Origin of the sequence: Terribacillus saccharophilus (assembly GCF_002272075.1) — a bacterium.
In the GTDB taxonomy this organism is placed as follows: Bacteria; Bacillota; Bacilli; order Bacillales; family Amphibacillaceae; genus Terribacillus; species Terribacillus saccharophilus_A.
On record NZ_NPBJ01000018.1, the window covers coordinates 1 to 57,671 of the forward strand.

The window sequence follows — 57,671 nt, forward strand, 5'->3', positions numbered from 1 at the left end:
TTTTCTTACTAATATGTTGTTATAGTCCGTTCATTTTCTCAATGAAACTTATGACGTCACCCGTACATAATATCCATCAGGATCCACTATGCGAAAATCAAGTTTTCCCCATGGCTGAGAAGCAACTGCAGATTCAATACAGTCTGGATATATACGATTTATCTTGTTAAAAACCAATTCCACGTCGTTAACAGGGAGAATCAGTTCTACGCCCTTTCCTTTCTTGGATTCTGCCATAGCGGCAAAATAGTGATTACCACCTAGCACAGATTCGTCTGTCAGCAACAGTGAAGTGCCCTCTTCATTCTTAAAGACTGCTCTTTTCTCGTTATAATCCGCACAAGCTTTTCCAAACAAACAACGATAGAAAACAATAGATGCAGATAGCTTATGTACGAACAGTTCAGTATGAAACATACTAATCACCACCACATTTTTTTACAATTAGAACAATGGTCCCTTGAATCCATTCAACCTGGCAATAACTCCAATCTGACCAGCATGATACGCTTCATGAGAATAGACATGATGAAACAGCCAGCGTATCGTCGGTTCAGATGGAGGTTTCCACCCATCTGAGAAGTCAGGAACATCTACCAGCCTGTCCCAGTCGCTTGCTTGTAAAGATTGCAAAACTTGATCAGTTTCTTTTCTGATTTGGAGATACTGTTCTAACGGATTCAGATTACTTCCCGATAATCTGCTTTCTTCACTCAGCCCGATCTGAAATACCCAATAATCTTCCGTTTGAGCCATATGTTCGATTACCCAGGAAATAGTATTATGGTAAGCATTTGCATCCCATTGCTGCGGTGAGAGTTTATGCAAATAAGGAATGAGAATCTTTCTGACATCATTTCGATATGTAAATATGAAAATCATCTCCTTCCATAAAACTTATCAATTTATATAGAATATTCTATCAATCTAAATAATATTTGGAAAGAGAGAGGTACTGTTGGATTCTTTCGATGAACCACAGTCTTTTCCTACTGAACGGTTCACTGTCTTATCTGATCCTATCAGAAATAAGCTAGAGTTGCTGAAGTTTGCTAAGAAAAAAAGAAACATTTACTTAATATTAGGAAGAAGCCGATCTTTGTCGGCCTCCATCTTTAAAGGCAAAAATATACCAATCTTAAAAGGCTGCCGTAATTCCCGACAGCCTTACGTATAGTTCTTTAATGAATTAAGGAACCTCTCAAACTACTAACTCCATTTTCCAAATAACCCTTCAAACAAGTTAACGTATACACCCAGCCTTCTTTTTGTCCTAGCATCTTGCTTACTATATTAGGGTCGTCTGCCTTAAGACCTGATTCAACCACTTCAATGACTGAACTTGTATCATCCAACTCTTTCAGTGTAATGGTAACAACTGTTTTTTCATTGGATTCCTCTCCCCATGAAAAAACAATTTTCCTATCTTCTTCGACTTCCAGAACTTTTATAGTTACTTCTGCATTGTATTCATCATAATTCAATGTAACGGATGAGCCTGCTTTCCATACTTCGGAACTCGATGAAAACCAGAAGTTGCCTATCGTAACGGGATCAACTATAGCATCATATACCTCATTAGCTGGCTTATATATTTTCATTTTCGAAGTTACTTGGGTATCCATTAAAATCAACTCACCTTCGCATTTTATTTTTTCCATTATATCCTTCTAGGGGGACGCTGATAACATGCTAGAAGAACTCTAATCTCTTATTTCCAAGCATAATAAAAAGCTGGAGGTTACCCCAGCTCATTTATTGGCCAAAAATAGCCCTAACTCTGACAATAACGCACTACCGACATAAGTTCCGGTAAAGACAAACACTGCGACAATACCGACTTTCCAGGATGTCTTGCGCAAATCAACTAATCGGTCTACTACCGAGATTCCCGCAAAAGTTAAGATAGGTGTTGTAATAGCAAGAAAGTCCACATAACCAATTGCTTCTACAAAGAAATCGAAGAACATGCACAGAAAAAGGGATGTAACTGCAACCCAGCCAAGCATCGGGAATTCCTGCAGTATTTTTATTGGCGTTTTTTTCATCAAATCAGATAGCAGCACACCAATCATCGAGAATAGCCATAGAGTTAATAAACCCATGATTGTCATCCATTCGACTGGCGTAGATGCAGGATCCTTCAACAGCTTGATTTGCTGCGTAAATAGAATCAGAGCCATACTAAGCAGGATGACTAATCCATATTTAAAATATTTATTCAGCTGCACGGACATCCGCTGGCACCTCCGGTTGTTTTTTCGTTTTTGTCAGTTTGTTGTACAAGAAACGCTGCAATGGTACTGCAAGGAACACCATTGTGAAAGTTCCGAGGAAACTTGTAAGCAGCTGGCTTGCTGCGGCATAACCAAGGATGGTGCTCTCCATTTCCGGAACTCTCTCTATTAATGTGGCAGATGAAGCGGTCATCATGCTCGCAGAACCAACTCCGGATGCCATCGCCAATGCTTCTACACGGAAACCAATATCAAGCATAATCGGTGCAATCAAACTAAAGAAAATGGTACCGAAAAGCGTACCGATAATATAAAGAGACAGAACTCCCTGCCCTTCCTTTGATTCAAGTGTGTATTTCTCCGATATGTATGCAAGCTCCCCTTCTCGGCCAAGACCGAGCGTCGCTCCAATAGCTTCTCGCCGCAATCCGATAAGCAATGCCACTGGTAAACCAAATAACACAGTCCCGAGATTTCCAAGTTCCTGAGCAATGAATACCCATCCGACATTTAGGATTTCCCTCAGCTGCGGTGCAACATCAGCACCGTACCTTGCCATTAGCGGCAGCATGATGAAAATCAAATATTTGCTGGAGAATTGCACATTCGCTTTGCTGTATATTTTTTTCAAGAAACCTTTCCGAATGACTGGCAAGCCGAGAATCATCGTAATAAGAATTGCGAAAGCAAGCGGCAGCAGGGAAATAGAGAATGCCCCGAATGATAGAGATTGTGTCCCAATCATTTCTGCTGCGGTAATAACAATAAGTGCGAAGACAAGTAGAATTACATAATTACGCTTCAATTCCATGCTCCTCCTTTTGTTCTAAAATAGATTGAACTAACTGCACATACTCCTCATAGGACCTTTTGTACAGCTTGCTTCTATCAATCTTGCCATTCAGCTTGTCCAGCACCTGAAACAGGAATTTCGGAAAGATATCATAGATATATTCCGGATCGACGTCGATGAAATCATCACCATGAATCGTCCCTGTAAACCCACTATAGCCAATTTGGATACACGGCATCATATAGGACAAATCTCCAATATCGCCCGCTGCACTGATGCTGTTATCCTCCCAAATATCCTCAATCTGTTCCTCTTCTTCATAAGCTGCTTTCACAAACGACGATAAATAACGATCCTGTTGAAACGGTAAATAGCCCATTTGCGTATCAATTTCTACTTCACCCTGTAGCGCCAACGCACTGCCTTGTGCTGCAGCATCCAATCTTTTTGCGACAGTTTGCATATATGGTGTCGATAGCGTACGTAAATCAGTCCCTACTTTTATCTGATTCGGTATGACGTTCGTCGACATATCCGATTCCATTACAATTGGGTTTAGACGGACTTTTTCCTTCTCATCCAGCTGCTGCCGCCCAAGACTGATTGCGGTGTGGAACAACGTAGACATGTTATAGGCATTGACCGATGAAAATGGGTCGACCCCAGCATGTGTTGACTTTCCTTTAAAGGTGTAACGCTTATATAGGAATCCCGCCAAATCACAATCAATTTCAATAGTACGTTTCGAAAATTCCCCGCCCATCGCATGCACACAGATGCTCACATCAATATCATCAAACACACCAAGCTTCATCGCTTCCGGCTTTCCACCATAATGTGAGATGACTCCCTTCTGTATCAGCTCATCACGAAAAGCAAGATCTAAATATTCTTCTGCAGGAACGAAAATAAAACTGATTGTATAATCGAATTGTTCATATGCTTTTGATTCGACTAGCTGGCGATAAAGAGCTAGTGCGATGGCCACCTGCGTGTAATGTCCACAGTTATGAGCAGCTCCTGTTTCCGAGTCTGCCCGGAAATGCGACGGTGCATAGACGGCATCCAATTCAGCCAAAAAGGCAATATGTATAGGCTTTCCTTCACCAAGTGTTGTTCGCAAACCAGTTGTGCTGAATTTTTGAATAGTACATTCTGGATTATATTTCTTTAGATAATCAATGACTGCCTGTTTCGTATGTTCCTCTTTGTAGCCTAATTCAGGATTCTCATAAATAGATTCACCAAGCTTTTTAATTTCCTCGTAATGTGTACTGGACAGAAATCCCGCCTCCACTCACTAAATATTTTAATAATTATGATTAATTTAACTATTTATATCGTATTAAGTCAATAGTAAAAATGTAATTTACTAAGCAAAAACCGAACTATATAGTTAATTAACTAAATAAAATTCGTTTATGTTCGGTTTTTCTATTTTTAGAGAAGGTGAAACTCGGAGCTACTTATAATTTTATTCGTTTAATTTTCCAGCCTCTTGCGACTATTTGATTTCTTAATCCGTTCACAAAAAAAATACACCGCAGAAGCCCAGGGCTTCTGCGGTGTATTTCAAACAATATTTAAAAATCCCCTTGTTTAACTCGCTTGATTAACTCTTCCAACCAATGAATGGTATGTTCCGTTCTTGTTGTTACATAGCCACTCATAAAATCAATGAATTTTTCTTTATCTTCATCTTTTTGGACAAGCTTATCGAAGGTTTTGATTTGCTCCCAGCGATCTGTAATTCTTTCTAGCTTATCTTCTAGAATACTGACTACTTTATCACGCTCAACATATTTAATATTAGCTAAGCAAACGACCATGTCGCTTATCTTATCTGCATTCTTCATGACTTTATAGATCTTTTTCGGCAGCTCTTCGCGACCCTTTGCTGTAATCTGAAATACTTGCTTATCGGGGCGATGTTCTTCTTTTATGATTTCCACTGCTTCAATTAATCCTTGCTTAGCTAAGGAATCGAAGTGATAGTAAAGCTTGCTTTCTGTCAGCCCGCCAAGTTGATCTAATGGGATAGGCTCGGACAGCTGTTTTTTTAGTTTATAAGGATAATTATTATCCTCCATCAGTTTGCTGAGTATGAAAATTTGAATGGACATTCTCTGTGCTCCCTCAAGCAGAATGATCTTATTATATCAAATTTAAACTGTTACTTTAATAGCTTCAGCTTCTTCGCTGCTATTTCCGCCTTCTGCCGCCTTAGGCTTATGAACGAAAGCAACAATGATAATGTTAATGAGCATTGCAGCAGCACCTACCGCAACCATTGACCAGATAAAGGGACTTGGGCTTGTGCTTCCGAACAAATTAGCAAAGTATGCTTGAACAGAGTAATACATTGGAGAGATATGACTCATCCATTCATATGGAGCATACATCATATCACGAGACATCGTAGCACCATTTGCTAGTGTTTGCATCAACAGAATTGGCAAGTTTAGAATCATACCAGCTTGACCAAGCAAGAAGATGAAGATTGCTGTGAAGTTGAAGCACACCATATAGTTCAAGATTTGCTGACCTAACATACCAAAGTACAAATCACCGCTTGGATCATTTACTAGGTAGACGATTCCTGTCGCAACCAAACCAGCAAATACTGCTATTAACAATGCAGTCAATTGGACATATAGGAATAGACGAGTTCTGCTTGCCTTTCCTTGGCTTTCTTTGAATGCACCTACTAATTGCATTGCACCAATCATGGCTCCGACATAACCAGCCATTGTTAAGAACATAGGCAGCATGTTGTTGTTCATGCCATCTGGCATTTCGTTGATGGTTACAACGTTACCTTGATAAGCTGTTTCAATTTGATTGCTTAATGCTGCAGCTTGATCTTTCGGTACGTTGAAGTTCATCAATACACCTTCAGCAGTCTGCTGCGAGAACTGGGCACTCAATTGGTTGTTAATTTGCCCAACCACTGAGCTCATTGTAGAAGAGACAGTCGTTGCACCTGCTTCATTAATCGTAAAGTCGATACTAGAGGAAGCTTCTCCGCTTTGTATATTTTCGGAGAAATTCTCCGGGATATGCACAACTAAAGCCAGATCATTTTTATCCAAAGCATCTAATGCTTGTTCATTCGTCAAATCAGTTTCGATATCTTTAAAAGGCAGCTTTTCTGTCAGCTGATCTGCAATTGTAGCACCAACTTCTCCAGCATCATCATTTATGATGGCAACTTTTAGTTGATCCACGTTTCCTGGTATTGCTGAATAACCGGGCAAGAATATCCCGAGCATAAAGATGGCATATAGAATCCCCATGAAAATAGCTCCGATAGCCCCTTTAGATTTTAAGAACTGTGTATATTTCATATTTGCATCCTTCCTTAAGTAAGAGAGTAATTTATTTTATTTAAAGTACTCAAATTAGAGTACTTTTGTTAGAGTAATTAACATTCTATTTCACTTTCTCTCTAAAGTCAATTGGAATTTGCTCTTGTTCAGGTTGTTATTGGTGAAATACTACCTCCTTCACATAAATGTCACATGAATCACTTTTTAAAAACCACAAATAAAAAAGTGCACTCGTTTTTTAACGAATACACTTTCTAAAATCAATTCCATATATCTTTTAGTTTCCACAGATTAAAATCATTTATCTTAGCAGTGCCATTTTCAGCAAACACTTCCACACCAAGCATTTCATTTTCCGGATAAATGCGACTCGTCATGGTCGCCTGACCTTCATTTATAAAAACCTCAATAGATGATCGATCAACAAACACTCTTAACGATAGGACTTCATCTGTATAAAGTTGTGTACGTCTAATTCCATCATCACGTTTACCTGACCGGGAACAGTCAAGCGTAAATATCCCTGTACTCTTTTCAAATGATAATACAGTTTGTTCATCTTTTTGCCCACGTATCTTAATTCCTGCTGTCTCTGCATTTGTGTTTTTTAAATCAAGTTCTATTTGGAACTCAATTAATTTTTCTTCTGTTTCTATTAAATGACTTTCACCAATTATCTTATCTTTAAAGGCTTCCGTTTTTGATTCCCTCAAAAGATCCATCTCATCCGGTGGATTCATGTGAATTTTGTTATCTTCTGTTAAAGTAAGTACCCTTGGCATTGTTAGTGCTCCACACCACCCGTCTTCCTTAGTTGGCATAAGGGATTCCCACATATCCATCCAGCCGATTGCAATACGTCTTCCCTGCGCATCTAGAAAAGTCTGCACTGCATAAAAATCATGACCATTGTCCAACTCTGTAAATGTTCCATGATTATAAGTATTTCCTTCGTAATCATAATCTCCGATAAAGTAACCAGTCTGAAATAGATTACGATACTTGTTTCCATCTGCTTTCATTCCCTGTGGCGAAACTAACAATACTTGTTTTCCATTCAGCTCAAAAAAGTCAGGACATTCCCACATATATCCGTGGGTTCCGTCACTCTCCGCAACCACACCTACATACTCCCAATCGCATAAGTCAGAGGATTTATAGAGAATTACTCTGCCTATTTCTTCTTTAGTGGCATTTCCGATTATCATATACCACGAATCTCCATGTCTCCATACTTTTGGATCTCGAAAGTGATGACCACTATCCTGCGGTGGAATAGCTACAACTGGATTTAAATTCGATTTCTTAAACGTTATTCCGTCTTCGCTAGTTGCGATATTTTGATTCTGATAAAAGATATCCTTTTCCTTATCTATATAATGGTGTCCTGTATAAATTAGAGTCAATTCCCCATCATTATCGACTGCCGACCCTGAGAAACAGCCATCACGATCACAATCATCACCAGGCACAAGCGCTATCGGTAAGTGCTCCCAATGAACTAAATCTTTGCTCTTCACGTGGCCCCAATGCATCGGCCCCCAATTCTCATCATACGGATGATGCTGATAAAATACATGATATTCATTGTTGAAGTAAATCAGCCCATTAGGATCATTAATCCAATTCGCCGGAGCCATGATGTGATAGCCAAGCCGGAATCGTGTGTTCATATTCTCTTTAGCAGATTGCAGTGCAGCCTCAGCCTGCTGTTTCTTTTTCTGTGTTAACATCTTGTATTTCCTCCTAGATCACTTTTTCTATCATTTTTTTGTTTTTGGTTTTTGAATTTAAGAGTGTAAACATAGAAATTACAGTAAAACAAAGCACCAGTAGACCTATGATAATGTATGTCTGGCGAAAACCGATCGTATCGTATAGCTTTCCTGCTATCGGCGATAAAATAGAGGCACCAACTTGTGATGCAAACTGAAAACCTACAAGATATAATACAGAAGACAAACGAGTATCAAAGTTTGCAGCAAGATATTTAAAAATAGCAATCAACATAATCGGCAGCTCTAATGCATGAATTAATTTCATTACAGATATACCAATTGGCTCAAATGCCATCCCGGAACCAATAATTCGGAAAGCCATTAAGAATCCTGCTAAAACCAAACTATTTTTAGCTCCAAGTTTATTAACGACAAAAGGCGCAAGGAACATCATTCCAGCTTCCAAAAAGACTTGAAACGAGTTTAGATATCCAAAGACCTGATTTCCTGTGGCTTCTGTGGGAAATAAAGACGAATAATATACAGGAAATTGCTGATCATAAACGCTGTATACGCAAGTTACACCAATCACGTATAAAATAAAGAACCAAAAGTCTTTTAAAAGAAACAATTCTCCTACATCTTTTAAACTTACTGACTTCGCTCTCACGACTTCTTCATTGGTCATTTCTATCCTTATCGATAGGATGATACCTACCAAAACTACTGCTGAAACTGATGCGACCCAGAAGTTAATATTGGGATTAATATTGAAAAGCTGTCCAGCAAAGAATGTAGCTGCTGCCCATCCTAAAGAACCCCACATCCTCGACTTTCCGTATTCGAATCCGTACTTTCTGCTGATTTTTTCGATATACGTTTCAATTGCGCCTATGCCTGCGAGGAAAGCTACTCCTAGGTATAATCCTCCAATTATAGCTCCCAAGAATGCATTATATTGCAGCAATGGACCGTAGACATAAATATAAAAAGGTCCAGTAAAAACTAGTAATATACTGATAAAAAATAAGATGTTTTTCTTTAAACCAATCTTGTCAGAAATGTAACCATAAAGAGGTTGTATGCATAAGGCAAAGATAGCGTTTACAGAAAAGATCATGCCTGTCTCTGCCCCGCTTAAATTAATCTCTTGCCCTAACCAGATAGCAAACAAAGAATAACTGGCTGACCATGTGAAAAAGAAAAAGAAAAAGTATGCACTTAACTTCCAATAAAGTTTCTTTGATTTTTCCATTTCCTGCTCCTCCTTTAAGGACTTCAGTAAAAAGAAAACGTTTTCAAATTTAATATATGTCAACCGGTTTCATATGTCAACGGGTTGACATATGAAAATTAAAAAAACATTGCCTAAGGCAACGCATTTTTATGTAGTGGACCCTTCTATTAAACTGATTGGAAGTTTAGTTTCATGCAAAGGATCTGTAAATTCGCCCTCTATCTCCTTCAGCAAAATGTTAATTGCCTCTTTAGCAATCATCTCAATAGGCTGTCTGATTGTTGTAAGATCTGGTAAAACAGTTCGTACCGTTTCCGTACCATCATACCCAATAACTTTAATATCTTCAGGAATTTTCTTGCCGTATCGCTTTGCAGCAGTTATAAAAGATGCAGCAAATATGTCGTTTGTTGCAAATACTCCGTCCACTTCGGGGTGTTCGCTAAATATGTTTTCAATAATTTCTTGCTGACTCTGCACATTAAATACTTCCGGTATTTCATAAATGATTGGTGTTTTTCCTATTTTGTCTAGTGTATCTATGTACGCTTCTCTTCTAAGATAAGACTTCTCTATCTCTTTTACTCCGTCAATTAGTACAATATGTTCGCAACTCTTTCTAACTAAAAGTTCTGTTGCTAATTTTCCTCCTTCGTAATTATCTGAACTCACAACAGGGATCGTTTCAGACAAATACCGGTCTATCGATACGACAGCTAAATTTTGCTTCTGATAATTTAATATGCCTAAATTATGAGTACCAACAATAATTCCATCAACCTGATTGCGCATCAGCATATCTAGATATTTTTTTTCTTTATCTTTTTGGTTCAGACTATTACAAAGAAGCACTTTATAGCCTAAAGAAGCACAGATACTTTCCAAATGAAATGTAAGCTCTCCGAAGAATGGATTGCTTGTTGTTGGCATGATAATGCCAAGTAAATTCGAACGCTTCGTATACAATGATCGGGCAATATCATTAGGAAAATAATTCAGTTTGGCCATTGCATCTTGCACTTTCTCTTTCGTCTCATTACTTATGTATCCACGATCATTCAAGACTCGAGAAACTGTTGTAGGAGATACGCCTGCTAATCTTGCTACATCATCAATTTTGGGTTTCAATTGTCACCATCCTCTTTCACAATTCCTTTACAAATTATAATATCAGAATATATGAACTCCTGCCTTTATCAACCTTACTTATTACTACGTATCATTTAGTTCAATGTTTGTATTTATATTTACCTCCTCACAATTATTAGATACTTCAAAAAGTCCTTATACAACTGTATAAGGACTCCCATTTACTCAATTATTATTGTTGCTTTTACCTTGCTCATATCTTTAAGTCTATACCCTGGTTCACCGAAATACGGCATCCCATCCTTCCAGAAGAAACGCTGGATGCGAGCATGGCGGTTCGGGTCGTATAGTGGGTTTCCTTCAATTTCCTTATAAGATCTAGCATGATATACAAGCAAATCAAAGCCTTCCTCTGTCGCTGTAAAACTATTATGACCAGGTCCATAAAGACCGGTATTCTCCGAGCTTGTCAGCACAGGATCTGGCAGCTTTGTCCATGATGCAGGATCAAGCAGGTCAGCATTTTCATCTGCATATAGTAGACCCATTGCATAGCGATCATCCGTTGCACTAGCAGAGAATGTCAGGAATACTTTTCCGTGGCGATGCAGGAATGCCGGGCCTTCGTTAACGTCGAAACCGTCTGTTTCCCATGAATGTTCAGGTTTTGCCAGCAGTACTTGCTCACCTTTTATCTCCCAAGGATTTTTCATCTCGGCAATATAAAGATTGGAGATTGTATCATTCTCTGTTTTCTGAGCCCAGACCAGATATCGTCTACCTTGATGTTCGAACGTTGTGGCATCCAATGAGAAGCTTTGGAAATCTGTATTGATTGCTCCCTTTTCCGTCCACTCATCAGAAAACGGATCACCTGTACACTCCAGCACATATGGACGTATTGCCCACACATCCTCTTTTTCTCCGGCTGCAAAATGTATGTACCATTTCCCATCTATGTGGTGCAGCTCAGGTGCCCAGATATGTTCTGACAATATGCCTGATTCACGTGCCTCCCAAACCGTATGTTCCTTTGCCCCACGCAAACCTTCCAATGTCTTGGCGCGGCGCAGAACAATTCTGTCATACTTTGGATAAGAGCCTGTGAAATAGTAGAATCCATCCTCTGCTTTCAAAATATACGGATCAGCACGCTGCTCGATGAACGGTTCTGGGAAATCATCCGTTTCAATCTCTCCTTCAAATTCATATGTTCCAGCTTCACTGAGATCCGGCAGATTGGGCCAGCTTACGCGGTATGCTGCTTGCACGCCTTCGTCAATAAATACGTCGACTGTCTTCGGAAGCTCTACATGCTCTCCTTGCTTCACGCGAACTTCTATATGTTCGACATCAATTGTTTTCATCGTATCTCCTCCATATTCTTAAGTGAATGGAAGTTCCTTGATGGATGGCAGAATCAGATCTGGCTTGATACTAGAAATATCTGCCTGTTCTTTTGTTGTATTTCCTGTGAGCACTAATGCTGTCTTTAGGCCGAACATAGCACCCATAGCGATGTCGGAGGTCAGACTGTCTCCAACAATCATTGTCTTTTCTGGTTCACTGCCCGCTTGCTGCATTACCTTTTGATACATGAAATGTGATGGCTTGCCGACGATAATATCGGTTTTCTTGCCTGTTGACGCTTCTATTGCTCCAATCAATCCACCAACATCCAGCTGTAAACCATCTTTTCCCGGGAAAACAGGATCCTGATTGGTTGCAAGAATCCTAGCGCCATGGATGACAGCCCGAAAAGCCTGGTTCAGATCCTGATAGGTAACACCTGTGTGCAAGGAAATCACGAGCCAATCAGCATCTTCCGGTTCTTTAGCAAGTGTCAAACCAGCTTCAGTAAGCTCATCCCGTAAGCCTTCTTCCCCGAGCACCCATACAGGCAGTTTAGGATAATGGGTCTGCAGATAATCAGCTGCAAGGTAGGAGGATAAAATAATATCTTCCTTTTCCCACTGGATACCCTGCTCCCTAAAATATGATGCGATCTGATTTCGAGAATGTGTGCCTCGATTGCTCAGCCCAATCACTCGTTTACCCGCTTCCTGCAAGGTCCGGATCGTTTCAGCAGCCCCATCAACTAACGTAAAATCCTTCCATACCGTTCCGTCCAAATCGAATAGAATGCTATCTAATGCCTGATAGTAAGCCATAACTATCGCCTCCTTGCTTAGATTATACCTGCTGCCAGCGATTTCCGTCAGGATCTGGGCAGCGTTTATCCGGAAGGGAGGCTCGGAACGCAACAAAACAGCCGCAACGCGCACAAGTATGATCTGCTGAAAGCGATGGACAATTTGAACAGATTGCTAAACGAGCAGAAACTGTGCTTTTTTCAGCCAAAATAGGTTCCAATGCTAATTGATCTGCAACAAGTGCTGTCACTTCCTCCACTGTATAGCTTTTCTTTTGCAGACAAGTCCGGCAAGTCATCGAGTGCCGATCCGATCCTGCGGTGGGTAGCTGATCTGTTCTTTCTTAAATTGATTGATAAGAAGCAGACCAGTGCAGCGATCACGCAAATGATACGCTTCATTCAAGCTGTCCTGTACAAGCTCTGAACCTATCCCAATTTCCTCAGCAGAAGCAGGTGCTCCGACCTGGTACAAATAATATTGCAGTGCTTCCGGCGTCGGGAGCGCAGCAATCATCAAACTGATTTCTTCCCAATTCTCCACTAACCCTGAAGCATAAGCTCCTTTTGCTTCTGAAGGATCAAACTGCTCAATCCAGCTTTTGTATAATTCCGTAATGATGCTGCAAGCAACACCAACTTTAGCTCCATGAAGAAGCTGTCGTTTATCTGTTTCAAGCAAATGCATCTCCCAATAGTGGGACAAATGATGCTCTGCTCCTGAAGCAGGTCGGGAGAAATCCAACACCTGCATGACAAGACCAGATTCGATTAATGCTTCCATTAAAATTCGTATTCCCGCTTCATCCGCCTTGGCAATTTCCTCGACATGATCGACACAAGTGTCCAGCGAATGTCGTGTCATTTTGGCAGCCAATGCATTATAGGCTTCTCCTCCAACTCTTGCGGAGATTTCCCAATCAAGCAGTGAAGTGAACTTTCCTAAAATATCTCCGAAGCCAGCGGCTGTAAGTGGCTTAGGAGCTGCACATAACACATCCAAGTCGGCAAACACTGCCACCGGAGCAGCTGTCTGGATTGTCTGCTTCACTCCCCGCAGGATCAGTGGCGCTCCTTTGGAGGTGAAGCCATCGACTGATGCTGCTGTTGGAACTGACACGAATGGAATAGAAAGCTTCTGGCTGCAGAAACGTGTGATATCATGAATCGTTCCAGACCCTACTGCCAACAGGACATCTGTATCTACCGGTGTTTCAACAAGCACCTGTACAAGCGAAGCTTCATCGGCGTTCACTTGACCGTGATGATTCGCTAAAAGTTCAATCGTCTGAATCTGGATGTTCTCTCTTTCAAGCAGCGCTGCCAGTTTGTCCCCTGCGGCTGCTCTAGTCTGAGCATCCATAACAAGGACAGCTTTGTTCAAGCCCTTCTCCTTCAAGTAAGCTCCAATTGATGAGAGTGCTCCAGCTTCCACTTGCAAGCGCGGAAAAGTGTCCGAGCTTATCCCGTATTCATCTGCTAATGCCAGCATATCTGCTGATAACTGCATCAGGCACCCTCCTCGATTGTCAAAACCGTCACGCTCATAGCTGGTAAAGTAACTTGTAATCCGCCATCCTGCTCGGCGAAATTCGCAAACGGGACTACCTCCACGTCACTAGGCGCATCAAACGTATTGCGGGCATCTCTCTTGTCTGATGTGAGAATTTTGCCGCTTACAGTTCCGAGTGTTGCACCGCGAAGCTCTGTATCTACTGTAACCTCATTTGTGTGATCCAGATTACAGAAGCTAACATGAATCTTGCCGTCTTTTCCTCTGGATACAGAAGTACTGACAGTTGGATAAGCCAATTCACCATGCTTTATTTCATCTGATTCCAGATGAGACGAAAGACGTTCCGCATCTTGATGCACTTGATACAAATCAAATACATGATACGTCGGTGTCTTGATCATTTCCTGTCCTTCTGTCAGGATCATCGCCTGCAATACATTGACTGTTTGCGCAATATTCGCCATCTGAACTCGTTCGCTATGGTTATTGAAGATATTGAGTGAAGCACCTGCTACGAGAGCATCACGGATTGTATTTTGCTGATACAGGAAGCCTGGGTTAGTGCCAGGTTCCACATCGAACCAAGTTCCCCACTCATCAATGATCAGTCCAACGCGTTTCTCAGGATCGTATTTATCCATGATAGTGCCGTGCTTCTCAATCAATTCTTCGATATGAAGAGCACGCTTCAGCGTCAGATGCCATTCGTCTTCGGAAAAATCAGTAGCAGAGCCCTTACCAAGCCAGAAATCTCCCGGAATCGTGTAATAATGAAGGCTTAATCCGTCCATCATCGGTGCTGCTTCTTGCATGAGTACCTCTGTCCACTTGTAATCGTCGATATTTGCTCCGCCTGCAATCTTATACAGTTTGTTGTCGCCGTAATTGCGTACATACGTCTGATAGCGACGATAGAGATCTGCATAATATTCCGGCCGCATATTTCCACCGCAGCCCCAGTTCTCATTACCAACACCGAAATACGTCAGCTTCCACGGCTCCTGGCGACCGTTTTCCTGGCGCCAAGCCGTCATCGGTGATTCGCCATCGAATGTCATGTACTCGACCCACTCAGACATTTCCTGGACGGTGCCGCTGCCAACGTTTCCGCAAATGTATGGCTCTGCTCCGAGCAGCTCGCAAAGTGTGAAGAATTCATGTGTTCCGAAATGGTTGTTCTCCACAACTCCTCCCCAATGGGTATTAACCATGCGCTTGCGCTCTTCACGAGGGCCAACTCCATCTTTCCAGTGATATTCATCTGCAAAACAACCACCAGGCCAGCGTAGTACCGGGATGTTCAGCTTTTTGAGTGCCTCCAGTACATCGTTGCGGATGCCTTTTGTATTCGGTATGGAAGAATCCTCTCCGACCCAGATTCCTTCATATATCCCTCTGCCAAGATGCTCCGCGAAATGACCGTATATGTTTTTATTAATTTTCCCTTCTGTGACATCAGCTTGAATGATCAATTTTGTTGACATGCTTATCGCTCCAATCTATCAAAATAAACTAACTGGCTAACTGTTCTTCTTGTTTCATTGTGGAGAATACCTTCATACTCAGCCACATCCAGCCAAACGCACTGATACTGAAACAGAAGAACAGCAGCAGCACCGGCAAGCCGATACTATGATACAAAAGCGCGAACAGAAGTATACCGATCGATAGCGTCATATGGAATCTCGTCAGCCCAATGATGAACGCGCTCCTGATGACTTGGAACGTTCCTGCCTTATAATTCGCCAGCAGCGGAAAGCTCCAGAGCACAACCGTCATATAGCAGAAAATGAGTACATAGAAAAGGAAAGGCACCAGGAAGAATAACTGTCCATCCGCCTGTCTAATAAGCAGATAGTTTGTATACAGGATGAAACCTGCTGCTCCAAGGAGCCACCCTAACTTGTTTGCTGACCAGAACTCCTGTTTAAATGCTTTGCGGAATGCTTGGTGCACCTTTACTTCCTCTCCATTCAGAATCCGGCGAGAAACCTGCAATGCAGCTACCGTTGCCGGAGCAACTCCGGCAACGACCAGTCCTAAGAGGCTGTATAGCAGAAACAATGCATTCAAGTGTGCAAATCGGGTGATCCACAAGAGAGACTTATCGAGATTCTTCATCGCTTTCTTCAGCATGGTTTTAACTCCTTTCTAATCAAAACTCTTACTCAGCCTTTGACGCCGCCCACAGTCAATCCGGAAATGAAATAGCGCTGGAAGAAGATAAACAGAATCACAATCGGAATAATTGTCATAACAGACCCAGCAATCAAGACGTCATAGTTATTTCCATACGGCGTAAGCAGTGTAGCCAGACCAAGCGGCAACGTGAACATATCGTTCGAACGAAGAACGAGCAATGGCCACAGGAAGTTATTCCAGCTGCCAAGACCTTGCAGGATTGCCATCGCTGCTAGTGAAGGTCCCATCAGCGGCAGCATGATTTTAAAGAAGATGCCGTATTCGGTCGACCCGTCAATCCTGGCAGCATCCATCAGCTCTTTTGGCAAACCAAGTGCATATTGCCGGAAGAAGAAGACTGCCACCGGTGCTACGATACCTGGCAGTATCACCCCTAGATACGTATCAATCAGCATCATATCCATCATAAGACGGAATAGCGGCAGCATTAGGATTTCAAATGGCACCATCAAAATGAATACCACCGCAACGAAGAAGATATTGCTTCCTTTGAAATCGTACATCGCCAGCGCATAACCAACCATGGAAGAAAAGAACAGAGACAGAACAATCATCAACGCTGAAATCCATAGGCTGTTTCCATACCAAGTCCAATATTCTGCTGATTGTGTAAAGATGTATGTGTAATTGCTAAGCGTCAGTTCATCCCAAGGGAAACTGAATGAAATACCGTTTCGCATCAAGGAGCCGGAAGGAATGAACGAAGATAGCACGATACTGATGATCGGGAATAGTGCTATCAAACTGACAATAGCCATGACAACTGTAGCGACAACTCCCAGCAGTTTGTTATTATTCTTTTTCATCATCTATCTCCTTTCTTGAATGTACCGGTAGCAATCAAATAGATAATGCTGATCACAAAGATGATAAGCATTAGTACGACACCAAGTGCAGCTCCGAAGCCCATGTCATTTTGCTGAATACCTTGCTGGTATATATAGGCCGCAATCGAAAGGCCGATGTTACCAGGAGATCCTACAGCCCAGAAAACATAACTTTCTTCGAACATACGGAAGCCGTTGATGATTGTAATCGTACTAACGAAAATAATGATCGGCTTCAGCATCGGCATCGTTATGAAACGGAAGCGCTGCAATCTGGTGGCGCCATCAATTTCAGCAGCTTCGTACATCTCATCCGGTACATTTTGTAAGGCTGCTAAGAAGTAGAGGATATTCACACCGATCCAGCGCCAGCAGGCAAGCAAGACCATAAGACCGATTGCTGCCCATGGAGTAAACATCCACTTGAGTGGATCAAAGCCGAACACCCCAATGAGTTGGTTTGCGACCGCCCCTTGCTGCTCACTAAACATGAAGCGGAAAATCATACCACCGACAATCGTCGATGTAAGCGCCGGTATGAAAAGCGATGCCCGGAAAAGCGTCCGGAAGCGGACATGCTTCGAGTTCAGGATAACCGCAAGTACCATCGGAATGATGGTCAGAATTATTACGGTAAAAACCACGTAAGCCGTCGTATTCGACACAGCCCGATAAAATGTCGGATTCAGTACTCGCTCATAGTTACTCATTCCGATGAATTCCACTTGTCCAGGAAGCACGCTCTGGAAACTCATGATTACTCCCTGAATAGCCGGATACACTGTGAAAAGGAGCAGAGACAGTACAAATGGCGATATGAAAACGAATGGTACTACCTTTTTTGAATTCAGAAACCGGAGGAACTTATTCTGTTTCTTCCGTGTTCTCACCGGTGATACTGGCGTAACTGTATTCATTACAATCCCCCCCTCACCCTTAATTTGTTCTGGCTTTTTGCAGCCGGATAACATTCCAAGAAGTCCGATTCAATTGTGCCTTCAATCTGCCGTCTACCAAACTTGATTCTCCTTTGCCATGCGGTGCAACGCGTGTCGTGTCCTTTGTATTGGCAGCCTTCAGATCGTGATGCTCAAGCACGATATGCTCTGCAATTTCATACCCTTCAAAACTCCTGACATCCACATCGAGCGGGATAGATTCTTCCAAGTGCTTATTCACTAGGAAAATCGTCAATGCTTCTTCCTGCTCATCATAGACAGCAGCACTATCAATGAACGGTACATCTGTGAAGTCTTTGCTATCATACTTAGGAGAAGAAAGGATTGGCTGCAAGCTGATTCCTCGACCGTAAACGGATGCGTGCAAATAAGGATAATAGATTGTCTGTTTCCAAGATTGGCCATTGTTTTCAGTCATAATCGGCGCAATGACGTTCACTAGCTGTGCCATGCAAGCCATCTTCACGCGATCAGCATGACGGAGCAAAGTGATGAGCATGCTTCCTACTAAAAGCGCGTCTTCGAAATTGTAGACGTCCTCCAGCTGTGGTGGTGCGACTGTCCATGGATCCAGCTTTTCATCATGCTCTCTGGAGTGATACCATACGTTCCATTCATCAAAGCTCAAGTTGATTGTTTTCTTACTGCGATGCTTTGCTTTAATGTAATCACAGGTAGCAGTTACAGTCTTGATGAAATGATCCATATCCATGTTCTTCGCCAAATAGTTGGCCGGGTCATTGGAGCTGTTTCCGTAATATTGATGCAGTGAAATATAATCCACTTCGTCATATGCGATATCAAGCGTTGTCGCCTCGTACTCCGGGAAAGTCGGCATATCCGTATTTGAGCTGCCGCACGCTACAAGTTCAATACTCGGATCAACGAGTTTCATAGCCTTGCCTGTCTCTTTGGCTATTCTGCCGTATTCAGCTGCTGTTTTATGCCCTACCTGCCACGGTCCATCCATTTCATTTCCTAAACACCAGGTTTTAATGTTATGCGGCTGCTCATATCCATGCTCCCTGCGCAAATCACTCCAGTACGTACCGCTCGGATGATTTGTATATTCAATCAAATTACGCGCTGCATCAATACCACGCGTACCAAGGTTCACTGCCATCATGACTTCCGCTTGTGCTTTTTTCGCCCAATCCACAAATTCATTTGTTCCTATTTCATTCGTCTCGATTGTTCGCCAAGCCAGCTCCAGTCGTTTTGGTCGACTTTCCTTTGGTCCGACACCATCTTCCCAGTTGTAAGCAGATACCATATTTCCACCAGGATAACGAACGATAGGCACTTGCAGCTCTTTCACCAAGTCAATAACATCTTTTCGAAAACCTTGTTCATCTGCATCGGGATGGTCTGGCTCGTAAATACCGCCATACACTGCTCTACCTAGATGTTCAATAAATGATCCGTAAATTCGCTTGTCGACTTCGCTTATTTGATAACTCTTATCTAAAACCATCTTCGCTTGCAATTTTTCTGCCATTTATCCCCACTCCTCTTTCTTTTTTGATAACGCTTACAATTAAGGTAAAAAAAGAAGGTGACACATATCGCATCACGTACGAACATATTCCACCTAATATCTCCACATCCAGAAATATGTACGTATAAGTTTATATATTCAGTATAGACAGATGTGTCTGTAAAAACAAGCGTTTTTTGCATTAGATGGAAGAAATATAAAAACCCCAAGCTGCTGAATTGCTGCTTGGGGTTTTAGAGTCCTAGTTATTACTTCATACTACTTTCAATTTTATCAGCAGCTTCTTTCATTGCTTCCTCAGGAGTCTTATTCTTCTGCCTCAGCACAGAATCTGCAATTATAGTATTATACTCCGTCGAAACATCCGGTGTATTTTCGGTAATATTTAGTGTGTTAATCTCATCCTTTATCTCCAAGAGCATATCGAAGATACCTTCACCAAAGAATTGATAATACTCGTTATCTTCTCTGACTGCTTCACTTTCCCATACATCCCAGCGAGGCGGGTCAAATCCGAGAACCTTCCATAGGTTGATGCTTCCCTCTTCCGAGATCTTTGTATAAGCCAGGAATTCCTTCGCCAAGTCCGTCTCTTCTGACTGATTGGTTACGACTGTTCCTGTACCACCCATACCAGCCGATCTTTTACCGCCTTCTTCCCAGGCAGGAAGCGGCTTGATGGCAATTTTACCTTCCATTTCCGGCATGTTATCAAGGAAACGTCCCATGTACCAAAGCGGCGCTAGGATAGCAGCTGATTTTCCTTCTGAATAATACTTATAGAAATCCTCTGATTGGTTCATTCCACCAGGAGTAAGTTCAGCAATTTTTTCTGTATAAATGGCATCATACAAGAATTGAAGGGTATTTACATTGGTTTCGTTATCCAATGTCAAATTTCCTTCCGTATCAAAGAAATCTGAATCCTGCTGTGAAACCATCGGCCACAAATCCATCAGAAAGTCGCCTGTACCGACGTTCCACATAACTGCATCTGTCTTTTCCGTCACTTGTTTACCGGCTTCTACGAAGTCATCCCACGTCTGAATGGAATCGATATCCACTCCAGCTTGATCCATAATTTCTGTATTATAATACATGACAGTTGCACCTACATGAGTCGGAACGCCATAATAATCGCCTTCTTTTGCATATAGATCAAAACGAGCCTCTACGGAATCAGCAAGTACCGGCTCTACATATTCGTTCATTGGCTCAAGCTGCGGTGTTCCTTGTAAAAAGTTCGGAAACTTACTTAATTCGATATCCGCAATATCCGGTGCACCTTTACCTGATTGCAGACTAAGCAGCAGGTTATTATGCATATTATCGTATGGATACGTTTCAGCTACGAGCTTGATTGGTCGATCCGGGAATTCTTCATTCCAGCGTTCGGCTGAATCCTTGAATAAATCCATATGTTGACCAACAAATGTCCAATAAGTCAATTCTGTTGCATTCTCCAGATCTGCACCGACAACTTCCGTTTCATCCGCTTCACTGCCTCCACCACCACTGCCTTTGCTACAAGCAACCAGTACGATGATCATCAAACCGATCATCAGTGCCTTCAAGACCTTCTTCATAAAGCTACCCCCTCATTTTTAGACTCAACAAGCAGTATTTGAAAGCGTTTACTAAAGAGGTCATACCTCCCTTTCCGTACTCGGCCAACTTGGGAATAGTCTAGATGATAGCGCATACATTTTGGTGTGTCGGCCTATACGATGCGTGTTACATATATCCTATCACCGCTCTCCTAATCAGTCAATAAGTTTTACAATATTATCTTTACAACTTATACGAACAAGATTTTACAATGAGAAATGATATAGAATACTTATTCAACAAGTTATAAAAAAATGGAGCTGATTAACTCAGCTCCATCTGTTTACTTTATTTTTTCTAATGCATCTGCTTTAATGGCTTGGGTTGACTGCCTTGGTACTAGCTTTGTCGGGAAGACAACACTCTCAATCGCCCCTTCAGAGCCTTTGCCCTGATTACTCTCGATTAGATCCAGAATCAATTTACCAGCTGCCTTGCCAAGCTCTGCTTTCGGGTGTTCAACAGAAGTCAGTTTCACTTCCGATAATTCAGTCAGGAAGGAATTATCAAAGCCTACAATCGACATATCCTGAGGAATTTTCATATTACGTTCTCGCAGCACATTGATCAGTTTGATAGCCAGTTCATCATTATAGCATACCAATCCAGTTGGCTTGGCATCTGTTTGATTCAATAATGCTTCAAGCTCCTGTATTGGTTTGTCATGTTTCTCCTCCGTACTGTATGTCACGATATGCTTCGGATTAATTGGCACTTTATATTCGCGATGCGCCTTTAAATAACCTTTCATCCGCAGCGTTCCCTGCATGTCGTCCGTTTTGAAGAAACCGATAATATCCTGGTGTCCTTGCTTGATGAGATGCTCTGTTTGCAAAAAAGCACCACGCTCGTCATCGACAAGTACTCGATACGGCTCCAGAGCATCATAATAAGCATTAATCATAATATATGGAATTTGCAGCCGCTCCAAATTCAAATAATAGTTGATATTCGGGTTGGCAGATGCACTCTTGGTTGGCTCAATAATAGCACCGTCAAATCCTGTAGTGATAATCCTCTCTAAATACTCCCGCTCTTTTTCATGATCATTATTCGTATTGAACAGGCTCACATTATAGCCGCGATCACTTAAATACGCTTCTGCTCCGCGAATGATTGATGGGAAAATATAATCGGAGATATACGTCGTTACGATGGCAATATTTTTATTTTGCATAGCGTTCTGCTGCAGCTGATGTTTCGACCGATCAGCACAGAATGTACCCGCACCTTGTTCTCTGTAAAGCCAGCCTTCATTTACCAACTCACCAATTGCCAGCCGTACGGTATGACGGCTCACATCAAATTGCTTCATCATCTCACTCTCAGACGGAATCTTTGCATGTGGCTCATACGTACCATCGAGGATTTTGGACTTTATTGCCTGTTTTACAATTGCATACTTTGTCTGCATAACTTACACCAGCTTCCTTCACATGTTCGTATAAGTTAGCATAACACATGAGAGAGGATTGGGCACTATGTTGCTATAAATACATTCAATCAAAAGCCATGTGATGGTAAGGGGAAGATTTCTTCCGTCTTTTGCCGATTAGATAACGATATGATACGATCGGGACATATGTCCTTTCCTTTTCAATCTACGTACATATAATATAAGTAAAAGGCAGGCCTGTGTATGCAACTTATACATGACGAAACGCTGCTAGAATTTTATATAGAGAAATATGGAATCAGGCAGCACTTCCCATCTGAAGTTATGAATCATTTTTGTTTATACAGCGCCAGTATCGGTGATGCTATCTGCGCACAAGGAGAACACGTAACGCAGCTGTATCTGCTCGTTAAAGGGAAAGCTACTGTATCCTATGTTGCAGAGAATGGCAAAAAACTGATTGTTTCATTCAAGCAAGCTTTTGAATTATTTGGTGATATAGAATATATCAAACAGATAGATGCATTACATACAGTAGAGGCTGCGAGTGTTGTCCATCTGATCGGGATACCAATTGATTCACTACATACATACGCGGCTTCATATCCGCTATTTCTGCAGCTCCTGCTCTGCGAAGTAACAGAGAAATTCCAGCTGAAATCAAGAGCGTTCAGTTTCAGTCTGACACACGGAGCACTCACCAGGTTAGCTAGCTATCTAATGCTTGTGATGACAGCAGATGACGGCAGACAGCTGACCGGCCCCTTGCCAACTAGCCGAACAAGCGATATTGCGGATCATATCGGGACGACCTCTCGGCATGTGAACCGTTTACTTTCTACATTAGCTAAGGAAGGCATTATTAAACGCCGCAAAGGGGCAATATCTATAAAAGACTGGGAAAAGCTTGAGCAGCTAGCACATCAATCAATCTATTCCTAATAACTGGAGGAAGACAACATGACAAAACAATATGATGCTTTATTTTTTGACGTTGACAACACCATTCTAGACTTCACAAAAACCGAGCAAGAAGCTCTGCCGCTTCTATTCAACCAGCACGGTCTGCCATCAGATGAAGCAGCTATGACTGCGTACCGCACCATCAACCAGCGATTGTGGAGTTCTTTTGAAAAAGGGGAAATCAATCGTGATACTGTTGTTAGTTCCAGATTCACAGAATTCTTCGCCCTCTATGACCAGCAAGTAGACGGAGCTGATTTGGATGCTGCTTATCGCGAGCTGCTCGCACAAGGAAGACATATGATAGCTGGCGCAGCAGAAGTGTTGGAAAAACTGTCCGAGCACTATCCCTTATACATCGTGACAAACGGCGTTTCTGAGACACAATTCCGCCGTCTGAAAGCGACCGGACTGCTTCCTTACTTCCAGTCTGTTTTTGTTTCTGAAGATACCGGATTCCAAAAACCGATGGCAGGTTTCTTTGATTATGTGTTTGAACGCGTTCCTGGAATTGAACCAGAACGTTCATTGATCATCGGAGATTCCTTAGTAGCAGATATCCAAGGAGGAAATATGGCTGGTATGGACACCTGCTGGTTCAACCCAGGCAGACTGCCGAACCACCTTCCGCTTCATCCGGATTTTGAAATAACTAAATTAGAGGATTTACTGGATATTCTGAAGTAAAAAAAGGTGTGTGCAATACTTTAATTTATAATCGAAATTTAACTAGAAAGAGTGTGACAAAAAAAAGGGGCTTCTACGCCCCTTTTTGGTTTTTCTTTCGATTTTATAAAGAATGACAAATTGATCTTATTTCCATACCAACTGGTTCCACTGCAACTCTTTCCGGAACTGTTTTAGGTTTGTATTATTATCAATCGTCACACATTCAATGCCGACCAATTCCGCAAAGTCCTCAAGCTGCTCTGCTGTGAGCGCAAACGACAGCGCCGTATGATGGGCACCACCAGCATAGATCCACGCTTCTGTTGCTTCGCTCAAGGACGGCTGCGGCTTCCAAAGTACTTTGGCAACCGGTAGATTCGGTGTTTCTTTTTCAGATTCGACAGCGTCCACTTTGTTGATAATCATGCGGAAACGTCCGCCGAGCTCGATAATTGAGACATTGACCGCTTCACCGGCAATACCGTCAAATACAATGCGAGCCGGATCTTCCTTGCCGCCGATACCGAGCGGATGCACTTGGATGGACGGTCGATTTACTGCCACTGTCGGACAGACCTCCAGCATGTGCGATCCTAGAATTAGTTCATTACCTTCTTCTAAATGATACGTGTAATCCTCCATAAAGGATGTCCTATCATTATTTGCCATCGCCTTCAGCAAACGCACAAGTGCTGCTGTACGCCAGTCTCCTTCTCCGGCAAAGCCATAGCCCTGTGCCATTAGGTGCTGGACAGCAAGACCTGGGAGCTGCTTCATACCGTGCAGATCTTCAAAGTTTGTGCTGAATGCCTGATAACCTCCGCGATCTAAGAAACGCTTCAATGCAACTCCAATGCGCGCCTGCTCCCGAACAGAAGCTAGCTGATCTTCTTCTGTCGGAAGATCATAAGATTCCTTATACGTCGATATCAATTCATCAACGTCGGATTCACTAACTTCCTTCATTTCGGCAACAAGATCACCGATACCGTAATAATCGACAGTCCAGCCAAATTTAATCTGAGCTTCGACCTTATCACCGTCTGTGACCGCTACCGTGCGCATATTATCACCAAAGCGTGCTACTTTGATCTGCTGACTCTCATTAAATCCTACGGCAGTCGTCATCCAATCCGCGACCCGATTTTGTATGTCTTTGTTGCCCCAATATCCAACAATGACTTTTCTAGCTTTATTGAGACGCGTTCCCATGAAGCCATATTCGCGGTCACCATGAGCGGATTGGTTCAGGTTCATAAAGTCCATATCGATTGTATCCCATGGCACATCACGGTTGTATTGCGTGTGCAAATGCAGCAATGGTTTCTGTAATGTCTTCAATCCGCCAATCCACATCTTTGCAGGTGAAAATGTGTGCATCCAAGTGATCAACCCTGCACATTCTGGATCTGCATTCGCTTCCAGACTTACACGCTGAATATCAGCTGCATTTGTCAGCACTTCCTTGAAGGCGATTGGAAACGGTAATGTTCCTTGTTCATTCAGTTTGTTTACCAAATCCTCAGAGTTCCCCTGCACTTGATTAAGCGTTTCTTCTCCGTATAAGTGCTGGCTTCCTGTCACGAACCAGAAAACATATGGCTTTACTTGCAACATCATAGCTCCCCCTTTATTTTTGTACTGTGAGTTTTCTTTCAGACTGCGACCGAATTGTTTTCAAGCGCTTCATCACGTCGTTGGCTCCCCTGCCAAAGTAATCGTGCAGTGTGTTATATTCCTGATAAATAAGCTCATAGATCTCCACATTTTCCGGTATCGGCTGGATAACTTCTTCCTTCACTCTGGCCATTCTTTCAGCCGCATCAAGGATGCTGTCATATCCGCCTGCTTCTGCACCAGCAGCTACAGCACCGAACATTGCTGCACCGACAGCTGGCGTTTGCACGGAGTCAGCAATATAAATAGGTCGGTTCGTTACGTCTGCGAAAATTTGCATGAGCAATTTATTCTTCTGCGGCAAACCGCCGCATGCATAAAGCTCTTCTACCGCAACACCACTTTGATGGAAAGCGTCTACAATTTTACGTGTACCAAATGCTGTTGCTTCGAGCAATGCGCGATACACTTCTTCAGGCTTTGTCGCCAGCGTCAGTCCGAGCACCATGCCGCTTAATTCTGTGTCAACGAGTACCGAACGGTTACCGTTCATCCAGTCAAGCGCCAACAATCCTGTTTCTCCTGGACGATACGTACTAGCTCGCTCCTCCAGCCATTGATGCACATTCTGCCCGGCAGCTTCTGCCTGACGATAGACATAAGCCGGCACTTGCTCGTCGACAAACCAGCCAAAAATGTCCCCAACAGCAGACTGTCCAGCTTCATAGCCATAGTAGCCTTCGATAATGCCATCCTCGACAACACCGCACATTCCTTCAACCGTCCGCTCTTCTGTACCAAGCAGCATGTGACAAATGGATGTGCCCATTGCCATAACAAGTTTTCCAGGAGTCACAACACCCATTGCAGGAACTGCTGCATGGGCATCGACATTTCCTACTGCAATTGCAATACCTGGTGATAGATTCATAGATGCTGCAAATGAGTTCTGGAGTTCTCCAGCTTTTGTTCCGAGAGGATAAACTTCTCCACGCAGCTTCGTATCAGCCAAATCCCGCATTGCTGGCTGCAGGCTTTCGAAAAAGTCTGCGGTTGGGTAGCCGTCCTGCTTATGCCAGATTGCTTTATAACCAGCTGTGCAGCTGTTTCGTTTCAGTTCACCTGTCAGCTGGGAGATGACCCAATCTGTTGCTTCGATAAATTGATCAGCAGCCTCATAAATTTCAGGAGCTTCATCAGCTATTTGCCATATCTTCGGTATCATCCATTCCGAGCTGATTTTCCCGCCATAGCGAGCTAAGAATTCCTCTCCACGCTCACCGGCAATGTCATTCAGCTTATTCGCTTCTTCCTGCGCAGCATGATGCTTCCAAAGCTTTACCCAGCTGTGCGGATTATCACGAAATGCCGGATCGAAGCATAGTGGTTCAAGATTTACATCCACCGGTAAAATTGTACAAGCAGTAAAATCTATTCCGAGTCCAATAACATCAGCCGGCTCTACTCCCGCAGCCTGCATAACCGCCGGCACTGATTGGCGCAGTACATCGAGGTAGTCCATTGGATGCTGCAGCGCCCATTCATAGCCAAGTGCTTTATCCAAATGCGGTAGTTTTACATCCATTACACCATGACGATATTCCGTCACATGCTCTGCTATTTCCATTCCATCTTGAAGCCGGACGAGCACAGCTCTGCCGGATTGTGTTCCATAATCAATTCCAATCGAATATTTTTCCGTACCCATGGAATTCTCCTCCTAAGTGGTCTGGCCGTAGTATGCGTCAGCCCCGTGTTTTCGTAGATAATGTTTATCCAAAAGCTGCTGGTCCATATCCTCCACCTGCTGATCCAGCTGATAAGACAGATGTGCAATCTTAGCCACTTCTTCCAGCACTACAGCGTTATGTACCGCTTCGGCCGGTGTTTTTCCCCAATTGAAAGGAGCATGTTTGTGTACAAGCACACTCGGCACCTGATTTGGATCAAGCCCCTTCGTCCGGAATGTCTCTACAATCACATTACCCGTCTCCAGCTCATAGTCCTTTTGAATCTCTTGTCCGGTCATCGGCCGGGTGCAAGGGACAGTTCCATAGAAGTAGTCCGCATGAGTTGTACCAAGTGCAGGCACCCCTTTGCCTGATTGTGCAAAGGATGTTGCCCACGTAGAATGCGTATGGACGATTCCGCCAATATCTTCAAAATGCTTATACAAAACCAGATGAGTCGCGGTATCTGATGAAGGCTTCATGTCGCCTTCTACTACTTCGCCATCCAGGTTAACAACTACCATATCCTTTACCGTCAGCTTCTCATATGCCACACCACTCGGCTTGATAACCACCAGCCCGGCATCTCTATTGATACCGCTTACATTTCCCCACGTAAAAGTTACCAGCTCATGCTTTGGAAGGTCTAAATTCGCTTGCAGTACCTGTTCCTTTAATTCCTCCAGCATTAGGTCCACCTCTTCTTGTACGTATATTTGACTTCATATTGTGATTTTACCTCAATTGGTACGTACAATCAATTACTTTTTCTCAACATAAACGTACAAGTTGAATAATTGGCATAAAAAAAGAAGACATTTCCGAGGAAACGTCTTCTTGAACTTATTTTTTTCTTTTAATTGGAGCAGGTTTCGTATCGGACGGAATCAATGATCTATACGTTTCTCCACCAAGATTGGTCTGGTGTTCTGTCTTTATTCCTTCGAGCAGCTCAGGCTTCTCTAATAATTCTATAGCAGATGCAGCCAGCACCTTACCTGTGAACAGCATGCCTTTATGGGCAATAGATGTTTTTCCTTGCGTAACAAGCTGCCAGCTATGGAATGGTGTTGCATAAGCACAGGTAGTAACATAGATCTGACCGGTAGGGACAAGCCAGCTGACGTCACCAACATCTGTTGATCCTTTGAAGAAGCCTGGTACTGGAGGGAAGTCTAAGATGCCCTGTGCGAGCACTTTATTATCATTTTTCTGTATTACAGCTTTTTCTTCTGCACTGAATGTCTGCTGTACCTCTTGGGCAAATGCAAACTCTTCTTCTGAATAGTTAGGAGCATCAGTTGCTACCAAATGCTTATGTATCAGCTTTCCTAGCGTTTCATTTGGAATCAGATCTGCTGAAGCCGCATCGAATTGGATTTCCAATTTGGTTCCTGTCATCAAGGCTGCTCCTCTTGCTACGTCTTTGACCCGCTCTAGAATCTCTTCAACCTGACCCATTTTAGGAGCACGGATTTTGTAAAGTACCTCTGCATTAGCCTGTACAACATTCGGGCTCATTCCACCAGTATCGGTAATCGCATAATGCAGCTGTCCTTCTGGAATGATATGCTCCCGCAGGAAATTGGAACCGATGTTCATCAGCTCAACTGCATCCAAGGCGCTTCTGCCAAGGTGCGGACTGAAAGCTGCGTGGCTGCTTGTCCCAGTAAAACGGAAATATACTTGGCATGTCGCCAGCATTCTAGCATGATAGACTTGATTTTCATCCCATGGATGCCATGTTAGCGCCACATCTACATCATCGAAGAGACCCGCTCGAGCCATAAAGGCCTTACCGCCTCCGCCTTCTTCTGCCGGACACCCATAATAACGCAGTGTTCCTTCCAGTCCGGTTTCTTCCATCAGCTGTTTCACTGCAATTGCAGCCGCCATCGCGCCTGTACCAAGCAGGTTATGTCCGCAGCCATGTCCATTGCCGCCTTCTTCTATCGGATCCTTCGTTGCGCTGTCTGCTTGCTGACTCAAACCAGATAATGCATCGTACTCGCCTAGGAATGCAATGACCGGCTTCCCGCTTCCGAAGCTAGCAACAAATGCTGTCTCAATATCACCTGCATTTCGCTGCACCTCAAAACCTTCTTCTTCCAAAGTGGCCGCTAATATTTCTGCAGATTGGACCTCTTCGTATCTCGTCTCTGCAAAACCCCATATTCGATCGCTGACAGCAGTCAACTCTTTACTTTTACCTTCTAGAATTTCCGATATTCTCGTATACACATCGTGACTTGTTTGCAAGATAGGGTTCCTCCTGATAGTAGAATTGTTCACCCCTATTATAACATTTATAATTCTGAAAATTTAGTCGTTAATATCTAAATCGTAAATAGACTCAAGCATTGGCTTGAGTCTATTTTAGCCTTATTGATAAGTGTTCTGATGCTGCTCATTATTTTGAGTGTTGATCTATTTTGACGGGAAGCAATTCTGTACACAGTGCCAAAAACTCACTCGCCATTATCTTGATAGTTTCACTAGATAACATCTGATCCTCCGCATGTGCAAGAAGCAGTGAAAACGGCAGCATTTCCCCTGTTGCTTCTCTTTGAATAAAGGAAACATGCACTTTATGAATCTGGTTATATGCTTTATCTCCTGATGCCATTGCAGATTTTGCTCCCTCAAAATCCCTTCCTCTTGCCAATCGCATGGCCTCTACGTAATGACTGCGAGCATCCCCCGCATGCGCTATGATCTGGAAGGCTGCCTGCTGCATTTCTTCTAATGTCTCTTTCACCAGATCCCCTCCTATTGTCGCTGACTTGCTAACTGCAGCGCTTTTTCCAATAACTTCTCTCCATCAGCAGTGCCATACAATTTTACATCCATTACATCCACAGGAATACCATATGGTGCTGCTCGCTTTTCTGTTGCTCGTTTAGCAAATCTGACTTGAGGACCTAACATGATGACGACCACTTCATCGTGATGTGCTTGCAATTCTTCCTCTATTGCTCCTTCCGGGATAGCATAGATATAATACTCCTCTCCCCCTAAAGCATCTGCTGCCTTTTTCATCTTTGATACAACCATCGATGTTGACATACCTGCTGAGCAGGCTAGTAGAATTCGCTTCATACTGTTACCCCCTATTATTTGTATTCCTTATCTGCACAGTTCAGTAACCTTGAATGGATGACTTGCTGATACGTCACATCTGCCGCCGTTTTTTCACGTCAATCTGATGAATGACAGTAGAGCAAGATCTAGTAACTATACTATCTTTGTACTACTTTCATCTTTGTTACCTTCATCTAGTCTGCGTGTGCGGTTCGCGATGAAAATGAAAGGCAGGTAGATCACAATGGAAGCAGCTATACAAATCAATTGGGTAACGACCGCTCCCCAGCTGCCGCCTGTAGATAACCATGCATTAATAATCGGCGGCGTTGTCCACGGAACCATGACGACAGCTTTATCTGCAAATCCGATAACAGTTGCAATATATCCAATTGTACCCGTAATTAGCGGAGTAATGATGAATGGAATCGCCAGAATAGGATTCAACATGACTGGTACACCGAAAATGACAGGCTCATTAATGTTGAATACACCCGGTCCTGCGGATAGCTTTGCAATACTGCGCATCTCCTGCTTTTTCCCTGCAATGAATATCGCAGCCAGAAGTCCGATTGTGACACCCGAGCCTCCGATGTTCATGTAAACATCCCAGAAAGGCATCGTGATGATATTTGGGATTTCCTCACCGGCAGCGTAAGCATTCATATTGACTGCTATAGACCCGAGTAAAAGCGGTTCCCGTATCGGCTTGATCATCTGGTTCCCATGAATACCGATTACCCAGAAAAATTGTGCAACGAACATAAGTAGCAAGATACCCGGCAAACCTTGAATAGCAGACTCCAAGGGACGCTGTATCACGTTATAGACTGCTTCATGTAAATAAATACCTGTTAATCGATGGAATGCAAACCCGAAGCTGGCAATAATCGTTACCGTAATAATCGATGGAAATAAAGAAGCAAACGATGTCGTTACATTGGATGGAACACTGTCAGGCATCTTAATCGTAAGTTTATCCATCTTGGAAAACCAGGTGAACAGTTCTACAGATATGAGAGCAATGAACATGCCAAGGAAAAGACTTTTCGGATCTGAGAACTCCCTAGCTAATACATTGACCACTTCTTGCAAAGAACCGTCGACCTCTAGTAATACCGTTGTTGGTATGACGGAGATATACGACATTAAGGCCATCAAGCCTGGGAATAATGATTTGTGACCATTGATTCTCCCAAGTTCTATCCCGATCAGTACCACTGCTGCAATGGTAATGAAATTCAATGTTGCATAATTTATTGCGCCCATGATTCCTTGTAATTCAGCCAAGAATGAAAACATACCGAAGGCTGCTAAACCAGTCTCCGGATCCAGAATCATATTCTCGACCAGGACTGCAAACGCCCCGACAATAATGACTGGCATCAAGGTTACGAATGATTGCTTAATCGCCTTTATGTGCTTCTGGTTGGATATGGTATAAGCTACGCTTTCCAAGGCACCTGTGAATTTATCCATTTTCTTGCCCATCTGACTCTCCCCCTTCGCTTATACCAGAGTCTATTATAAAAGCGCTTACATTTACATACATTGTTTTTCCTCATTCATAGGAAAACTATCAGCTTAACAGGGGGAGACAGGCTGCTAAATCCTGTGCGTGTATAAGCTGTTTCACTTTCTGTCTATCTTCGATGAAAACGACCATACTTTCGTAAAGCTGCTGCAAACCCTCATTATATTGTTTTGGTATACAGAAAAGGAATATGACTTGTACTTCATTTCCTCCCCAATCAATCGGCTGCTGCAGCGTACAACAGAGCACCACTGGTTCATCCATAACTGGATAAATAGGATGTGGGACTGCAACAAGGTTTTCCTGGAATGTCGGAGCCATCTCTTCTCGTTCCTTTATAAGTGCCAGTAGATTAGATGGGACAACGAAGCGCTTTTTCATTTGCTCAACCAGAAACTGCAAAACATCATCCCGATTAGTATAGGTTTGTTGTAAAAAGATATGATCTGCCCGGATATAGGCTGATAGGGTTTGCTTTCTATCCGTAAGTATACGTTCAATCTGACCTACATCAGACTCCCGAAGCAACGTATGAACATTTACAATTGGTGTAGACAAGGTACTCGTCAACGGCACTGTGCTGATAATAAGATCAATATCTTCAAGTGACCGTCTTTGTAAATCTGCAGCACTGCACGTACCTGCAACTTCCATCCTCCCGCTAAATCGTGCTCGCAGTTTATAGTACAGCAGCTGCGAACTAGCTATCCCAGTTGCACATACGACCAAAGCACGCTTCTTTACACGCTGACTTTCTTGTCTTGCCATTGCAGCTCCGACATGTAAAGCTAAGTAGCCTAGTTCATCTTGATTAATCGCTACATCTGTCAGTTCCTGCAATTTCTTACCCATCAATACGCTGGCATCAAACGCTTCTGGATATGCTTGCTTGATCTCTGAAAGCATTGGATTCCGAATTGTGAGTCCGTATTTGAAGCGGTTCAATGCTGGTTTAAGATGCAGAGCGATACCACAGAGCAGCTCATTATCCGTCGAAAGTGCAAGCTGCATATGGTTATCCACGATACGTAGCAGCTCTCTTGAGATTTCCATGACTCGGGGCTCTACAACTTTCGTAAAATCTTTCACTCCTTTTTCTTCATAAGAAACCGACTTAGCTCCTAGTATATGCATTGTCATGTATACAATCTCGTCTTTTGGCAGGTCTACTCCCAGTACAATCCCAACACTTTTCGCAAGCTTTTGTGCCACTTGGTATTCCTTCGATCGAGTAATAGATTCCTGATCTGATTGGGATATATCTGCAACTAAACCTGCATCCATCCGTTCACTAGCAATCCAAATATGAATTACTAGATTATCCACACCTATATCCGTTACTAATGTATCTTCTTCCTTGAGTACTGAAACGACTAACTCCCGAAGCTCTTGATACCGTTTATCCTTAAGTCCAGGTATAATAGCATCTGCTTCAAGAAATGAACGATACACATTTCTCAGCTGTCGTTCAGATCCAATAATACGTATCCCATATTTCGGCTTTGTGATAACAGCAAGACCTCTGGATTCCAAATCTTTTTTTAGTACTCTCAGATCATTCTTAACGGTAGATTCGCTAACATACAGTGTTTCTGCAGCTTCCTCTAATTTCAAGAAAGTCTTTCTTTGTAACAGTAAAAGGGCTAATTTTACAACACGGTCTGATTGATCCTCCATCTCTTGCGTCTGCATTTTCATACGATTATAAGCTTCAGGATCATGCACGGTCAGTCTATAACCCTTGCCCCTTTTCGAATCGATGACCGCTCCGAAAGTTGATAAGGTACTAGACAACACGCGCATATCAGCCCTTACTGTTCTCGCTGTTACGCCTAGCATACCTGCAATCTGTTCACCAGTATACTCGTCCCCGAGTTCCATCAATTCAAGAATTCCAATCTGTCTCTTTGACAGCAAATTCTATCACCCCGATCTATTGAATCCGCTCATACAGTACGGATCCCGACACCATATTTTCTATTCCATAGAAAAGAGGCATACATAGTAAATGCCTCCTTATGCCACAGTAAAGCTGTCTACCTCGATGAAACAATAGAACCTTCTTTAAAAAACCTATACCATCTATCAATCTTCTCGTCTTCCTGTACAGCCAGCAGTTTTAGGATATCTTGCGCAAATTCCAAAGGTGCGGTTCCATTAGCTGTAATCAAGTTTCCATCTCGGACTGATTGTGCATCAATATAATCTTCTTCCCCAGTATAAATTGGAGCACCTTCCTTCAGATATTCCAAGGTATTGCTTGTATGCTTCCGGCCTTCCAAGAAACCATACCTTCCAAGAAAAACAGTTGCATCACAAATGGCTGCCACAGGAATATTGTTTGCCACACAGTGTGCAACCAGCTCTTTTACTGGGACAGTTTCGGGCTGTCTCCACGTGTTGCCGCCTGGCAAGATAAGCATGTGAAAGTCGATAGTCTTTGTTTCTGCTAAACTATAATCTGGGAGAACCTTGAATCCTCCTATAGATGAAACTGGCTTTCCATCCAGCGTGACAGTCTTCACCTGATACTCTGAATGCGGTGCTTGCAGTTCTGCTGCTACATAGCTCACTTCCCAATCCGCATATTGGTCAGTAAGAAAAATAAGAACTGTTTTTTTCATTCATGCACCTCTTTTCTACTATTTTTAAACGTCCCTGCTCATGAACATAATTCTCTCAATCTCCTTGAACCCGTTTCGCTTATAAAAAGTTTCTGCTGGCAATCCACGGTCTGTCAGCAAGGAGATTGTCTCTGCATCTGTAGTTCCAATAAGGTACTCCATAAGAGCCTTGCCGACGCCTTTACTCTGCTGGTCAGTTCGTACACACATCTCGTTTATAAAGAATTCATCACCAGACCACCATTTCCTTTTCACACCGAAGAGAAAGCCAATCACTTCCTCATTTTCTGTCGCAACAATTCCTGTAAAACCAGGTGTTTGATAAAAATCAATCAAGTAAGAAAATGCAGTTTCTGTAGTCCAGGCTTCATTCCATGGAGCTTCATTGAAAACTTTGGCATAGGTATCGCTGCATGCTTTCAAATCATCATCTTTACATAATCGTATTCCCATATGATTCCCACCTCAAAGTTTCTTTGTCTTCACCATTGATACCGTCTCATAACCTAGCCGACTATATACATGCTGCGCACCCGCGTTGTTAGCAAATACATTCAGTGCAATTGTGCCAATACCTTCTTGTTTCGACACTTCTTCTAAGAGAGTCAGCGCAGCACTGGCATAGCCCCTCTTACGGAATGTTTCAAATATGTAGATGTGGAAAATAAAAATCCTGTCCCTTTCTGGCTGAATGTTGTACCAAATGATACCAACATTCTCTTTCTTATCTTGGCAAACTACGTGCCCAATAAAATGATCTTTCTTTCTGTTTTCTTCTGTTAATAAACTGTGCAGCTGTTTGTCGGCATCTTTAAGAGCTGTCTCTTTTGGAATACCGAGATTAGCAGATACATTTTCCGCATAGTTAGGAATTTCAAATTCAATATACTGCTGTACTTCTTCAGTGTTCATTTCTTTGTATATGACTGACATAAAGTAATCCTCCTGAATTCCATATTTTTCTTTTTATTGTACAGGAATGACATATAGAAAAGAACCCACCTAAAAAATAGGCAGGCTTACTTCGTCATTATCCATCTTGAAACAAATGCTTCAAATACCCTTCCCTATTCTCCAAAAAACCTCTCGTAATCTGGTAATGCTCCGTCTCTTCATATACCATAGACCGAATTCCGTCCTCACTGAAGTGCAAAATCTCCGCTCCCGGATAACCAAGCAAGATTGGTGAATGGGTAGCAATGATAAATTGCACTTCCCCTGTCTTCTCTAAATCATGGATGATACGGAGAAACGTAAGCTGGCGTTGCGGTGATAGTGCTGCCTCCGGCTCATCGAGTAAGTATATTGCCTTGCCTCCAAATCGATTCTGAAACAAAGAAAGAAAAGCTTCCCCGTGGGATTGATGATGCAGTGATTTTCCGCCGTAGGCTTGAATAGAGCCGATGTCATCTATATGTGAAGCAAAATGATAGAAAGATTCTGCCCGCAGGAAGAAGCCCTTGGTCACCTTAGGCAGCCAGGATAGCCGAATATGATCAGAAAGCGCAGCTTCAGATGCTTCCAGGTCATATGTATTGTTACGCCCGCCCCCAGCTGTGTTGAATCCGCACAAATCTGCGATTGCTTCCATTAATGTCGATTTCCCGCTGCCATTTTCACCGACGAAGAAGGTGACAGGTTTCTTGAAATCCAGTTCATTCAGTTGCTGGAGAGCTGGTATGGTAAATGGATAGGCATTGGAATTATAGCTATTTTCCTGCAGCAGTTTTACTCTTTTCAAAAACATGACTTACCTCCTTATTAGAAAATGCCATTTATCACCTCTATTCCATGATACGAAAATGAATAGAAACTATCCAGAGGTCTTGAGCATTCTGATCAAAGAAGATAGAGAACGAATTGACTGTAGATGAAATAGAGCGGACCAAAAAAAATTAGGCTGCCGTATACCATAAGGATTCGATAGCCTGGCAGCCTAACAAGCTTGTTTTCTTTATAAATTCTCCAAGTTAATGTTTCTTATAGTGCTTCTTTTGATATAAAACATACATGATGTTTCTTATGAATAAACAGTAGGCGTTGGATACTCCCCAGTCAACATCCAACGCCCTATGTTTTTCCGTTTGTATTCAATAGGATTATGAAGGGAATGGGTGCGAACATTTCTCCAAAACCGATCAAAGTTGTTTTTCCTGGTAGCTGAACGAGCACCCATTACCTGAAAAATTTCGCTTGTCACGTGTAAGGCAACCTTGGTTCCAAAAGCATTCGCTGCGCCTGTGAAAAGAGCCGTTTCTCCCCGTTCTTCCTCTGTAAGCGAACGATCCTTTGCCCAAGCCTCGTCTACCTTTTCCCCGGCTTTTTCCACTAATTGAACTGCAGCTTGAACATCAATCCAAAGATCCCCATAGCTCCGTTGAATAAAAGGATCATCAATAGCTTCTTCATAATTTGTAAGATACCATGGTCGTGATTTCTCAATTGTGTATTTCTTTGCTTCTTCTAATGCTCCTTCAGCAGAACCAACAAAAACATTCGCTAAAACAATCTGCGATAAAATGGCATCAAAAGTGGCAAAAGGGGTTCCTTTAGATTCCGTGAAATCAATAACTTCATCTGCTTCCACTACAACATTTTCAAAGGTAACGGATCCGCTATCCGTTTGTCTTTGCCCCATACCGTCCCAATCGGTATTGATCGTGACACCTTGTCTAGAACTTGGAATAATTCCAAGATAGAAGGTTGTTTTTTCCGCATTATCGTACCATGTGATAGCCAAGCGATCAGAATCCTTAGCACCAGTGCTAAACGTGTTATGTCCATTCAGAGTAAAAGAGTCTCCTTGCCTTCTCCCGATTAAACTAGGCTCAATCGGGTTAGACGAGTTTCCCCAAAACCAATTGTTTTTTGCTGATTGCGTATAAAAATACTCTTTTTGTTTTGCAGTACCCGCAATATGCGGCAAAACTGTTTGAAAAGCATGGTAGCCATACAAATGTCCAAGAGCCGCATCCGTTTTGGCTAATTCTCGAGCAATTTTAAGAACAATAGACCAAGGCTGTCCTTCTCCTCCGTACTCTTTAGGAATAATAAGATTCAATAGTCCACTTTCCCTTAAAGCGTCTCGCTGTACCTTAGCTGTACCGCCAGCTTTATCACGTTCTGCCGCGTCCTTCGAAAACTCCTGAGCTAAAGTTGCTGCTATTTTCACATATTGTGTGGCATCATTAGCAATTATAGTCTCCATTCAAATCTCCCTTTCCATAGTGTACTTCGGGCATTAAAAAAACCTCTTCTTTAAATAAGAAGAGGTAAAAAAACCGTTCCGTTATACTCCTCTTATCTTTCAAGCATACGCTTGCTGGATTTGGCACAGTGCTTTAAAAAGTCTGCTGCCGAGGTATCCTAGGGCCAGTCCCTCCACCTCTCTTGATAAGTTTATTTAATTGTTAGTTGAAATATAAATTATGTATAAAATAAAGTCAATACTTTTAGAAAATTTAAATAATATTGCATGTTATTTATTTTAATGAATCTAATGAGAAGATACTACATGCAGTACGCAGCAGGCTCTCAAAGAGACTATTGGTATCATTCTTCCTCCCGATGCCTCTTTTCCGAATTGTTTCACCATCTATACAATTACAGTACCAAGGGTTTAAATAATCTTCAAATATTTTATAGGTCTAATTTCTATATGTCCGAAGCACCAATTATAGTTACTTAGCTGGTTCTTGCTGTCCGGTAAAATGTAGACAAGCATTACAAGGGAACAACCCCATGGATAAGTCAATCGCTTACCAATAGGACTGCAGTACATAAAACCGGTTTGACAAAGACCAATTACGGAAATGGATTAGTAAGCAGCATTTACTCCAATAGTCACATGACAATCCCTTCCAATTGCGTTACTATAATATTTGTGCACAGAAAAAGACCGTTCGGTGCTGCCAACACCAATCGGTCTGTCCAGTAATAGCATGGTTCCCTAGGGGATCTGCGCGAAAAAGAGGAAACATTACCACCCTTCTCGAGCTGCCAACTCAAGGGTGGTTATTTTTTCTCGTTCTTTTCCGACAAGATCGCAACAATCAACGTTCCAAATCCGATCATCAACGTCAACGCCTCAGCCACCGTCATCCGCTACACCACCCTCCGTTAAAGGAAAGAGTAATGCGCAAACCACCCTTGAGTCACCTATGCTATTGTCCTACTATTATATCAGAGGTTCCAGAAAGCCCATATATAACAAAAGTCCATATTTTACCATAAAATGCGTTACTATAGTACCTGGCAAAGCATCTTTTTTCAAAGAAAAAAGGTGACAAGCACCCTTTATAACAAGAGTCTTGCCACCTTTTCTTATCTCAATTGGAAAAGTTTCAGCTATGAATATACAGTCGGCGTCGGATACTCTCCAGTTAACACCCCGTGTCCTATGTTTTTCCGTTTATTAGAAATATAAAATATACAAAACTTAAAGCCAATAATTTCTGAATATTTTTACACTTATTATTTAATGCCAGGTCCATATGTCTGACATTCCTTTAAAAAAACGGAACCTTCGATTTTAAGACAAAATGGATACTAAATCGTATTTATCACATCGCCTGCTTTGGGTTCATCTTCCATAAGAGAATCAACTGTGATTGCCTTGGCATAACCAGACCTAATCCCCATTGCTTGGAATAAATAGAAAACGGCCAGATAAACGATTACAGAGCACACTACACCTAATATCGAAGGCACCATCCAAGGCTGTGCTAGGAAGGAAACTGGATCCAAGCCTGCGAAAGGCAATCCTGTAGCCATGAGTGTTATTAGGATTCCGCCAAATGCAGCAATGATGGCTGGAGCATTATACCTCGGAAGCTTTGTCAGATACTCCACTTTATATTTTGTACGGTGAACGATCCAGAAATCTGCTATCATCGTACCTGCCAAAGCGGGTACGACTGCCCCTATACCGTTGATAAAGGTGGAAAATTGCTCAAAAAAGCCTAATGCTCCTAAAAGGGTCCCGATGACACCGCAAATGACGACAGCTACTTTAAATGGCCGCTTAAAGATTGATGCAACTTGACTGGCAGGTAGATATAAATTCGTATTGGAAGAAGTCCACATTGCCAGTGTCATCGCGATCAAGGCGACAATACCAATGAGCGGAGAAATTCCGCTAAGATAAATCGTAAAATCATAGGAACCGCTCGTAACTGCACCAATCGCTCCCATAACAATCAGAAGCACTTGGGTTAAAAAGAAACAACTAAACTGCATGCCGCGTGCCACCCACTTATTCCTGGCGAATCTGGTGAAATCAGAGGTGAGCACTGCACCTGTAATCCATGAGCCGATCACCAAGTTGATAGCCGCTGCAAAGGTTACTGTTCCTCCATCAGAACTGGCTGCCATCGTTACGGTCTGATCATTAAAAGCAGTCCATCCGCCAGCTTTGTTTATATTATAAAAAATCGCATAGATACTTACGACGATCAGCAAGGCCATAGCCGGGTTCGATATTTTCTCGATCAAATCGATTCCTATATAACAAGTGACAGTAAACAATAGACCAAAAAACAGCGCTACCCAGAAAAAGGCCGGATGATCTGTTCCCTTCAGCCAGAAACTCGCTGTCCCTCCGACTACTACTCCTTGAAATCCCATAATGACAATTATCAGGAAGATTGCAGGTATCCTTCTGCCCATTTTGCCATAGGCGAATTGAAATGCCATGTCATTGGTACCGCCTAATTTATAGCCAACCATGCCTGTTAAAGCAGCAATCAAGAACAATACCAAACAGCCAATGAGTGTGGCAGGTATTGTGCCGGTGAAAAACGGTAGCTCCGGTCCGATTGTTCCGCCTATCAGCAGGCCTGTGACTAAGAATCCCCACGTAAACCCGAGAATCAAGAGCGGCCAGGCCTTTCTCCGCTTATCAAACGTAAGTGGCTCATGCACAGAATCAAGTGAATTTGCTTCTTTTGCTGGGTCATACCTCCACCATTCTTTTAAGCGATTTATACATTCCATACCTCCATTTTCTTAATTTTCTGAAATATAAAGTCATACATGCTTTCACACATTATCCTGCCTAATCTCTTTTTCTCATAGTTGGCATACTGTTAATACCTGTTTAACAAATTGCTATGTAAGCATATGTTACACAAGCTTTGTAATAACTGCAGTGTCATGTTATATTCTTTTGAAAATGAAGCCGGCTGCCATGTTTCGAAAAATTGGAGAAGGGGTGTTATAGTGAGCTCTAAAGTGCTAATTCTAAGTCATCCTAAATTAACGCATGTTGTCCAGCAGGTCATGGATTCTATGAATCAGCTGCCTGATGTAACAATCAGAGATGTCAGCTTCGGTGGTGTCGTCCATTTCCTGAACACGCATCTTCAAACAATCAAGCCGAATATGATCATCACAGGCGGAGCCCATTGGACCATGCTGGATAGAAGTAATTATCGATCCGATCTGCCCATCCTGCCTATACCGATCACTCGCTATGATTTGCTTCAGGCTGCCCTCCAAGCAAGGCAGTTCGGGAAAAAGATTGCGGTCGTGCATTATGGCGAGGAATTACAATCTTGTCAGGATGCACTCCTGACACTTGACGGAGAGTACGAATACTTCTCATACCGATCCCAAGAAGAAGCAGCTTCCTTGCTTTTATCTCTAAAGCAGTCAGGTACCGATGCGATTATAGGAGGCGGACTTATCTGCTCCCTTGCAGATGAAAACGAAATTCCTTCTGTTTTTCTGCACTCGAAGGATTCCATCATGAAGATTCTGGAGCATGTGGCACGCTTAGAGACCTCACGTCAGGAAATTGAACAGGTCACCCAAAAATGGGCAAAGGAGTTCATACGGCATCCGCTGCACTCGTATGAAGTTTCTTCCTATTCTGCAGGAAACACTGCTATGCCGCTGCCGCAACACCCCATCCCAACCAAGTCAAAATCAGACATAGATATTGCTCTGGATAAGTTTATGTTCCATCAATCACTCGTAACGGAAAAAAGCACCCGCTTCGTTTCCAATAGTTGTTTTCCGTTTGCATTTGCAGGGATTTTTACCAGTGAAGAAGGCACGGAACATCTGACAACTACTATCAAAAAATTAGAAGCCAGCCGAGACGAACCTCTTTTCTATGCAATTGAAGATAAGGAGTGCCACGTTCTGTTTCTGTCAAAGCTGCCTTCATCCAATACGCTCTTGAACATTCCTTGCCCTGATAAACTAGCAGGAGGCATCAGTTCATCCAGCCCGACAGAAGATATGTTATCCTCTGAAACACTGCTCTCTGAAAAAGTTTGGGAGGCACAAGTCGCGATGGAATTAGTAAACAGCCGTGCTGTTTCCGATTCCCTCTGTATTCTAGGCGAAGGCAGCCCGTTTCATATGCTGCTCCCTCTCCTGCGCACCGATTCATTGCCACAAATAAAGCTGATCAAGCCGCTTTTTGAGCTGAAGAATACGGCAAGATTGCTGCAAATACTCCGCCTCCTGCTTGACCATGGTTTATCCATCACTACGGTTGCCCACCATGTAGGCACCTCCAGACAAACCGTATATGGATATATGGACAGAATAGAAAGCGTGATTGGTCTGCTTTCAGACCCTGAAAAACGCTTCGCACTATCCCTGGAGCTGCGTATTTGGGCATTACAATCTGCTGTTGAGCAGCTAAGACAAAAGGACAGTCTTGCTTATGAAAAATCTGAACGAGTGAGTATTTGATCTCCTTTCTGTGGCCTGTTATATGAAGCCACAGCTTTTTCTCACATTTATAGTAAAGCGCTCTCATAAAACCTCAAAAACACACCTCTTAACTACTAAGAGATGTGCTTCTTGTTCAATCAACAGTTATTAGTATAAATTGCCTCTCTTATTATCCCAATCTCTCCTACGCTTAAAATCCATGTTGTATTAGCTTTTTCCCATAAATATCAAAGCGTAAGTCTGCCACATTATCAATGAATCTCCGATCATGCGAGACAAAGATAATCGTTCCCTTATAAGCCGTTATAAATTGTTCCAATGCCTCACGCGCGTGTATATCGAGAAAGTTGGTCGGTTCATCCAATAACAAAATGTTATACTCTCCCAAGAACAACTGACATAGATGTAATCTAATCGATTCACCACCGCTTAAAGCAGATACCTTCTTTGCCAAATCAGTGCCTTTAAACTGCATGTAATCCAGAACACTCCGCAAAAACCCCTCATCATGAACAGATCTTTTTCTGATAAACTGCAGCACAGATTCATCTGTTGTAAATTGATAACTCATTTGCTGGAAATAGCCGATTGTTGCTTTTGGAGAAAGTACCAGCCCTTCTCCACCATCAGCGATATGCTGCAATAAAGAACTCTTGCCAGAACCATTTCTTCCGGTAATGACAATCTTTTTACCGAGAGGCATTTGGAAGCTGACATCCTCCAATAACACTTGGCTTTTCACTTTAAGCGTAAGCCGGTCTGCCATAACCGGAAATTTATTATGCATCTCCAAATGCTTGGAACGTGGAAAAGTAATCGAGTGCTCCGCTTGCACAGGTTCGACTTCCTGCAGCTTCTCCATTCGGTTTTCTATCGCTTTGGCCGCCCGCTGCATCGCTTTTTGGCTCGTGCCTTTTGATTTCGTTTCAATGATTCGATTTGCTTTTGACTTTGATTCCTTTTTAGACATGTTACCAGCCTGCGCGATTTTTTCTGCCTTTTTCATTTTGTCATGGGCTGCTTTTTCAAGTCTGCTCTTTTCCTTCTTATATTGTTCATGCGCCTGCATCTGCTGTTCGCGTTCCAACTCTTTTTGAGCCGCATAATTACTGTAATTTCCTTGGTACACGCTCACTTTTCCATCAGACACTTCCCATATCGTCGTGACAAGTTCATCAAGTACAGCACGATCATGACTGATGAGTACCAAAGCTCCATAATAATAGCGCAGTTCATCCAGTAAAAATGATATACCATCTTGGTCTAAATGTGTTGTCGGCTCATCAATTAATAGCGCCTCATAATAATGGGTAAACAATTGTGCGAGTTTTAATCTTGTCTGCTCTCCCCCGCTTAGTTGCTGCCTACCTTTCGGCACTGCCAGCTTTCCCATCAATGAAGGGTCAGCTTCTGCTGCTGCCGGAGCTTCCAGCTGCTCAAAATAGCCGCTATCCGCGTGCCGATGTACCGTTCCGCCCGTCGGCTGCTTGAAGTCTGCAAGCAGCTTTAATAGAGTACTCTTACCAGCACCATTCTTTCCTACAATGCCGATACGATCAAATTGATGGACCGCTAAACGTTCAATGCGCAGCACATCTTTATCTAAATACGTGACCTCGATATTTTCTAATTCAAAACAGATTTTTTCCATCGTTGCTACCTCCCGAAATGTTTTATTCCGTATCGATAGCTAGGATCGATACGAGCCTTTAAATCAGACCCGTATCAAAAGAATAATAAAAATTGCATTGCCAGCACTCCCCAATCATTTAAAATGCAAAAAAACCACAGACGACTCGTCTGCAGTTTCAGAGTAAACGAAAAGATATCAGCTACCAGCTGGATTTCTCATTGGGATAAGTGGACACTAAAAAAAGACATGTAATCGTCTTATTTCTCACGTCAACTATTCTATAAAGAAGATTATTAAAAAAGGACAGACTGATCCCGTTTACTCTGTTGTACAAACAGAGCCTTTGAACGTATTCAATTACTGGTTCAAAGCTGGGAAACGAAGTCTCATTGCGTGTGTCATTTTTTAATAATCCTCCTTAGATAATGGATTCAGTTTCATTATATATACCTGAAAAGAGATAGTCAAAGGTCTTTTTTAGGAAGCTGCCCTTTCAAGGAGGGTTATGATTTTCTAAACGAAAACTGTCTCAACTCCTAACCCTAACCTTGAATATTACTTAGACAGCAATTTATAAAGATAACCGAAAAATGACTTACTTCACATCTCCATTTCTTACCTCAAATATTTTCTTTGCAACGAAAGTGGCATTGAGTACTCTGGGAAAACCAGTATACGGTACACAGTGCATAATAGCTTCAATAATTTCATGATTCTGCAACCCAACATTAAGTGCTGCATTTATATGCACCTCCAATTGTGGCTCACAGCCTCCCTGGGTAGTAAGTGATGCTATCGTCACTAGCTGTCTCTGCTTCAAATCAAGGCCTTCCCTGGAATAAACATCTCCGAAAGCAAATTCGACAACATAGTCAGCCAGATCGGGGGCAATTGTCTGCAGAGAGGATATCACACGCTCTCCCCCTGTCCCATCTACTTCCATCAACCTTTCCATACCGCGCAAATATCGTTCGCTTTTCATAATTTTTCCTCCTATGAAAATAAAATGAAATACAAAATGAGCATATACCTTCGAGTGAACTCTATAGCAAGGAGGAATTAATTGTGTTAGGATAAATCCATGAAAATTCAAACATTTACCATTCAAAAAGTTTCCGACATGACAGGACTGTCCCCACACACACTGCGCTATTATGAAGAGCTTGGCCTACTTAACAAGATTGGCAGGAATGAACATAGTTATCGAATGTACACCCAGGCCGATATCTCCTGGATTCATTTCCTGCTTAGACTGCGGTCTACAAGTATGCCGATAGCACAAATGCAACAATTTTCCTCCCTAAGGAGCATGGGAGATGAAACAATCGCTCTTCGTCTAGAACTCTTGGAAAATCACCACAACCAAGTTCAAGAACAAATAGATCATTTAACAGAAAATCTAGATAAAATTGCACGCAAGATACATCATTATAAAGAGTTACTGAATAATGGTTCAAAGTAACTTCCTTGGAGCCATTATATAAGTTAATAATTTTCTCTGCCATCCTCGAAAAAAGTGATGGCTCTTCATCATTTAGACATATTATTACTTGTACATCAGGGCTTTCTTTGCCGTTATTCCAGCAAACAAGTATAATTTAAGCAGGAACTTCTATGATGAGGTGGTCATTATGAACTTTAATCCAGTCACAAATAAACGATTATACATACAAATTTACGAACAAATCGTCGAGCAAATGAAGTCTGGTGCTTTCAAAATCGGTGACAAGCTTCCCTCGGAACGAGAACTATGTGAACAATTCGGTGTAAGCAGGGCGCCAGTCCGACAGGCATTGAGTGCGCTGGAGATGAACGGTTTCACTTTCTCCAGACAAGGAGAAGGCGTCTACATCAAGTCCTTGCCCGCAGATGAGATTTATTCCCCTGCTTTCTTATCAAATGTCTCTCCAGAGGATATCGTGGAAGCTCGGATGAACATCGAACCGCTTATCGTACGATTTGCGGCCATGCGTGCGACGGAAGAAGATTTGAAGGAACTGAATGAAACAATCAAGCAAATGGAAAAGGAAACGAATGAAGGCGTATACGTTCCGGAAACGGATGAAAAATTGCATAACGGAATAGCAAAAGCTTCCCATAACGACCTATACATCCAGTTCATGGCAACCATCAGCAGCGCCATGAAGCAGCAGCAAATGTGGACTTTCATCCGTGATCGTACAGTAACAAGACCTGATTTTCGCGGCGTAAATTTCCATGAGCACAAGAATTTAATCGAAGCGATTGAGGATCATGACGCGGAAAAAGCAGAAGCCTTGATGAAGCTTCACATGGATAACCTGTATGAACGGTATTGGAAAGTATAAGAGGAGTCAGCAGATGCTGACTCCTCTTTTCATCATTGGGCTGTATTGCTATCGTCTGAGCATTCCGGGCAGACACCGTATAAAGTGCGACCGCCTTCGGGACTGACTGTCACATCAATCACATCATCGCAATCTTGACAAATAATCGTTTGCTTCGAATTTAATCTCTCTTCCATTTTCTTCGCCTCCGATTGATTTTTTTGTCATGCATCTATCAGCTTGATTTACCGAGTTTCTTTTCAGCAATCCGAGAGACTGCTTTTCCGGACTGCTTCACTAGGAATATTATGATAAGCGAGCTTAGAATCATGCTTATACCAAGGAAAAACATACTCATTGTGAAAGAACCTGTTGTATCTCTGATATAACCGACGGCATACGGTCCGAAGAATCCGCCAAGATTCCCAATACTGTTGATCAAAGCAATCGCACCTGCAGCGGCTGATTCAGTAAGGAAGGAAGGAGGTATTGCCCAAAACGGAGAGTACGCTCCGAAAGCCCCGCACAATGCAATTGTGAGTAACACAAAGGAAAGAATGATATTCGATTCCGCCACATAACTACTCGCAATCATAGCGATTGCACTTGTTGTTAAACAAGCAGCCACATGCCAACGTCTTTCGTTCTTTTTATCTGAGTGATTCCCGACAAGGATCATTGCCACCATGGCGATAGCATACATGAGCCCGAGCAGCCAGCCCAGCCCCTGTGTACTGATAGACAAGGATTCAGACATAGACTCTGTTACGGTCGGCAGGAACATATTGATGCCATAGTAGCCGAACATCCAGCAGAAGTAGCCCGCGGATAGAATCAGGACATCTCGATCCTTCAGTGCCTGCGCAAACGTATAATGCTTTACCTGCTGCTTCGCCTCCTTTTCTTTTTGTGTTACTTCCAGCAGCCAGTTCCTCTCTTCTTCCTTCAGCCATTTCACATCTTCTAAACGATCATCCAAATAGAAGAAGCAGATGATTCCTAGAATCATAGCTGGAACCGCTTCCAAAATAAACAACCACTGCCATCCTGCAAGATTCAACCAATTAATCTGCATCAAGAACGTAGATAATGGGGCCCCAACTGCATTAGCTCCAGGTATGGCCAGCATGAAGGCAGCAATGGCCTTCGCATGGTGCTTCGATTGGAAGAACCCACTCAAGTAATACACCATACATGGATAGAAGCTTGCTTCAGCTACTCCTAAGAGGAATCTCGCAGTATAAAACTGCCAAGGTTCTGTTACAAATGCCATGAGAATCGCGATAATCGCCCACGAAATCATGATTCGACTGATCCAGCACCGCGCTCCAATTCGGGTCATTATCGCGCTTCCCGGCACTTCCAGCAGGAAGTAACCTAAGAAGAATATACCCGCTCCCAGACCATATACAGCATTTGAAAAACCAAGATCTTCATTCATCTGTAAAGCTGCAAAACTGATATTCACACGATCCAGGATCGAGATGAAGAAACAAAGAAACAGAAACGGTATCAGACGTAATGTCACTTTCCGAGTAGTTGATTTCTCCAGCATGTGCTGCTCCAAGATTAACCCTCCAATCATTTCTGATGCAGGACGGGGCTAGGTGGCCCGCCCCAGTTCTTTAGTCCATGTGCGAGCCACCATTGATATCAATCTCTTCCCCAGTAATATAGGAGGATTCTTCTGATGCAAGAAATGCAACAGCAGAAGCAATTTCCTTCGTCTCCCCTGGTCTGCCAAGCGGAATACCAGAGATGACTTGCAATGCATCTTCCTGCGGCAGCGACTTCCAAATATCCGTATTCACTAATCCCGGCGCAACACAGTTAACAGTGATGCCATCCAGTCCCACTTCCCGTGCAAGGTTCTTGGAGAATCCAAGTACAGCTGCTTTGGATGCCGAGTAATGCGCCCCTCCAAAAACACCACCTCCGCGCTTCGCTGAAACGGAAGACAAACTGACGATGCGGCCGAATTTCTGCTTACGCATTGGTTGCAATACCGCTTGCGTGCAAAGAAACAGCCCGAACATATTGACGTTGAAAACCTTTGTGATGTCAGTGAGTGTCATTTCCTCTACAGTCACTTTTTGCGAGATGCCGGCATTGTTGACAAGGATATCAATACGCCCGAATGCTTCCAGCGTCTTCTCCACCATTGCATCGACAGAAGCTTTATCTGTTACATTGACTTCCACTCCAAGAGCTGTCCCGCCGGCTTCTGTTATGACAGCTACAGTCTCTTCGATACCTTCCTTATTCATATCGGCAATAACTACTTTTGCACCTTGCTCGGCAAGTGTCAGTGCGATAGTTCGGCCGATTCCTTTTGCAGATCCACTACCTGTAACGATTGCGACTCGATCATCCAATTTGAACATGTTCTTCAGACTCCTATGCTATTAGTTTGTAAGTAATTGATTTGCTTTTGCAATAATGTTTTCTACGGTAATGCCGTTGATTTCGAGTAGCTTTTCATAAGGTGCAGATTCACCGAATCTGTCCTGTACACCGATACGAGCTAACTGACCTTTCCCTGCTTCAGCTATAACTTCTGCTACTGCGCTGCCAAGACCATTAAGAATGTTGTGATCTTCAACAGTAATGATGCTGCCGATATCCAAACAATCTTTGACTGCTTCTACATCAAGCGGTTTGATCGTATGCATATCCAGCAGCTTGACGGAAACACCATTTTGCTCGAGCTGTTCAGCAGCTTCGATTGCTAGACGTACGGTATCGCCGTTTGCAATGATGGCAATATCCTCTCCGTCACGGAGCTGCTTTGCTTTGCCGATTTCAAATGTCTCATTCTCGTCATAAATCATTGGTACCGCATCACGCGTGAACCGCAGGTAAACCGGACCGTACATGGCAGCTGCTTCGGCAATCAATTTGCGAGTAGAATGATAATCCGCTCCCATAATGACTGTCATATTCGGGAATGATCGCATCACGCCCATGTCCTCAATCGCCTGGTGACTTCCGCCGTCATTTCCTGGTGTCAGCCCGCCGTGGGAGCAAGCAATCTTCACATTCAAGTTCGGATAGCAGACTTCCTGACGAATTTGCTCTGCCATACGAAGGGATCCGAACACCGCATACGTACTGATGAAAGGAATCTTCCCTGTTGTCGCAAGTCCTGCCGCGATACCTGCTCCATTCTGTTCTGCGATCCCAACATTGATATGTTGCATTGGGAATTTTTCGATGAATTTATCCGTTTTGCAGGATTTCCCGATATCAATATCCACAACGTAAATATCTTTATTTGACTCACCCAAACGGACAATCTCGTCTCCAAATGCAGCTCTTGTCGCTTTTTTCTCGACGGCTTTTTTTGTCACACTCATACCGGCAAGCCTCCTTCTAGTTCCTTGATTGCCAACTCGAATTCTTCTTTGTTCGGTGCTGTACCGTGCCATGCAGCTTGGTCCTCCATATAAGAAACACCTTTTCCTTTCACGGTATCGCAGACAATGCACTTCGGCTTCCCGTTCTTCTGCTTCGCAAAGGTATCCAATGTCTCGACTATCTGTTCCATGCTATGGCCGTCAATACGAGTTGTATCAAAACCGAATGCATCGAATTTCTTTTCCAAATCGAGCAGCGGCATTACGTCCTCACAGAAGCCATCTATTTGCAGTCGATTGTTATCCACGAATACGATTAAGTTATCCAGCTTATATTTGACTGCCGCTTGAATAGCTTCCCAAATTTGTCCTTCCTGGCATTCCCCATCGCCTACCATCGCAAATACGCGGTAGTCTTTTTCATCACGCTGTCCTGCAATCGCCATGCCGACTGCACAGGATAGACCTTGGCCTAAGGAACCTGTTGAGATATCAATTCCAGGGCATTTTTTCATATCCGGATGCCCTTGGAATGGGGATCCGTACTGACGCAAAGTGTATACGCTTTCATTTGAAACAAAGCCTCGCAACGCTAAAGCTGCATATTGTATCGGGGCTACATGCCCTTTCGATAAAACGAAACGATCCCGATCTTCCCATTTCGGATTGGCCGGATCTACATTCATCTCTCTGAAATATAAAGCAGATATAACATCCGCAGCCGACAAGGAACCTCCCGGGTGCCCAGACTGTGCTTCATACACCATCGTGACTGCTGTCTTGCGTAATTCAATCGCATGCTGTTTCAACTGTTCAACACTCGTTTGCTGCATATGCCACACTCCTGTTCCTAAGTGATCCTCTTGTAAACCCATATACTTGTATACTTGTATTACAAGTGGTGTTGCACATATAATACCTCCATTTTTCCGTCGTGTCCAGTGAAAATGTTAAATTGTTGCATTTGCCTAGTTTATGGTAAACAAAAAAGACACCTCTAAAGGTGTCTCTCTTGTATCACATAAAACGATATAATTTATGCAAGTTCTTTTTTCATCACTAATTCATCCCACATAATTTCACCTGTCATCACAAATCCTGCACTTTCATAAAGCTTCTCGGCCGCAGCATTCCCCGGCACAATACTCGTATAAAAGGAAATTGCTCCATACCTGATTTTAATCAGCTCTAGCAGCATCATAAGAGCAGCTTTTCCATAACCCTTCCCCTGGTGCTGCTTATCTAGCATAAAACGGCATAATTCTATCCGTTTCGTTTCCTCATCTGTCCCGAACATCAAGAAACCGACTAGCGTATCCTCCGCATAAATAGCATGCGGATACCATTGCTTTTGATAAGCAGCTTGTGCAAGGGATTCAGCATTCTCAGCTACATACTTTTTTTGTTCATCACTTACCGACAGCTTTATACAGCCATGCCAGTTATCCGCGTCTACCGCACGTAAAGTCATTTGCACGATTGCTCAATTCCTTCCCTATAGGTAAATTTCTTTTGACGTTATCCATTTCATAAATTGCTGGTATGGATAATATGTAGTTCCATTCAATTCAATTTTTGGAGCGTTGGGATGCTTAGACAACAAGTCCGCACCCTCCGCCTTATTAAGGTTCAAATATGTATGCAGATCCTTCTCCTTAATTAGGGTAGGATATTCGTCTTCAAATTGAAACGAAGCTTCTGGATTTTTAAAAATCTTAAGTCCATTACCTATGAAGTATCCGAATGCCGCTATTCCTAACCCGATCCAGAAAAAATCTATTTCCATTTTCGTTTATCTCCTTTATCCGTCAGCAAGAATGCTAATTCTCATTCGAACTTAAAAATCCTATAAAGCCTACAATAATAAGAGCTGCAGCCGAAGAGATTAACAATGCAATGCTAATACCTGTTATCCCCAATCCTTCCCAACCTCCGATAGGGAAACTAATAATCAACAAGACAATACTTAACACAGTAAACAAAGTAGGTATTAAAAACATTATAGGTTTCTTCTTTTTGAAAATCAGTGAAATACCTATGATAAGTGCAGCGAAGATAACTGTCGTTAACAAAAAGCTCATTTATGTATGCCCCTTCTAAGAATAGTATTCGTGATCAATATTAAAACCCAATGTTATACTCCTTATTACGAATTAGCTTACATAAAGTTCCTGATTTAAAGCAGATTCCTTTGCATACTGTAAGAATTTACATGCAAAGGAGGAAAGTATCTTTGTGATCGAATATAAAGAAACAGCTTCTCAACTTAAGAAGAAGCGGTATAACCATCTTTCTCACTCGTCACTTCGGCTGGCAATTCCTCAAGTGCTGGCTCAAAAAGGTTCCTGCCCATCACCACAGATATCAAGGCGATGACTGCTCCGGAAGAAATCATGATAACGGCGGGAGAAACATAATCAAACAAGACACCATAAACAATTATTCCAAACGGAGCCATTGCAGTAGCACCCGCCTGCATAATTGAAAAGACGCGGCCTTTGTAGGCATCCTCTATCTCCGTTTGCATCAGTACACCAATGGGATTATTGATAAAGATCAGGCTAGCCCCAACCATGAAAGTTGATACAGCTAAGATGATAAACTGAAGGACTGCTGGCAAAGGCAGCAGTACAGGAAGCACAAAGAAAGCCAGCAAGACACCTAAGCTTATTAATCCGAGTGGGATAAGTCTGGCAGTAGAGCTTTTGAAACGGCTGAAGCTTAATGCCATTACAAGCATCCCAGCAGCCAGCATTGCCTCTATAAAACCAAGTGCCTGGGAAGACATCTCTAACTCCTGAACGATGATATAAGGCATTCCAACTTGAAGTGCAGCGGCAAAAAAGTTGATCCAGACTGCTATTGTCAGGATCTTCATAATTAATCTTTTTCCTGCCGCATACTTGAATCCTGATACAAAAGAGGTCCAAAAAGACTCAATTTTAGCGCTATTACCAGCCATACCGTCCTGCTTTTTGAACAACGTGAAATTAAGCGATGCATCCAAAAAAAGCGCGACTATACTCGCAACGATCAATATTATCAAAAATACTTGGATGGAAAAGAAGCTGTAAAGCATACCGCCTATAACCGGGCCGCCAATAGCTGAAAGTGAGCTCGCAGATTGATTGTAGGAAACAGCCTTTTGAATGGATGCAGCTTCTACTAAGTTCCCGATAGAAGCATTTATTGTAATGCTGATGAACATGGAGGAAATGCTTAATAAAGACGATGATAGATAAAAGTAACCAGCAGCCACGGAACCCTCTTGTAATAAAAGAAATAACAAGCAGACAGTTGCAATTGCAAGGAGCTGAGAAGATACCACCAGTTTCTTTCGGCTGATTCGATCTGCCAGATAACCTGCAAACGGCGATAGTATGATTGTAGGTAGGATTCCAAAAAACAAATTAAGTGAGAAATTCAAAGATGAACCCGTCAGCTGGAGCAAATATAAACTGATACCAAATGAATACACACTGCTGCCAAAAGTTGCGATTATCTTACTGATTGTAAAAGTCCATAAGTTCATATTTGAATATTTCGATAATTAATCTTGTGTCAATATTTTTAACTCCTTTAACCAAAGTATAGTAATAAACTAAATTTTAACAGATTAAAGGAAATGTTTGTAAGAAAAAAAGTAAAAAAATCTTATATCAAACCAGTTTATCCAAGTAAATCACTAATGCCAGATCAATTTTCTATGATCATTTGTCCTTCACACGCAGAATGAACAAAAATACTATTAAAAACGCAATAAAGTAATTCATCGGATTTCTTAGGAAACTCATTTCCAGCAGCTGCTGCAATATAATCCAACATATAAAAATTATGATGATGGAAGGTAAGATAAACTTATTCATTAACTGACCATCTGCCATTTAAATTATTTAATGCCTTTGGCAGCCATCCTATCACCTATACTTTTATATGTCACGCCAGCTGATGGCCATTAAAAAGAGGCTGGGACATAACTAGCTAAATGTAATTTAAAAAAGATCCTCGTCACCGTTTTTTGGTGATGAGGATCTTTTTTCTGTGTTCTCATACTGAATAAGGACTTACTGGCAGTGTACTTCCTCAAGTTCACTGCCATAAAGGCGAATCCGATTTCGTTTTCTACCTTCTCTTTTCCCCTTACGGAGAAACGATAGAAGCGCAAATTAGCCTTCAGAAATCCGAAGACTGGCTCTACATCTATCTTGCGTCTGCCATAGATTTTGCCGGTTTCCTTTTCGGAAAGCAGCTGTTTAGCGTACGCTTTTTGTTGTTCCCATCTTTCATTGAAGAATATTTTCCGGTTGCTTCCTTCTTTGGCTTTCGTACACTGGGCGCGCAGTGGACAAACGGAACAATTTTCACATTCATACACACGATATGTCCGGGTGAATCCATATTTGTCCTGCTTATTTGAGAGATGGCTGAAAGGGAGTTTTTGGTTGTTAGGACATGTGAAGCTGTCATCTTTCGCGTTGTATTCCCAGTTTTCAACGTTGAAAGGATCTTGCTTGTGTTTCTTTTGTTTTTCTTTGCGATACTGATTATACGTAATAAGAGGGATCCGATTTCGATTCTCCACGACATCGTTATAATTCGGTTCACTGCCATATCCGGCATCAGCTACGATATAATTTGGCAAAGAAAAGAAATCCTGTGCAATTCTGTCCAAGCAAGGGATAAAGGTTCTCGTATCCGTAGGATTCGGAAACACATCATAAGCAAGGGCATACTGCCCCTCGGTTGCCACCTGTACATTGTAGCCGGGTTTAAGCTGGCCATTCTTCATATAGTCGTCTTTCATGCGCATGAACGTGGCATCCTTATCCGTTTTGGAGTAGCTGTTTCTATCACCAAAGATGGTCATGTCATTTTGGTATTTTTGCGTTCGCGCAACGAAATCGCGAAAATCTTTCCGATATTGTTTTGGCTCTTTACGCGCTACACGCAGTTCTTTTCGTTCCGTCACATCGTTACTTGCGTCAATTTTTCGGTCATATTTTTGAACTTCATCGTCCAATCTTTCAACGACCTGCGTCATCTCATCGACGGTCAAACTTTCCGGATTTTCTCGTTCAATGGACGGGATAATCTCTTTATCCAATAATTCTTCGTATCTCTGGTTCGATTTTTCTACCAGTTGTGTACTATATTTTCCAATGGATTTACGCCAGACAAACGTAAACTTATTAGCGTTTGCTTCGATCTTAGTACCATCGATGAAAATGGCTTCTTCTTCAATCAGTTTCTCTTCGACAAGCTGACAACGAAACTGAACAAAGCACTGCCGTAAAAGTTCTTTAACGTGAGGATTTACTCGAAAGCGATTGATGGTGCGATAGCTCGGTTCATAACCTTGTGCCAGCCACATCATCCGGACACTATCTTGAAGTAACGCTTCAATTTTACGACCGGAAAAGACCGATTGCGTGTAGGCGCATAAAATCACTTTCATCATCATACGAGGATGGTAAGCAGGATGCCCGGTTTCCCGAAGGAAACCATCGAAGGCTTCATCGGGAATACTTTCTACGAGTTGATTTATGGTAAACGCAATATCGTTCTCCCGTAATTTCCATTCCATATCTAGCGGTAAAACAACTTCATTCATGGTATAATGTTTAAACATAAGGATCCTCCTCTTTTGTTTTTGGTGTGGTAACTTAATTCTATCAGAGGGGTCCTTATTTTGCTTCTAGGAACAAATGAATTAATACATAAAAATAGGCAGGCATCTCCGATTCTCGGTGATGCCTGCCTATTTTATTTATTTACTTTACCGGGTTTTGTCCCAGCCTCCTCCTATTTTTACAATGTAATCGGCGTTGTCTTCAATGCCTTCAAATATGCCGCCACCTGCTCCTTCGGCAAAACATCTGCATACCGTGCATTTACATCAAACAGATTCGCATCATGTGATTCCTTCGCCTGGTCACCGACGCATTCCTCTGGCACGATTGTCTTGAATCCATAAGAGAATGAATCAATGATGGAAGCACGCACACAGCCGCTTGTTGTACAGCCTGTGACAATGACAGTGTCTATTTGTTTCGTCGTCAAGAGCGACAGAACCTCTGTGCCGAAAAAGGCGGATGGATATTTCTTCAATACTACTGGTTCGCCTGCAATCGGTTCCACCTCTGTGCTCACTTCCATGGCATGAGAACCAATCGTGATCCATCCGATATCTGTCTTCCAATTGCCTGTATCCCAATCATCATCCCGGTAGCCTACAACCGTATATATAACAGGAATATCCTTTTCCCTTGCTAATGCCAGCAGCTCTGCGGTTTCAGCTGCAGCCTGCTTGATAAATGGATTCTTTCCTGTCGGGTATTGATCACTCGTGAACGCCTGCTGGAAATCTACCAATAGCAGCGCTGGTTTTTCTCCAAATCCTACCTGCTTCTGCCCATAACCTGCTTGCTGATAGACTGCTTGTTTACCTGTCATATGCATCCCTCCTGTTTTATGTAAGCAATAGAATACCACCGAAGATCGGCAGCAAAATAATAACTGTCCGCAGCACCTGCACTGGAGCAAGGCGCGTGAATTTCGCACCGATGAACGAGCCTATCATCGTACCTGCCACTACTTGCACTAAGAGTGTTATATCAACGAAACCAGCTTGCGCGAAACCGAAAGCACCGAGAAATGATATCGGAATCAGCACAAACATGCTCGTCGCTGCGGCCTGCTGGATGCTTAGTCCGAAAAAGATCATCAAACCCAATTGAATCAAGGGCGTCGACCCGATGCCGAAGCATCCGGACAGAAAGCCAGTGCTGCCGCCAACTCCCATTGCCAGCAGCAAATATTGCTTTCTGCTAAACACTTTCTCTACGTTTACACTCCCGCTAAGCCTCGTACGGAAAAACAGCAGGATAGAAGAAACGAATAAAAGCAAGGCAGAGACAATAATAAGTGGTGTTTCCGGCAGCTGAGCCGCTACTTGTGTCCCAAAATAGGCACCCACTGCACCAAACGCTCCGACCATGGCGCCAGTTTTCAGCTTCATATTGCCTTCTTTAAAATGACTGATCGACCCGGAAATGACCGTGAAGATCATCGCAGTTGTAGACGTGCCGAGTGCGGTATGAATCGGGATCTGGAAGACACTGATCAATAATGCCAGCACAAACCCAGATCCTCCCCCACCGGCAAAGCCCAACAGCAGCCCTAATACAAACATCGTCGCCAGCATCATCATACGTTCCGACCTTTTCTGTTTAAATTAGCGAAGAGATTATACAACCTGTTCGATCGTCACACCTTCCAAAAGGCCCTCGACCGCCTGATCCAGTCTTAACTTGCAGTCCTCTCCCAGCTCAAAACTGTTGTCCTCCGTACGGACTACTTGCTTATCCTGAATGAATACACCCTGTTCGATTGCATTAGCACCCAGCACAGACAGCACCGGCTTCAAAGAGAATTCCAGCATCAGTAAGTGCGCTGTCGTACCGCCCATCGCAAGCGGCAGCACCTTTTTGCCAGCCAAACCTCTTTCCGGAACTAAATCCAGGAAGCATTTCAATACACCGGTATAGGAAGCTTTATACACCTGTGTCGCTACTACGACGACATCCGCATCTTTGACCTGCTGAGTCGCATGGATAATTGCATCACTTGTGAAATTGGCATACAGCAAGTCCTCTGCTGGTAAATCTGCCACAACAACATGTGATACGTCACAGCCCTTCAGTTCCAAATCAGCAATCACATATTCCACAGGACCATTCAATCGGGACGTTTTCTTCGGACTGCCTGTAATCACAACTGCTTTCGTCAAATTAATCGCCCTCCATTTGTGTGTTAGTTCAATACTTCCGTCTGATAGCGTTCATAGACTTCCGGTTTCCGATTAGCCATCCAATCAACGCGTTTTCGTGATTTCGCGAGCGTGGTCTT

Annotated in this window: 59 protein-coding genes and 1 riboswitch (1 of these 60 running past the window's edge); of the genes, 5 read left to right on the forward strand and 54 right to left on the reverse strand. The window is 42.7% G+C overall.

Annotation, left to right across the window (positions count from 1 at the left end):
• Window positions 1-48: 48 nt before the first annotated feature.
• The 22 genes from CHH48_RS09560 to CHH48_RS09665 form a co-directional block, all read right to left on the reverse strand.
• Complete coding sequence (locus CHH48_RS09560; RefSeq protein ID WP_095218921.1) at window positions 49-417, reverse strand: lactoylglutathione lyase; 369 nt, start codon at window positions 415-417, stop codon at window positions 49-51.
• A gap of 27 nt (window positions 418-444) precedes the next feature.
• Entirely contained in the window at window positions 445-882 is a 438-nt protein-coding gene (locus tag CHH48_RS09565) for a DinB family protein (RefSeq protein ID WP_095218922.1), read from the reverse strand.
• Window positions 883-1,181: 299 nt separating this feature from the next.
• A complete protein-coding gene (locus tag CHH48_RS09570; protein ID WP_095219002.1) occupies window positions 1,182-1,625 on the reverse strand; it encodes an SRPBCC family protein in 444 nt (147 codons plus the stop codon).
• A gap of 126 nt (window positions 1,626-1,751) precedes the next feature.
• A complete protein-coding gene (locus CHH48_RS09575; RefSeq protein ID WP_095218923.1) occupies window positions 1,752-2,237 on the reverse strand; it encodes a hypothetical protein in 486 nt (161 codons plus the stop codon).
• Window positions 2,218-3,048, reverse strand: a complete 831-nt coding sequence (locus CHH48_RS09580; protein WP_095218924.1) for a DUF3100 domain-containing protein — start codon at window positions 3,046-3,048, stop codon at window positions 2,218-2,220. Before CHH48_RS09580 ends, CHH48_RS09575 begins: the two co-directional genes overlap by 20 nt.
• Window positions 3,032-4,327: a M20/M25/M40 family metallo-hydrolase gene (locus tag CHH48_RS09585; protein ID WP_245840344.1), complete on the reverse strand. Its 1,296-nt coding sequence runs from the start codon at window positions 4,325-4,327 to the stop codon at window positions 3,032-3,034. The genes CHH48_RS09580 and CHH48_RS09585 overlap by 17 nt, the downstream gene beginning before the upstream one ends.
• Window positions 4,328-4,613: 286 nt before the next feature.
• On the reverse strand, window positions 4,614-5,153 hold the full coding sequence (locus CHH48_RS09590) for a PadR family transcriptional regulator (RefSeq protein WP_095218925.1): 540 nt from the start codon (window positions 5,151-5,153) through the stop codon (window positions 4,614-4,616).
• 42 nt (window positions 5,154-5,195) lie between these two features.
• The gene (locus CHH48_RS09595) at window positions 5,196-6,377 is read right to left on the reverse strand and encodes a YhgE/Pip domain-containing protein (RefSeq protein ID WP_095218926.1); all 1,182 of its coding nucleotides are present in this window, start codon (window positions 6,375-6,377) and stop codon (window positions 5,196-5,198) included.
• Window positions 6,378-6,619: 242 nt separating this feature from the next.
• Entirely contained in the window at window positions 6,620-8,092 is a 1,473-nt protein-coding gene (locus CHH48_RS09600) for a glycoside hydrolase family 32 protein (protein WP_095218927.1), read from the reverse strand.
• Window positions 8,093-8,105: 13 nt separating this feature from the next.
• Complete coding sequence (locus CHH48_RS09605) at window positions 8,106-9,332, reverse strand: MFS transporter (RefSeq protein WP_095218928.1); 1,227 nt, start codon at window positions 9,330-9,332, stop codon at window positions 8,106-8,108.
• Between the two features lie 129 nt (window positions 9,333-9,461).
• Window positions 9,462-10,442 (reverse strand): LacI family DNA-binding transcriptional regulator, encoded by a 981-nt coding sequence (locus CHH48_RS09610; protein WP_095218929.1) that lies wholly within the window; start codon window positions 10,440-10,442, stop codon window positions 9,462-9,464.
• A 182-nt stretch (window positions 10,443-10,624) separates the two neighbouring features.
• Window positions 10,625-11,770, reverse strand: coding sequence for a family 43 glycosylhydrolase (locus CHH48_RS09615; protein WP_095218930.1), 1,146 nt, complete (start codon window positions 11,768-11,770; stop codon window positions 10,625-10,627).
• Between the two features lie 18 nt (window positions 11,771-11,788).
• On the reverse strand, window positions 11,789-12,574 hold the full coding sequence (locus CHH48_RS09620) for an HAD-IIA family hydrolase (RefSeq protein ID WP_095218931.1): 786 nt from the start codon (window positions 12,572-12,574) through the stop codon (window positions 11,789-11,791).
• A gap of 22 nt (window positions 12,575-12,596) precedes the next feature.
• Window positions 12,597-12,854, reverse strand: a complete 258-nt coding sequence (locus CHH48_RS09625) for a DUF6171 family protein (RefSeq protein WP_095218932.1) — start codon at window positions 12,852-12,854, stop codon at window positions 12,597-12,599.
• Complete coding sequence (locus CHH48_RS09630; RefSeq protein WP_095218933.1) at window positions 12,851-14,065, reverse strand: sn-glycerol-1-phosphate dehydrogenase; 1,215 nt, start codon at window positions 14,063-14,065, stop codon at window positions 12,851-12,853. The genes CHH48_RS09625 and CHH48_RS09630 overlap by 4 nt, the downstream gene beginning before the upstream one ends.
• A complete protein-coding gene (locus CHH48_RS09635; protein WP_095218934.1) occupies window positions 14,065-15,555 on the reverse strand; it encodes an alpha-N-arabinofuranosidase in 1,491 nt (496 codons plus the stop codon). Before CHH48_RS09635 ends, CHH48_RS09630 begins: the two co-directional genes overlap by 1 nt.
• A 28-nt stretch (window positions 15,556-15,583) precedes the next feature.
• Complete coding sequence (locus CHH48_RS09640) at window positions 15,584-16,207, reverse strand: YesL family protein (protein ID WP_095218935.1); 624 nt, start codon at window positions 16,205-16,207, stop codon at window positions 15,584-15,586.
• A 32-nt stretch (window positions 16,208-16,239) separates the two neighbouring features.
• Window positions 16,240-17,079, reverse strand: coding sequence for a carbohydrate ABC transporter permease (locus CHH48_RS09645; protein ID WP_170937624.1), 840 nt, complete (start codon window positions 17,077-17,079; stop codon window positions 16,240-16,242).
• On the reverse strand, window positions 17,079-18,017 hold the full coding sequence (locus CHH48_RS09650; protein ID WP_095218937.1) for a carbohydrate ABC transporter permease: 939 nt from the start codon (window positions 18,015-18,017) through the stop codon (window positions 17,079-17,081). Before CHH48_RS09650 ends, CHH48_RS09645 begins: the two co-directional genes overlap by 1 nt.
• A 19-nt stretch (window positions 18,018-18,036) precedes the next feature.
• Window positions 18,037-19,557: an arabinosylfuranosidase ArfA gene (gene arfA / locus CHH48_RS09655; protein ID WP_095218938.1), complete on the reverse strand. Its 1,521-nt coding sequence runs from the start codon at window positions 19,555-19,557 to the stop codon at window positions 18,037-18,039.
• 248 nt (window positions 19,558-19,805) lie between these two features.
• The gene (locus CHH48_RS09660; RefSeq protein WP_095218939.1) at window positions 19,806-21,143 is read right to left on the reverse strand and encodes an ABC transporter substrate-binding protein; all 1,338 of its coding nucleotides are present in this window, start codon (window positions 21,141-21,143) and stop codon (window positions 19,806-19,808) included.
• Window positions 21,144-21,448: 305 nt separating this feature from the next.
• Entirely contained in the window at window positions 21,449-22,579 is a 1,131-nt protein-coding gene (locus tag CHH48_RS09665; protein WP_095218940.1) for a GntR family transcriptional regulator, read from the reverse strand.
• A 225-nt stretch (window positions 22,580-22,804) separates the two neighbouring features.
• Here CHH48_RS09665 and CHH48_RS09670 point away from each other — a divergent pair, with 225 nt between their 5' ends.
• Together CHH48_RS09670 and CHH48_RS09675 are read left to right on the forward strand one after the other, a co-directional pair.
• Complete coding sequence (locus CHH48_RS09670; protein WP_095218941.1) at window positions 22,805-23,503, forward strand: Crp/Fnr family transcriptional regulator; 699 nt, start codon at window positions 22,805-22,807, stop codon at window positions 23,501-23,503.
• Between the two features lie 18 nt (window positions 23,504-23,521).
• Window positions 23,522-24,211, forward strand: a complete 690-nt coding sequence (locus CHH48_RS09675) for a YjjG family noncanonical pyrimidine nucleotidase (RefSeq protein WP_095218942.1) — start codon at window positions 23,522-23,524, stop codon at window positions 24,209-24,211.
• Window positions 24,212-24,337: 126 nt separating this feature from the next.
• Here CHH48_RS09675 and araA read toward each other — a convergent pair whose 3' ends face one another.
• The 15 genes from araA to CHH48_RS09745 form a co-directional block, all read right to left on the reverse strand.
• Window positions 24,338-25,810, reverse strand: a complete 1,473-nt coding sequence (gene araA / locus CHH48_RS09680) for an L-arabinose isomerase (protein ID WP_095218943.1) — start codon at window positions 25,808-25,810, stop codon at window positions 24,338-24,340.
• A gap of 13 nt (window positions 25,811-25,823) precedes the next feature.
• A complete protein-coding gene (locus tag CHH48_RS09685; protein WP_095218944.1) occupies window positions 25,824-27,518 on the reverse strand; it encodes a ribulokinase in 1,695 nt (564 codons plus the stop codon).
• Window positions 27,519-27,530: 12 nt separating this feature from the next.
• Window positions 27,531-28,229, reverse strand: coding sequence for an L-ribulose-5-phosphate 4-epimerase (gene araD / locus CHH48_RS09690; RefSeq protein WP_095218945.1), 699 nt, complete (start codon window positions 28,227-28,229; stop codon window positions 27,531-27,533).
• A 154-nt stretch (window positions 28,230-28,383) separates the two neighbouring features.
• Window positions 28,384-29,799, reverse strand: a complete 1,416-nt coding sequence (locus CHH48_RS09695; protein ID WP_245840343.1) for an amidohydrolase — start codon at window positions 29,797-29,799, stop codon at window positions 28,384-28,386.
• A 151-nt stretch (window positions 29,800-29,950) separates the two neighbouring features.
• A complete protein-coding gene (locus CHH48_RS09700) occupies window positions 29,951-30,298 on the reverse strand; it encodes a PTS lactose/cellobiose transporter subunit IIA (protein ID WP_245840342.1) in 348 nt (115 codons plus the stop codon).
• Between the two features lie 11 nt (window positions 30,299-30,309).
• Complete coding sequence (locus CHH48_RS09705; RefSeq protein ID WP_095218946.1) at window positions 30,310-30,639, reverse strand: PTS sugar transporter subunit IIB; 330 nt, start codon at window positions 30,637-30,639, stop codon at window positions 30,310-30,312.
• 135 nt (window positions 30,640-30,774) lie between these two features.
• On the reverse strand, window positions 30,775-32,112 hold the full coding sequence (locus CHH48_RS09710; RefSeq protein WP_095218947.1) for a PTS sugar transporter subunit IIC: 1,338 nt from the start codon (window positions 32,110-32,112) through the stop codon (window positions 30,775-30,777).
• Window positions 32,113-32,200: 88 nt separating this feature from the next.
• The gene (locus CHH48_RS09715; protein WP_095218948.1) at window positions 32,201-34,072 is read right to left on the reverse strand and encodes a BglG family transcription antiterminator; all 1,872 of its coding nucleotides are present in this window, start codon (window positions 34,070-34,072) and stop codon (window positions 32,201-32,203) included.
• A 119-nt stretch (window positions 34,073-34,191) separates the two neighbouring features.
• Complete coding sequence (locus CHH48_RS09720; RefSeq protein WP_095218949.1) at window positions 34,192-34,779, reverse strand: type 1 glutamine amidotransferase family protein; 588 nt, start codon at window positions 34,777-34,779, stop codon at window positions 34,192-34,194.
• A gap of 24 nt (window positions 34,780-34,803) precedes the next feature.
• Window positions 34,804-35,232, reverse strand: coding sequence for a GNAT family N-acetyltransferase (locus CHH48_RS09725; RefSeq protein WP_095218950.1), 429 nt, complete (start codon window positions 35,230-35,232; stop codon window positions 34,804-34,806).
• Window positions 35,233-35,244: 12 nt separating this feature from the next.
• The gene (locus CHH48_RS09730; protein WP_095218951.1) at window positions 35,245-35,712 is read right to left on the reverse strand and encodes a GNAT family N-acetyltransferase; all 468 of its coding nucleotides are present in this window, start codon (window positions 35,710-35,712) and stop codon (window positions 35,245-35,247) included.
• Window positions 35,713-35,809: 97 nt separating this feature from the next.
• Window positions 35,810-36,526, reverse strand: a complete 717-nt coding sequence (locus CHH48_RS09735; RefSeq protein ID WP_095218952.1) for an AAA family ATPase — start codon at window positions 36,524-36,526, stop codon at window positions 35,810-35,812.
• Between the two features lie 273 nt (window positions 36,527-36,799).
• Window positions 36,800-37,987 carry an acyl-CoA dehydrogenase family protein gene (locus tag CHH48_RS09740; protein ID WP_095218953.1) on the reverse strand — a complete coding sequence of 396 codons (1,188 nt, stop codon included), beginning with the start codon at window positions 37,985-37,987 and terminating at the stop codon, window positions 36,800-36,802.
• Between the two features lie 89 nt (window positions 37,988-38,076).
• A riboswitch (SAM riboswitch) is annotated at window positions 38,077-38,179 on the reverse strand.
• Between the two features lie 614 nt (window positions 38,180-38,793).
• Complete coding sequence (locus CHH48_RS19790) at window positions 38,794-38,880, reverse strand: putative holin-like toxin (protein ID WP_255212168.1); 87 nt, start codon at window positions 38,878-38,880, stop codon at window positions 38,794-38,796.
• Window positions 38,881-39,327: 447 nt separating this feature from the next.
• Window positions 39,328-40,773: a cytosine permease gene (locus CHH48_RS09745; RefSeq protein ID WP_095267106.1), complete on the reverse strand. Its 1,446-nt coding sequence runs from the start codon at window positions 40,771-40,773 to the stop codon at window positions 39,328-39,330.
• A gap of 225 nt (window positions 40,774-40,998) precedes the next feature.
• Here CHH48_RS09745 and CHH48_RS09750 point away from each other — a divergent pair, with 225 nt between their 5' ends.
• The gene (locus CHH48_RS09750; RefSeq protein ID WP_176466395.1) at window positions 40,999-42,486 is read left to right on the forward strand and encodes a PrpR N-terminal domain-containing protein; all 1,488 of its coding nucleotides are present in this window, start codon (window positions 40,999-41,001) and stop codon (window positions 42,484-42,486) included.
• A 172-nt stretch (window positions 42,487-42,658) separates the two neighbouring features.
• On the opposite strand, the gene CHH48_RS09755 is transcribed toward CHH48_RS09750, so the two are convergent.
• The 3 genes from CHH48_RS09755 to CHH48_RS09760 form a co-directional block, all read right to left on the reverse strand.
• The gene (locus CHH48_RS09755) at window positions 42,659-44,119 is read right to left on the reverse strand and encodes an Msr family ABC-F type ribosomal protection protein (RefSeq protein WP_095218956.1); all 1,461 of its coding nucleotides are present in this window, start codon (window positions 44,117-44,119) and stop codon (window positions 42,659-42,661) included.
• A gap of 339 nt (window positions 44,120-44,458) precedes the next feature.
• A complete protein-coding gene (locus tag CHH48_RS19925) occupies window positions 44,459-44,503 on the reverse strand; it encodes an erythromycin resistance leader peptide (RefSeq protein WP_108721263.1) in 45 nt (14 codons plus the stop codon).
• 193 nt (window positions 44,504-44,696) lie between these two features.
• Window positions 44,697-45,083: a carboxymuconolactone decarboxylase family protein gene (locus CHH48_RS09760; RefSeq protein WP_095218957.1), complete on the reverse strand. Its 387-nt coding sequence runs from the start codon at window positions 45,081-45,083 to the stop codon at window positions 44,697-44,699.
• A gap of 99 nt (window positions 45,084-45,182) precedes the next feature.
• On the opposite strand from CHH48_RS09760, the gene CHH48_RS09765 reads away from it, so the two are divergent.
• Both CHH48_RS09765 and CHH48_RS09770 read left to right on the forward strand, forming a co-directional pair.
• Window positions 45,183-45,563: a MerR family transcriptional regulator gene (locus CHH48_RS09765; protein WP_095218958.1), complete on the forward strand. Its 381-nt coding sequence runs from the start codon at window positions 45,183-45,185 to the stop codon at window positions 45,561-45,563.
• Window positions 45,564-45,732: 169 nt separating this feature from the next.
• Window positions 45,733-46,428, forward strand: a complete 696-nt coding sequence (locus CHH48_RS09770) for a FadR/GntR family transcriptional regulator (RefSeq protein ID WP_095218959.1) — start codon at window positions 45,733-45,735, stop codon at window positions 46,426-46,428.
• Window positions 46,429-46,460: 32 nt separating this feature from the next.
• Here the strand turns inward: CHH48_RS09770 and CHH48_RS19330 are convergent, their stop codons facing one another.
• The 14 genes from CHH48_RS19330 to CHH48_RS09840 all read right to left on the reverse strand — a co-directional run.
• On the reverse strand, window positions 46,461-46,604 hold the full coding sequence (locus tag CHH48_RS19330; protein WP_141230063.1) for a GapA-binding peptide SR1P: 144 nt from the start codon (window positions 46,602-46,604) through the stop codon (window positions 46,461-46,463).
• Between the two features lie 38 nt (window positions 46,605-46,642).
• Window positions 46,643-47,974 (reverse strand): MFS transporter, encoded by a 1,332-nt coding sequence (locus CHH48_RS09775; protein WP_095218960.1) that lies wholly within the window; start codon window positions 47,972-47,974, stop codon window positions 46,643-46,645.
• Window positions 47,975-48,032: 58 nt separating this feature from the next.
• A complete protein-coding gene (locus tag CHH48_RS09780; protein WP_095218961.1) occupies window positions 48,033-48,791 on the reverse strand; it encodes an SDR family NAD(P)-dependent oxidoreductase in 759 nt (252 codons plus the stop codon).
• Between the two features lie 21 nt (window positions 48,792-48,812).
• A complete protein-coding gene (locus tag CHH48_RS09785; RefSeq protein WP_093727204.1) occupies window positions 48,813-49,763 on the reverse strand; it encodes a transketolase family protein in 951 nt (316 codons plus the stop codon).
• Window positions 49,760-50,596, reverse strand: a complete 837-nt coding sequence (locus tag CHH48_RS09790) for a transketolase (RefSeq protein WP_176466394.1) — start codon at window positions 50,594-50,596, stop codon at window positions 49,760-49,762. Before CHH48_RS09790 ends, CHH48_RS09785 begins: the two co-directional genes overlap by 4 nt.
• Before the next feature lie 203 nt (window positions 50,597-50,799).
• The gene (locus CHH48_RS09795) at window positions 50,800-51,234 is read right to left on the reverse strand and encodes a GNAT family N-acetyltransferase (RefSeq protein ID WP_245840345.1); all 435 of its coding nucleotides are present in this window, start codon (window positions 51,232-51,234) and stop codon (window positions 50,800-50,802) included.
• A gap of 24 nt (window positions 51,235-51,258) precedes the next feature.
• Window positions 51,259-51,549, reverse strand: a complete 291-nt coding sequence (locus CHH48_RS09800; RefSeq protein ID WP_095218964.1) for a DNA-binding protein — start codon at window positions 51,547-51,549, stop codon at window positions 51,259-51,261.
• 34 nt (window positions 51,550-51,583) lie between these two features.
• Entirely contained in the window at window positions 51,584-51,844 is a 261-nt protein-coding gene (locus CHH48_RS09805; RefSeq protein WP_095218965.1) for a YesK family protein, read from the reverse strand.
• Between the two features lie 185 nt (window positions 51,845-52,029).
• Window positions 52,030-53,295 carry an MFS transporter gene (locus CHH48_RS09810; protein ID WP_095218966.1) on the reverse strand — a complete coding sequence of 422 codons (1,266 nt, stop codon included), beginning with the start codon at window positions 53,293-53,295 and terminating at the stop codon, window positions 52,030-52,032.
• 423 nt (window positions 53,296-53,718) lie between these two features.
• On the reverse strand, window positions 53,719-55,392 hold the full coding sequence (locus tag CHH48_RS09820) for an IS1182 family transposase (protein WP_141230064.1): 1,674 nt from the start codon (window positions 55,390-55,392) through the stop codon (window positions 53,719-53,721).
• A 179-nt stretch (window positions 55,393-55,571) separates the two neighbouring features.
• Window positions 55,572-56,216, reverse strand: a complete 645-nt coding sequence (locus CHH48_RS09825) for an isochorismatase family protein (protein WP_176466393.1) — start codon at window positions 56,214-56,216, stop codon at window positions 55,572-55,574.
• Between the two features lie 16 nt (window positions 56,217-56,232).
• The gene (locus CHH48_RS09830) at window positions 56,233-56,973 is read right to left on the reverse strand and encodes a sulfite exporter TauE/SafE family protein (protein ID WP_095218968.1); all 741 of its coding nucleotides are present in this window, start codon (window positions 56,971-56,973) and stop codon (window positions 56,233-56,235) included.
• A gap of 36 nt (window positions 56,974-57,009) precedes the next feature.
• Complete coding sequence (ssuE, locus tag CHH48_RS09835) at window positions 57,010-57,552, reverse strand: NADPH-dependent FMN reductase (protein WP_095218969.1); 543 nt, start codon at window positions 57,550-57,552, stop codon at window positions 57,010-57,012.
• Window positions 57,553-57,575: 23 nt separating this feature from the next.
• Window positions 57,576-57,671 carry the 3' end of a carbon-nitrogen hydrolase family protein gene (locus CHH48_RS09840; protein WP_095218970.1) on the reverse strand. The gene runs 804 nt beyond the window's last position, so only the last 96 of its 900 coding nucleotides appear in the window; its start codon lies beyond the right edge, outside the window; the stop codon is at window positions 57,576-57,578.

Coding starts and splice junctions, on each gene's coding strand:
- CHH48_RS09560 (WP_095218921.1), bottom strand. CDS start 417: ATGTTTCATACTGAACTGTTCGTACATAAGCTATCTGCATCTATTGTT.
- CHH48_RS09565 (WP_095218922.1), bottom strand. CDS start 882: ATGATTTTCATATTTACATATCGAAATGATGTCAGAAAGATTCTCATT.
- CHH48_RS09570 (WP_095219002.1), bottom strand. CDS start 1,625: ATGGATACCCAAGTAACTTCGAAAATGAAAATATATAAGCCAGCTAAT.
- CHH48_RS09575 (WP_095218923.1), bottom strand. CDS start 2,237: ATGTCCGTGCAGCTGAATAAATATTTTAAATATGGATTAGTCATCCTG.
- CHH48_RS09580 (WP_095218924.1), bottom strand. CDS start 3,048: ATGGAATTGAAGCGTAATTATGTAATTCTACTTGTCTTCGCACTTATT.
- CHH48_RS09590 (WP_095218925.1), bottom strand. CDS start 5,153: ATGTCCATTCAAATTTTCATACTCAGCAAACTGATGGAGGATAATAAT.
- CHH48_RS09595 (WP_095218926.1), bottom strand. CDS start 6,377: ATGAAATATACACAGTTCTTAAAATCTAAAGGGGCTATCGGAGCTATT.
- CHH48_RS09600 (WP_095218927.1), bottom strand. CDS start 8,092: ATGTTAACACAGAAAAAGAAACAGCAGGCTGAGGCTGCACTGCAATCT.
- CHH48_RS09605 (WP_095218928.1), bottom strand. CDS start 9,332: ATGGAAAAATCAAAGAAACTTTATTGGAAGTTAAGTGCATACTTTTTC.
- CHH48_RS09615 (WP_095218930.1), bottom strand. CDS start 11,770: ATGAAAACAATTGATGTCGAACATATAGAAGTTCGCGTGAAGCAAGGA.
- CHH48_RS09620 (WP_095218931.1), bottom strand. CDS start 12,574: ATGGCTTACTATCAGGCATTAGATAGCATTCTATTCGATTTGGACGGA.
- CHH48_RS09625 (WP_095218932.1), bottom strand. CDS start 12,854: ATGACTTGCCGGACTTGTCTGCAAAAGAAAAGCTATACAGTGGAGGAA.
- CHH48_RS09630 (WP_095218933.1), bottom strand. CDS start 14,065: ATGCAGTTATCAGCAGATATGCTGGCATTAGCAGATGAATACGGGATA.
- CHH48_RS09635 (WP_095218934.1), bottom strand. CDS start 15,555: ATGTCAACAAAATTGATCATTCAAGCTGATGTCACAGAAGGGAAAATT.
- CHH48_RS09640 (WP_095218935.1), bottom strand. CDS start 16,207: ATGCTGAAGAAAGCGATGAAGAATCTCGATAAGTCTCTCTTGTGGATC.
- CHH48_RS09645 (WP_170937624.1), bottom strand. CDS start 17,079: ATGAAAAAGAATAATAACAAACTGCTGGGAGTTGTCGCTACAGTTGTC.
- CHH48_RS09650 (WP_095218937.1), bottom strand. CDS start 18,017: ATGAATACAGTTACGCCAGTATCACCGGTGAGAACACGGAAGAAACAG.
- arfA (WP_095218938.1), bottom strand. CDS start 19,557: ATGGCAGAAAAATTGCAAGCGAAGATGGTTTTAGATAAGAGTTATCAA.
- CHH48_RS09660 (WP_095218939.1), bottom strand. CDS start 21,143: ATGAAGAAGGTCTTGAAGGCACTGATGATCGGTTTGATGATCATCGTA.
- CHH48_RS09665 (WP_095218940.1), bottom strand. CDS start 22,579: ATGCAGACAAAGTATGCAATTGTAAAACAGGCAATAAAGTCCAAAATC.
- CHH48_RS09670 (WP_095218941.1), top strand. CDS start 22,805: ATGCAACTTATACATGACGAAACGCTGCTAGAATTTTATATAGAGAAA.
- CHH48_RS09675 (WP_095218942.1), top strand. CDS start 23,522: ATGACAAAACAATATGATGCTTTATTTTTTGACGTTGACAACACCATT.
- araA (WP_095218943.1), bottom strand. CDS start 25,810: ATGTTGCAAGTAAAGCCATATGTTTTCTGGTTCGTGACAGGAAGCCAG.
- CHH48_RS09685 (WP_095218944.1), bottom strand. CDS start 27,518: ATGGGTACGGAAAAATATTCGATTGGAATTGATTATGGAACACAATCC.
- araD (WP_095218945.1), bottom strand. CDS start 28,229: ATGCTGGAGGAATTAAAGGAACAGGTACTGCAAGCGAATTTAGACCTT.
- CHH48_RS09705 (WP_095218946.1), bottom strand. CDS start 30,639: ATGAAGCGAATTCTACTAGCCTGCTCAGCAGGTATGTCAACATCGATG.
- CHH48_RS09710 (WP_095218947.1), bottom strand. CDS start 32,112: ATGGGCAAGAAAATGGATAAATTCACAGGTGCCTTGGAAAGCGTAGCT.
- CHH48_RS09720 (WP_095218949.1), bottom strand. CDS start 34,779: ATGAAAAAAACAGTTCTTATTTTTCTTACTGACCAATATGCGGATTGG.
- CHH48_RS09725 (WP_095218950.1), bottom strand. CDS start 35,232: ATGGGAATACGATTATGTAAAGATGATGATTTGAAAGCATGCAGCGAT.
- CHH48_RS09730 (WP_095218951.1), bottom strand. CDS start 35,712: ATGTCAGTCATATACAAAGAAATGAACACTGAAGAAGTACAGCAGTAT.
- CHH48_RS09735 (WP_095218952.1), bottom strand. CDS start 36,526: ATGTTTTTGAAAAGAGTAAAACTGCTGCAGGAAAATAGCTATAATTCC.
- CHH48_RS09740 (WP_095218953.1), bottom strand. CDS start 37,987: ATGGAGACTATAATTGCTAATGATGCCACACAATATGTGAAAATAGCA.
- CHH48_RS19790 (WP_255212168.1), bottom strand. CDS start 38,880: ATGACGGTGGCTGAGGCGTTGACGTTGATGATCGGATTTGGAACGTTG.
- CHH48_RS09745 (WP_095267106.1), bottom strand. CDS start 40,773: ATGGAATGTATAAATCGCTTAAAAGAATGGTGGAGGTATGACCCAGCA.
- CHH48_RS09755 (WP_095218956.1), bottom strand. CDS start 44,119: ATGGAAAAAATCTGTTTTGAATTAGAAAATATCGAGGTCACGTATTTA.
- CHH48_RS09760 (WP_095218957.1), bottom strand. CDS start 45,083: ATGAAAAGCGAACGATATTTGCGCGGTATGGAAAGGTTGATGGAAGTA.
- CHH48_RS09765 (WP_095218958.1), top strand. CDS start 45,183: ATGAAAATTCAAACATTTACCATTCAAAAAGTTTCCGACATGACAGGA.
- CHH48_RS09770 (WP_095218959.1), top strand. CDS start 45,733: ATGAACTTTAATCCAGTCACAAATAAACGATTATACATACAAATTTAC.
- CHH48_RS19330 (WP_141230063.1), bottom strand. CDS start 46,604: ATGGAAGAGAGATTAAATTCGAAGCAAACGATTATTTGTCAAGATTGC.
- CHH48_RS09780 (WP_095218961.1), bottom strand. CDS start 48,791: ATGTTCAAATTGGATGATCGAGTCGCAATCGTTACAGGTAGTGGATCT.
- CHH48_RS09785 (WP_093727204.1), bottom strand. CDS start 49,763: ATGAGTGTGACAAAAAAAGCCGTCGAGAAAAAAGCGACAAGAGCTGCA.
- CHH48_RS09790 (WP_176466394.1), bottom strand. CDS start 50,596: ATGCAGCAAACGAGTGTTGAACAGTTGAAACAGCATGCGATTGAATTA.
- CHH48_RS09795 (WP_245840345.1), bottom strand. CDS start 51,234: ATGACTTTACGTGCGGTAGACGCGGATAACTGGCATGGCTGTATAAAG.
- CHH48_RS09800 (WP_095218964.1), bottom strand. CDS start 51,549: ATGGAAATAGATTTTTTCTGGATCGGGTTAGGAATAGCGGCATTCGGA.
- CHH48_RS09805 (WP_095218965.1), bottom strand. CDS start 51,844: ATGAGCTTTTTGTTAACGACAGTTATCTTCGCTGCACTTATCATAGGT.
- CHH48_RS09810 (WP_095218966.1), bottom strand. CDS start 53,295: ATGAACTTATGGACTTTTACAATCAGTAAGATAATCGCAACTTTTGGC.
- CHH48_RS09820 (WP_141230064.1), bottom strand. CDS start 55,392: ATGTTTAAACATTATACCATGAATGAAGTTGTTTTACCGCTAGATATG.
- CHH48_RS09825 (WP_176466393.1), bottom strand. CDS start 56,216: ATGACAGGTAAACAAGCAGTCTATCAGCAAGCAGGTTATGGGCAGAAG.
- CHH48_RS09830 (WP_095218968.1), bottom strand. CDS start 56,973: ATGATGATGCTGGCGACGATGTTTGTATTAGGGCTGCTGTTGGGCTTT.